Annotated in this window: 50 protein-coding genes and 4 pseudogenes (1 of these 54 only partly in view); 21 read left to right on the forward strand and 33 right to left on the reverse strand. The window is 58.5% G+C overall.

Translation table 11 applies throughout. The annotated features are described in order from the left end of the window. The first annotated feature begins 131 nt into the window (after positions 1-131). The 5 genes from dnaA (at position 132) to gabP (ending at position 8,042) form a co-directional block, all read left to right on the forward strand. Entirely contained in the window at positions 132-1,658 is a 1,527-nt protein-coding gene (gene dnaA, locus GFU70_RS00005; protein ID WP_058544792.1) for a chromosomal replication initiator protein DnaA, read from the forward strand. A 39-nt stretch (positions 1,659-1,697) separates the two neighbouring features. Next, entirely contained in the window at positions 1,698-2,801 is a 1,104-nt protein-coding gene (gene dnaN, locus GFU70_RS00010) for a DNA polymerase III subunit beta (protein ID WP_003196145.1), read from the forward strand. A 20-nt stretch (positions 2,802-2,821) separates the two neighbouring features. Beyond that, positions 2,822-3,925, forward strand: coding sequence for a DNA replication/repair protein RecF (recF, locus tag GFU70_RS00015; RefSeq protein WP_003196148.1), 1,104 nt, complete (start codon positions 2,822-2,824; stop codon positions 3,923-3,925). A 5-nt stretch (positions 3,926-3,930) separates the two neighbouring features. After that, positions 3,931-6,348, forward strand: a complete 2,418-nt coding sequence (gene gyrB, locus GFU70_RS00020) for a DNA topoisomerase (ATP-hydrolyzing) subunit B (RefSeq protein WP_058544854.1) — start codon at positions 3,931-3,933, stop codon at positions 6,346-6,348. A gap of 299 nt (positions 6,349-6,647) precedes the next feature. Beyond that, positions 6,648-8,042, forward strand: coding sequence for a GABA permease (gene gabP / locus GFU70_RS00025; RefSeq protein ID WP_058544794.1), 1,395 nt, complete (start codon positions 6,648-6,650; stop codon positions 8,040-8,042). 123 nt (positions 8,043-8,165) lie between these two features. Here gabP and GFU70_RS00030 read toward each other — a convergent pair whose 3' ends face one another. Beyond that, complete coding sequence (locus GFU70_RS00030) at positions 8,166-8,900, reverse strand: response regulator transcription factor (RefSeq protein WP_153387410.1); 735 nt, start codon at positions 8,898-8,900, stop codon at positions 8,166-8,168. A 222-nt stretch (positions 8,901-9,122) separates the two neighbouring features. Between GFU70_RS00030 and GFU70_RS00035 the strand changes: the two genes are divergently transcribed. After that, entirely contained in the window at positions 9,123-10,640 is a 1,518-nt protein-coding gene (locus GFU70_RS00035) for a sensor histidine kinase (RefSeq protein ID WP_153387411.1), read from the forward strand. A gap of 178 nt (positions 10,641-10,818) precedes the next feature. Here the strand turns inward: GFU70_RS00035 and GFU70_RS00040 are convergent, their stop codons facing one another. The 4 genes from GFU70_RS00040 to glyQ form a co-directional block, all read right to left on the reverse strand. Further along, a complete protein-coding gene (locus tag GFU70_RS00040; RefSeq protein WP_058544796.1) occupies positions 10,819-11,598 on the reverse strand; it encodes a lysophospholipid acyltransferase family protein in 780 nt (259 codons plus the stop codon). Between the two features lie 80 nt (positions 11,599-11,678). Further along, positions 11,679-12,212 carry a D-glycero-beta-D-manno-heptose 1,7-bisphosphate 7-phosphatase gene (gmhB, locus tag GFU70_RS00045; RefSeq protein WP_058544797.1) on the reverse strand — a complete coding sequence of 178 codons (534 nt, stop codon included), beginning with the start codon at positions 12,210-12,212 and terminating at the stop codon, positions 11,679-11,681. A 3-nt stretch (positions 12,213-12,215) separates the two neighbouring features. Then, positions 12,216-14,270, reverse strand: coding sequence for a glycine--tRNA ligase subunit beta (gene glyS / locus GFU70_RS00050; protein WP_058544798.1), 2,055 nt, complete (start codon positions 14,268-14,270; stop codon positions 12,216-12,218). Further along, a complete protein-coding gene (glyQ, locus tag GFU70_RS00055) occupies positions 14,267-15,220 on the reverse strand; it encodes a glycine--tRNA ligase subunit alpha (RefSeq protein ID WP_003177094.1) in 954 nt (317 codons plus the stop codon). The genes glyS and glyQ overlap by 4 nt, the downstream gene beginning before the upstream one ends. Before the next feature lie 81 nt (positions 15,221-15,301). Here glyQ and GFU70_RS00060 point away from each other — a divergent pair, with 81 nt between their 5' ends. The 5 genes from GFU70_RS00060 to GFU70_RS00080 all read left to right on the forward strand — a co-directional run bounded on the left by GFU70_RS00060 (position 15,302) and on the right by GFU70_RS00080 (position 20,744). Further along, a complete protein-coding gene (locus tag GFU70_RS00060; RefSeq protein ID WP_058544799.1) occupies positions 15,302-15,859 on the forward strand; it encodes a DNA-3-methyladenine glycosylase I in 558 nt (185 codons plus the stop codon). Positions 15,860-15,902: 43 nt separating this feature from the next. Further along, complete coding sequence (locus GFU70_RS00065; protein ID WP_058544800.1) at positions 15,903-16,790, forward strand: lysophospholipid acyltransferase; 888 nt, start codon at positions 15,903-15,905, stop codon at positions 16,788-16,790. A 208-nt stretch (positions 16,791-16,998) separates the two neighbouring features. Next, a complete protein-coding gene (locus tag GFU70_RS00070; protein WP_153387412.1) occupies positions 16,999-17,658 on the forward strand; it encodes an NAD(P)/FAD-dependent oxidoreductase in 660 nt (219 codons plus the stop codon). 1,000 nt (positions 17,659-18,658) lie between these two features. After that, positions 18,659-20,215, forward strand: a complete 1,557-nt coding sequence (locus GFU70_RS00075) for a methyl-accepting chemotaxis protein (RefSeq protein ID WP_153387413.1) — start codon at positions 18,659-18,661, stop codon at positions 20,213-20,215. Between the two features lie 175 nt (positions 20,216-20,390). Further along, positions 20,391-20,744, forward strand: a complete 354-nt coding sequence (locus tag GFU70_RS00080; RefSeq protein WP_153387414.1) for a VOC family protein — start codon at positions 20,391-20,393, stop codon at positions 20,742-20,744. A gap of 195 nt (positions 20,745-20,939) precedes the next feature. Here GFU70_RS00080 and GFU70_RS00085 read toward each other — a convergent pair whose 3' ends face one another. From GFU70_RS00085 to GFU70_RS00100, 4 genes and pseudogenes are all read right to left on the reverse strand, one after another. Then, complete coding sequence (locus GFU70_RS00085) at positions 20,940-21,671, reverse strand: hypothetical protein (RefSeq protein ID WP_058544855.1); 732 nt, start codon at positions 21,669-21,671, stop codon at positions 20,940-20,942. Positions 21,672-21,805: 134 nt separating this feature from the next. After that, entirely contained in the window at positions 21,806-22,057 is a 252-nt protein-coding gene (locus tag GFU70_RS00090; RefSeq protein WP_153387415.1) for a hypothetical protein, read from the reverse strand. Positions 22,058-22,103: 46 nt separating this feature from the next. After that, a pseudogene (locus GFU70_RS00095) lies at positions 22,104-22,388 on the reverse strand (hypothetical protein); the annotation flags it as partial. 33 nt (positions 22,389-22,421) lie between these two features. Beyond that, positions 22,422-22,841: an organic hydroperoxide resistance protein gene (locus GFU70_RS00100; RefSeq protein WP_153387416.1), complete on the reverse strand. Its 420-nt coding sequence runs from the start codon at positions 22,839-22,841 to the stop codon at positions 22,422-22,424. 420 nt (positions 22,842-23,261) lie between these two features. Between GFU70_RS00100 and GFU70_RS00105 the strand changes: the two genes are divergently transcribed. Next, on the forward strand, positions 23,262-23,801 hold the full coding sequence (locus tag GFU70_RS00105; RefSeq protein ID WP_058544805.1) for a hypothetical protein: 540 nt from the start codon (positions 23,262-23,264) through the stop codon (positions 23,799-23,801). Positions 23,802-24,073: 272 nt separating this feature from the next. Here the strand turns inward: GFU70_RS00105 and GFU70_RS00110 are convergent, their stop codons facing one another. Then, positions 24,074-25,198, reverse strand: a complete 1,125-nt coding sequence (locus GFU70_RS00110; protein ID WP_058544806.1) for a sensor domain-containing diguanylate cyclase — start codon at positions 25,196-25,198, stop codon at positions 24,074-24,076. Positions 25,199-25,459: 261 nt separating this feature from the next. Between GFU70_RS00110 and GFU70_RS28635 the strand changes: the two are divergent. Further along, positions 25,460-25,630: pseudogene (locus GFU70_RS28635) on the forward strand (DUF6124 family protein); the annotation flags it as partial. A gap of 112 nt (positions 25,631-25,742) precedes the next feature. Here GFU70_RS28635 and GFU70_RS00115 read toward each other — a convergent pair. The 7 genes from GFU70_RS00115 to GFU70_RS00145 form a co-directional block, all read right to left on the reverse strand. Further along, the gene (locus GFU70_RS00115) at positions 25,743-26,312 is read right to left on the reverse strand and encodes an HD domain-containing protein (protein ID WP_153387417.1); all 570 of its coding nucleotides are present in this window, start codon (positions 26,310-26,312) and stop codon (positions 25,743-25,745) included. Next, a complete protein-coding gene (locus tag GFU70_RS00120; protein WP_153387418.1) occupies positions 26,309-27,466 on the reverse strand; it encodes a TIGR03364 family FAD-dependent oxidoreductase in 1,158 nt (385 codons plus the stop codon). The genes GFU70_RS00115 and GFU70_RS00120 overlap by 4 nt, the downstream gene beginning before the upstream one ends. A gap of 150 nt (positions 27,467-27,616) precedes the next feature. Beyond that, positions 27,617-28,636, reverse strand: coding sequence for a putative 2-aminoethylphosphonate ABC transporter substrate-binding protein (locus GFU70_RS00125; RefSeq protein ID WP_058544856.1), 1,020 nt, complete (start codon positions 28,634-28,636; stop codon positions 27,617-27,619). Between the two features lie 44 nt (positions 28,637-28,680). Next, entirely contained in the window at positions 28,681-29,508 is an 828-nt protein-coding gene (gene phnX / locus GFU70_RS00130; RefSeq protein WP_003196193.1) for a phosphonoacetaldehyde hydrolase, read from the reverse strand. Between the two features lie 17 nt (positions 29,509-29,525). Next, positions 29,526-31,235, reverse strand: coding sequence for a putative 2-aminoethylphosphonate ABC transporter permease subunit (locus tag GFU70_RS00135; RefSeq protein WP_153387419.1), 1,710 nt, complete (start codon positions 31,233-31,235; stop codon positions 29,526-29,528). Next, complete coding sequence (locus GFU70_RS00140) at positions 31,235-32,275, reverse strand: putative 2-aminoethylphosphonate ABC transporter ATP-binding protein (RefSeq protein WP_116643533.1); 1,041 nt, start codon at positions 32,273-32,275, stop codon at positions 31,235-31,237. The genes GFU70_RS00135 and GFU70_RS00140 overlap by 1 nt, the downstream gene beginning before the upstream one ends. Before the next feature lie 148 nt (positions 32,276-32,423). Continuing rightward, on the reverse strand, positions 32,424-33,290 hold the full coding sequence (locus tag GFU70_RS00145; RefSeq protein WP_058544812.1) for a LysR family transcriptional regulator: 867 nt from the start codon (positions 33,288-33,290) through the stop codon (positions 32,424-32,426). Positions 33,291-33,824: 534 nt separating this feature from the next. Between GFU70_RS00145 and GFU70_RS00150 the strand changes: the two genes are divergently transcribed. Then, positions 33,825-34,184 (forward strand): DUF6124 family protein, encoded by a 360-nt coding sequence (locus GFU70_RS00150; protein WP_153387420.1) that lies wholly within the window; start codon positions 33,825-33,827, stop codon positions 34,182-34,184. Between the two features lie 152 nt (positions 34,185-34,336). Here GFU70_RS00150 and GFU70_RS00155 read toward each other — a convergent pair whose 3' ends face one another. The 6 genes and pseudogenes from GFU70_RS00155 to GFU70_RS00180 all read right to left on the reverse strand — a co-directional run bounded on the left by GFU70_RS00155 (position 34,337) and on the right by GFU70_RS00180 (position 40,204). Next, positions 34,337-35,137, reverse strand: coding sequence for a hypothetical protein (locus tag GFU70_RS00155; protein ID WP_153387421.1), 801 nt, complete (start codon positions 35,135-35,137; stop codon positions 34,337-34,339). Between the two features lie 141 nt (positions 35,138-35,278). Next, positions 35,279-36,142, reverse strand: a complete 864-nt coding sequence (locus tag GFU70_RS00160; protein WP_153387422.1) for an FRG domain-containing protein — start codon at positions 36,140-36,142, stop codon at positions 35,279-35,281. Between the two features lie 225 nt (positions 36,143-36,367). Further along, positions 36,368-38,110: an AIPR family protein gene (locus GFU70_RS00165; RefSeq protein WP_050590478.1), complete on the reverse strand. Its 1,743-nt coding sequence runs from the start codon at positions 38,108-38,110 to the stop codon at positions 36,368-36,370. Between the two features lie 430 nt (positions 38,111-38,540). Further along, positions 38,541-38,885 (reverse strand): annotated as a pseudogene (locus GFU70_RS00170) (MetQ/NlpA family ABC transporter substrate-binding protein); the annotation flags it as partial. Further along, positions 38,884-39,456 (reverse strand): annotated as a pseudogene (locus tag GFU70_RS00175) (LysR substrate-binding domain-containing protein); the annotation flags it as partial. The pseudogenes GFU70_RS00175 and GFU70_RS00170, both read right to left, overlap by 2 nt. 373 nt (positions 39,457-39,829) lie before the next feature. Beyond that, entirely contained in the window at positions 39,830-40,204 is a 375-nt protein-coding gene (locus tag GFU70_RS00180) for a lysozyme inhibitor LprI family protein (RefSeq protein WP_081264422.1), read from the reverse strand. A gap of 660 nt (positions 40,205-40,864) precedes the next feature. On the opposite strand from GFU70_RS00180, the gene GFU70_RS00185 reads away from it, so the two are divergent. Together GFU70_RS00185 and GFU70_RS00190 are read left to right on the forward strand one after the other, a co-directional pair. Next, a complete protein-coding gene (locus tag GFU70_RS00185; RefSeq protein WP_153387423.1) occupies positions 40,865-41,212 on the forward strand; it encodes a DUF6124 family protein in 348 nt (115 codons plus the stop codon). Between the two features lie 87 nt (positions 41,213-41,299). Further along, on the forward strand, positions 41,300-41,683 hold the full coding sequence (locus GFU70_RS00190) for a hypothetical protein (protein ID WP_153387424.1): 384 nt from the start codon (positions 41,300-41,302) through the stop codon (positions 41,681-41,683). Positions 41,684-41,767: 84 nt separating this feature from the next. On the opposite strand, the gene GFU70_RS00195 is transcribed toward GFU70_RS00190, so the two are convergent. The 3 genes from GFU70_RS00195 to GFU70_RS00205 all read right to left on the reverse strand — a co-directional run bounded on the left by GFU70_RS00195 (position 41,768) and on the right by GFU70_RS00205 (position 44,302). Further along, entirely contained in the window at positions 41,768-42,541 is a 774-nt protein-coding gene (locus tag GFU70_RS00195; protein ID WP_153387425.1) for a MetQ/NlpA family ABC transporter substrate-binding protein, read from the reverse strand. Positions 42,542-42,620: 79 nt separating this feature from the next. Continuing rightward, entirely contained in the window at positions 42,621-43,295 is a 675-nt protein-coding gene (locus GFU70_RS00200; RefSeq protein ID WP_058544816.1) for a methionine ABC transporter permease, read from the reverse strand. Next, a complete protein-coding gene (locus GFU70_RS00205; protein WP_116643529.1) occupies positions 43,295-44,302 on the reverse strand; it encodes a methionine ABC transporter ATP-binding protein in 1,008 nt (335 codons plus the stop codon). Before GFU70_RS00205 ends, GFU70_RS00200 begins: the two co-directional genes overlap by 1 nt. Positions 44,303-44,499: 197 nt before the next feature. Here GFU70_RS00205 and katE point away from each other — a divergent pair, with 197 nt between their 5' ends. Further along, the gene (gene katE / locus GFU70_RS00210) at positions 44,500-46,704 is read left to right on the forward strand and encodes a catalase HPII (RefSeq protein WP_226921011.1); all 2,205 of its coding nucleotides are present in this window, start codon (positions 44,500-44,502) and stop codon (positions 46,702-46,704) included. 201 nt (positions 46,705-46,905) lie between these two features. Here katE and GFU70_RS00215 read toward each other — a convergent pair whose 3' ends face one another. From GFU70_RS00215 to zur, 4 genes are read right to left on the reverse strand one after another with little or no spacing between them, the layout of a single operon-like run. After that, entirely contained in the window at positions 46,906-47,619 is a 714-nt protein-coding gene (locus tag GFU70_RS00215) for a PA5502 family lipoprotein (protein WP_116643528.1), read from the reverse strand. 37 nt (positions 47,620-47,656) lie between these two features. Further along, positions 47,657-48,445 carry a zinc ABC transporter permease subunit ZnuB gene (gene znuB / locus GFU70_RS00220; protein ID WP_058544820.1) on the reverse strand — a complete coding sequence of 263 codons (789 nt, stop codon included), beginning with the start codon at positions 48,443-48,445 and terminating at the stop codon, positions 47,657-47,659. Next, positions 48,438-49,220: a zinc ABC transporter ATP-binding protein ZnuC gene (gene znuC, locus GFU70_RS00225; protein ID WP_058544821.1), complete on the reverse strand. Its 783-nt coding sequence runs from the start codon at positions 49,218-49,220 to the stop codon at positions 48,438-48,440. Before znuC ends, znuB begins: the two co-directional genes overlap by 8 nt. Next, the gene (zur, locus tag GFU70_RS00230; protein ID WP_153387427.1) at positions 49,220-49,702 is read right to left on the reverse strand and encodes a zinc uptake transcriptional repressor Zur; all 483 of its coding nucleotides are present in this window, start codon (positions 49,700-49,702) and stop codon (positions 49,220-49,222) included. Before zur ends, znuC begins: the two co-directional genes overlap by 1 nt. A 66-nt stretch (positions 49,703-49,768) precedes the next feature. Here zur and znuA point away from each other — a divergent pair, with 66 nt between their 5' ends. Further along, positions 49,769-50,698 (forward strand): zinc ABC transporter substrate-binding protein ZnuA, encoded by a 930-nt coding sequence (gene znuA / locus GFU70_RS00235; RefSeq protein WP_153387428.1) that lies wholly within the window; start codon positions 49,769-49,771, stop codon positions 50,696-50,698. Positions 50,699-50,869: 171 nt separating this feature from the next. On the opposite strand, the gene GFU70_RS00240 is transcribed toward znuA, so the two are convergent. Both GFU70_RS00240 and GFU70_RS00245 read right to left on the reverse strand, forming a co-directional pair. Further along, positions 50,870-51,820: a homoserine kinase gene (locus GFU70_RS00240; protein WP_058544824.1), complete on the reverse strand. Its 951-nt coding sequence runs from the start codon at positions 51,818-51,820 to the stop codon at positions 50,870-50,872. Positions 51,821-51,880: 60 nt separating this feature from the next. After that, positions 51,881-52,171, reverse strand: a complete 291-nt coding sequence (locus GFU70_RS00245; RefSeq protein WP_058544825.1) for a DUF2782 domain-containing protein — start codon at positions 52,169-52,171, stop codon at positions 51,881-51,883. A gap of 74 nt (positions 52,172-52,245) precedes the next feature. On the opposite strand from GFU70_RS00245, the gene polA reads away from it, so the two are divergent. Then, positions 52,246-55,014, forward strand: coding sequence for a DNA polymerase I (gene polA / locus GFU70_RS00250; RefSeq protein ID WP_153387429.1), 2,769 nt, complete (start codon positions 52,246-52,248; stop codon positions 55,012-55,014). A gap of 465 nt (positions 55,015-55,479) precedes the next feature. On the opposite strand, the gene yihA is transcribed toward polA, so the two are convergent. Next, the gene (yihA, locus tag GFU70_RS00255; RefSeq protein ID WP_003196227.1) at positions 55,480-56,121 is read right to left on the reverse strand and encodes a ribosome biogenesis GTP-binding protein YihA/YsxC; all 642 of its coding nucleotides are present in this window, start codon (positions 56,119-56,121) and stop codon (positions 55,480-55,482) included. 191 nt (positions 56,122-56,312) lie between these two features. On the opposite strand from yihA, the gene GFU70_RS00260 reads away from it, so the two are divergent. Together GFU70_RS00260 and GFU70_RS00265 are read left to right on the forward strand one after the other, a co-directional pair. Beyond that, complete coding sequence (locus GFU70_RS00260) at positions 56,313-56,603, forward strand: c-type cytochrome (RefSeq protein ID WP_003196231.1); 291 nt, start codon at positions 56,313-56,315, stop codon at positions 56,601-56,603. Between the two features lie 46 nt (positions 56,604-56,649). Continuing rightward, positions 56,650-56,916, forward strand: the 5' end (the start) of a protein-coding gene (locus GFU70_RS00265; protein ID WP_058544827.1) for a c-type cytochrome. It continues 345 nt past the right edge of the window; the window shows 267 of its 612 coding nt (coding positions 1-267); its start codon is at positions 56,650-56,652; its stop codon lies off the right edge, out of view.

Here is a 56,916-nt window from a genome sequence, read left to right on the forward strand (position 1 = left end):
GTCGTCTTTCTCGCGTTTAACGCATTGATAAATCATGGGCGATCAGCAAGCTGCATGTGGATAAGTGGACGTCTGCTCGCTACAATGGCCGCTTGTTTTTGCCTCACCGGCTTTCAACTTAGGGGATATCCGTGTCAGTGGAACTTTGGCAGCAGTGCGTAGAGCTTTTGCGCGATGAGCTGCCTGCCCAACAATTCAACACTTGGATCCGTCCACTACAGGTCGAAGCCGAAGGCGACGAGTTGCGTGTCTATGCACCGAATCGTTTCGTTCTCGACTGGGTCAACGAAAAGTACCTGGGCCGGGTCATGGAGCTGCTCGACGAGCATGGCAATGGCATGGCGCCTGCGTTGTCCTTATTAATAGGCAGCAAGCGCAGCTCGGCACCGCGCGCCGCACCCAACGCGCCGCTGGCAGCCGCCGCGTCACAGGCCCAGCAGGCTGTAACGGCACCGGTTAACAATCATGCCGCCCCGGCACCCGCGCCTGCCCCGAGCAAACGCAATGCGCAAAAGGTCGCCGAGGTCAGCGAAGAGCCCTCCCGGGACAGCTTCGACCCGATGGCCGGCGCCAGCTCCCAACAGGCTCCGGTGCGTGCCGAACAGCGCACCGTCCAGGTCGAAGGTGCGCTCAAGCACACCAGCTATCTGAACCGGACCTTTACCTTCGAGAATTTCGTCGAAGGTAAATCCAACCAACTGGCCCGCGCGGCGGCCTGGCAGGTCGCGGACAACCCCAAGCATGGCTATAACCCGCTCTTCCTTTATGGTGGCGTAGGCTTGGGTAAGACCCACTTGATGCACGCGGTGGGCAACCATCTATTAAAGAAGAACCCGAATGCCAAGGTCGTGTACCTGCATTCCGAGCGTTTCGTGGCCGATATGGTCAAGGCGCTGCAACTGAACGCGATCAACGAGTTCAAGCGTTTCTACCGTTCGGTGGACGCCTTGCTGATCGACGATATCCAGTTCTTCGCCCGCAAGGAACGTTCCCAGGAAGAGTTTTTCCACACCTTCAACGCATTGCTTGAAGGTGGGCAGCAGGTCATTCTCACCAGTGACCGCTACCCGAAAGAGATCGAGGGCCTTGAAGAACGCCTCAAGTCGCGTTTCGGCTGGGGCTTGACGGTGGCCGTCGAGCCGCCCGAGCTGGAAACCCGTGTGGCGATCTTGATGAAGAAAGCCGACCAGGCCAAGGTCGAGCTGCCTCACGACGCCGCGTTCTTCATCGCCCAGCGTATCCGCTCCAACGTGCGTGAACTCGAAGGTGCCCTCAAGCGGGTGATCGCTCACTCGCACTTCATGGGCCGCGACATCACCATCGAGTTGATTCGCGAATCCCTGAAGGACCTGTTGGCGCTTCAGGATAAATTGGTATCTGTGGATAACATTCAGCGAACGGTTGCTGAATACTACAAAATCAAGATATCCGACCTGCTGTCCAAACGCCGTTCGCGTTCGGTGGCACGTCCGCGTCAGGTGGCCATGGCCCTGTCCAAGGAACTGACCAACCACAGCCTGCCGGAAATCGGTGATGTGTTTGGTGGACGCGACCACACCACCGTGCTGCACGCCTGCCGCAAGATCAACGAACTTAAGGAATCCGACGCGGACATCCGCGAGGACTACAAGAACCTGCTGCGTACACTGACCACTTGATGACCACCAGCGCAGCTTATTAAGGCAAGGGACTAGACCATGCATTTCACCATTCAACGCGAAGCCCTGTTGAAACCCCTGCAACTGGTCGCAGGCGTCGTCGAACGCCGCCAGACCTTGCCGGTACTTTCCAACGTGCTGCTGGTTGTCGAAGGCCAGCAACTGTCGCTGACCGGTACCGACCTGGAAGTCGAGCTGGTCGGTCGTGTGCAACTTGAAGAACCGGCCGATCCGGGTTCAATCACCGTGCCGGCGCGCAAGCTGATGGACATCTGCAAGAGCCTGCCAAACGACGCGCTGATCGACATCAAGGTCGATGAGCAGAAGCTCGTGGTCAAGGCCGGTCGTAGCCGTTTCACCTTGTCCACGCTGCCAGCCAACGACTTCCCGACTGTTGAAGAAGGCCCGGGTTCGCTGACCTGCAGCCTGGACCAGAGTAAATTGCGTCGCCTGATCGAACGCACCAGTTTCGCCATGGCCCAGCAGGACGTTCGTTATTACCTCAACGGCATGCTCCTGGAAGTGTCTGCCGGCGTCATCCGCGCCGTCGCCACCGACGGGCATCGCCTGGCCATGTGCTCGATGCAGGCCGATATCGGTCAGCCGGATCGCCACCAGGTGATCGTGCCGCGCAAAGGTATCCTGGAGTTGGCCCGTCTGCTGACCGAGCCGGACGGCAACGTCAGCATCGTGCTGGGCCAGCACCACATCCGCGCCACGACCGGCGAGTTCACCTTCACGTCGAAGCTGGTGGACGGCAAATTCCCTGACTACGAGCGCGTGCTGCCAAAAGGTGGCGACAAGCTGGTACTGGGCGATCGCCAGGCACTGCGCGAAGCCTTCAGCCGCACCGCGATTCTCTCCAACGAGAAGTACCGTGGCATCCGCCTGCAACTGGCCAATGGTCAGCTGAAAATCCAGGCGAACAACCCGGAGCAGGAAGAGGCGGAAGAAGAAGTGGGCGTTGAATACAACGGGGGCTCCCTGGAAATCGGCTTCAACGTCAGCTACCTGCTCGACGTGCTGGGCGTGATGACCACCGAGCAAGTGCGTCTGATCCTGTCTGACTCCAACAGCAGTGCGCTGGTGCAAGAGTCCGATAACGACGATTCGGCTTACGTTGTCATGCCGATGCGTCTGTAATCATGCCAAGCAAAAGCTAGATGTCCTTAAGTCGCGTCTCGGTCACCGCGGTGCGCAATCTGCACCCGGTGACCTTCTCCCCTTCCCCCCGCATCAATATCCTTTACGGCGCCAACGGCAGCGGCAAAACCAGCGTCCTGGAAGCCGTGCACCTGCTCGGGCTTGCCCGTTCGTTTCGCAGCACCCGCCTGTTACCGGTCATCCAGTACGATCAACTGGCGTGCACGGTGTTCGGGCAGGTGGAACTGGCAGAAGGTGGCCATAGCGCCCTGGGGATATCGCGGGACCGGCAAGGCGAGTTCCAGATCCGCATCGATGGGCAGAACGCTCGTAGCGCGGCACAGCTGGCCGAGATCCTGCCATTGCAGTTGATCAACCCGGACAGCTTCCGTCTGCTGGAGGGCGCACCGAAGATTCGCCGGCAATTTCTCGACTGGGGCGTGTTCCACGTGGAACCGCGCTTCATGACGACTTGGCAGCGCCTGCAGAAGGCGCTGCGCCAGCGAAACTCTTGGCTGCGACATGGTACACTTGACGCCGTTTCGCAAGCGGTTTGGGACAGGGAACTGTGCCAGGCCAGCGCTGAAATCGATGAATACCGCCGCGCTTACATCAAAGCCTTGAAACCGGTCTTCGAGCAGACCTTGAGCGAACTGGTTGAGCTTGAGGGCCTGACGCTCAGCTATTACCGAGGCTGGGACAAAGACCGGGAACTGAGCACCGTGTTGGCTGGCTCGCTGCAGCGGGACCAGCAGATGGGCCATACCCAGGCCGGACCACAACGTGCTGACTTGCGTCTCAGATTGGGCGCACATAACGCCGCGGACATATTGTCCCGGGGGCAGCAGAAGTTGGTGGTGTGTGCCTTGCGCATAGCCCAAGGGCATCTGGTCAGCCAGGCCCGCCGCGGTCAGTGTATTTATCTGGTGGATGACTTGCCGTCCGAGCTGGACGAAGCCCACCGCCGCGCGCTATGCCGCTTGCTGGAAGACTTACGCTGCCAGGTGTTTATCACCTGTGTAGATCACGAATTATTGAGGGAAGGCTGGCAGACGGAAACGCCAGTCGCCCTGTTCCACGTGGAACAGGGCCGTATCACCCAGACCCACGACCATCGGGAGTGAAGGCATTGAGCGAAGAAAATACGTACGACTCAACGAGCATTAAAGTGCTGAAAGGCCTGGATGCCGTACGCAAACGTCCCGGTATGTACATTGGTGACACCGACGATGGTAGCGGCCTGCACCACATGGTGTTCGAGGTGGTCGACAACTCCATCGACGAAGCCCTCGCCGGCCATTGCGATGACATCAGCATCATCATCCACCCGGATGAGTCCATCACCGTACGTGACAACGGCCGTGGCATCCCGGTAGACGTGCATAAAGAGGAAGGCGTTTCCGCTGCCGAGGTCATCATGACCGTCCTCCATGCTGGCGGTAAGTTCGACGACAACTCTTACAAGGTCTCCGGCGGTCTGCACGGCGTAGGTGTCTCGGTAGTGAACGCACTGTCCGAAGAACTGGTCCTGACCGTTCGCCGCAGCGGCAAGATCTGGGAACAGACCTACATCCACGGTGTTCCCCAGGCACCCATGGCGATCGTTGGCGACAGCGAGACCACCGGCACCCAGATCCACTTCAAGGCTTCGAGCGAAACCTTCAAGAACATCCACTTCAGCTGGGACATTCTGGCCAAGCGGATTCGTGAACTGTCTTTCCTAAACTCCGGTGTTGGCATCGTCCTCAAGGACGAGCGCAGCGGCAAGGAAGAACTGTTCAAGTACGAAGGCGGCCTGCGTGCGTTCGTTGAGTACCTGAACACCAACAAGACCCCGGTCAACCAAGTGTTCCACTTCAACGTGCAGCGTGAAGACGGCATCGGCGTGGAAATCGCCCTGCAGTGGAACGACAGCTTCAACGAGAACCTGTTGTGCTTCACCAACAACATCCCGCAGCGCGACGGCGGCACCCACCTGGTGGGCTTCCGTTCGGCGCTGACTCGTAACCTGAACAACTACATCGAACAGGAAGGCCTGGCGAAGAAGCATAAAGTCGCCACCACCGGTGACGATGCCCGTGAAGGCCTGACCGCGATCATCTCGGTGAAGGTGCCGGATCCGAAGTTCAGTTCCCAAACCAAGGACAAGCTGGTGTCTTCCGAAGTGAAGACCGCAGTCGAACAGGAGATGGGCAAGTACTTCTCCGACTTCCTGCTGGAGAACCCGAACGAAGCCAAGCTGGTGGTCGGCAAGATGATCGACGCCGCCCGTGCCCGTGAAGCGGCGCGCAAGGCCCGTGAGATGACCCGCCGCAAAGGCGCGCTGGACATCGCCGGCCTGCCGGGCAAACTGGCTGACTGCCAGGAAAAGGACCCTGCCCTGTCCGAACTGTACCTGGTGGAAGGTGACTCTGCTGGCGGTTCCGCCAAGCAGGGCCGCAACCGCCGCACCCAGGCCATCCTGCCGCTCAAGGGCAAGATCCTCAACGTGGAGAAGGCGCGCTTCGACAAGATGATTTCCTCCCAGGAGGTCGGCACCTTGATCACGGCGTTGGGCTGCGGCATTGGCCGCGAAGAGTACAACATCGACAAGCTGCGCTATCACAACATCATCATCATGACCGATGCTGACGTCGACGGTTCGCATATCCGTACCCTGCTGCTGACATTCTTCTTCCGTCAGTTGCCGGAGCTGATCGAGCGCGGCTACATCTACATCGCCCAACCGCCGCTGTACAAGGTCAAGAAAGGCAAGCAAGAGCAATACATCAAAGACGACGATGCCATGGAAGAGTACATGACGCAGTCGGCCCTGGAAGACGCGAGCCTGCACCTGAACGAAGATGCCCCGGGCATTTCCGGCGAAGCCCTCGAGCGCCTGGTCAACGACTTCCGCCTGGTGATGAAGACCCTCAAGCGCCTGTCGCGCCTGTACCCACAGGAACTGACCGAGCACTTCATCTACCTGCCAGCGGTAAGCCTGGAGCAACTGTCCGATCACGCAGCGATGCAAGATTGGCTGGCCCAGTACGAAGTACGCCTGCGCACTGTCGAGAAATCCGGCCTGGTCTACAAAGCCAGCCTGCGCGAAGACCGTGAGCGTAACGTCTGGCTGCCAGAGGTCGAGCTGATCTCCCACGGCCTGTCGAACTACGTCACCTTCAACCGCGACTTCTTCGGCAGTAACGACTACAAGACCGTCGTATCCCTCGGCGCGCAACTGAGCACGCTGCTGGACGAAGGTGCGTACATCCAGCGTGGTGAACGCAAGAAAGCCGTGACCGAGTTCAAGGAAGCCCTTGAATGGCTGATGGCCGAAAGCACCAAGCGCCACACCATCCAGCGATACAAAGGTCTGGGTGAGATGAACCCGGATCAGCTGTGGGAAACCACCATGGACCCAGGTTCGCGTCGGATGCTGAAAGTCACCATCGAAGACGCCATTGGCGCGGACCAGATCTTCAACACCCTGATGGGTGATGCGGTCGAGCCTCGTCGTGACTTCATCGAGAGCAATGCGTTGGCGGTGTCCAACCTGGATTTCTGATCCTTCAGCAACGTCCGCTCCAAAAAAACCAACGCTCATGCGTTGGTTTTTTTTTACGTTTGAAAACCACGCACCCTTTTAAGGCCTGTGGTTAAAAATGGGGTAACTCGGTAACACCTTGGCACAAAGCCTTCATGTTCAATAGGTTAGGAATTGTGTGAAAGCCCCGGATAACGGGGCCTCAGATTTTCTGGCGCAGAACTTGCGGGTTAAATAACTTACACGCCGTTTCTTTAAATTGACAGGGAAGCGGTGGGTACGAGGTGGCACGAATAAATCCAATACCAAGGGTAGTCTCAATGAGCGGTACGCAAACTTCCAATCATCTGGAGCAAGGGCTCAAACCCCGGCATGTGACGATGCTATCCATCGCCGGCGTCATCGGCGCTGGCCTTTTCGTTGGCTCCGGCCACGCTATTGCAGCGGCTGGTCCGGCGGTGCTGCTGGCCTACGCTGCCGCTGGTGCCTTGGTGGTGCTGGTGATGCGGATGCTGGGCGAAATGGCGGTGGCGTCGCCGGACACCGGTTCCTTCTCGACTTATGCTGACCGCGCGATCGGTCATTGGGCCGGTTTCACCATCGGCTGGCTCTACTGGTGGTTCTGGGTCCTGGTGATTCCGCTGGAGGCCAACGCCGCCGCGACGATCCTGCATGCCTGGTTTCCGAACGTGGCGATCTGGGCCTTCACCTTGGTCATCACCCTGCTGCTGACAGTCACCAACCTGTTCAGCGTGAAGAATTACGGTGAGTTCGAATTCTGGTTCGCCTTGGTCAAGGTGGTGGCGATCATCGGCTTCATCGGCCTGGGTGTGATGGCGATCTTCGGCTTGCTGCCGACTAGCCAGGTCAGCGGTGTTTCGCACCTGTTCGACACCCAGGGCTTCCTGCCCAACGGTATGGGCGCGGTGTTGGGGGCGATCCTGACCACTATGTTTTCGTTCATGGGTACCGAGATCGTGACCATCGCGGCCGCAGAATCGAAGAACCCCGGCCAGCAGATTTCCAAGGCGACCAACTCGGTTATCTGGCGGATTGGCTTGTTCTATCTCGTGTCCATCTTCATCGTTGTCGCCCTGGTGCCGTGGAACGATCCGCTCCTGGCCAGCGTCGGTTCCTATCAGACGGTGCTGGAGCGCATGGGCATTCCCAATGCCAAGCTGATCGTCGATATCGTCGTCCTGGTGGCGGTCACCAGTTGCCTGAACTCGGCGTTGTATACGGCTTCGCGGATGATGTTCTCGTTGGGCAAGCGCGGCGATGCGCCGGCCGTTTCCCAGCGCACCAACAAGAGCGGGACGCCTTACTGGGCGGTGATGCTGTCGACCGGGGCGGCTTTCCTGGCGGTATTCGCTAACTACGTGGCGCCGGCTGCTGTGTTTGATTTCCTGCTGGCCAGCTCCGGCGCCATTGCGTTGCTGGTGTACCTGGTCATCGCGGTTTCCCAGCTGCGCATGCGCAAACAACGCACGGCGCGCGGTGAAAAGGTCGCCTTCAGCATGTGGCTGTTCCCCGGCCTGACCTACGCGGTGATCGTCTTCATCGTGGGAGCCTTGACCATCATGCTGTTCCAGGAAGCCCACCGTGTGGAAATCCTCGCGACCGGTCTGCTCAGCGTATTGGTCGTCGCGTCCGGGTTGCTGGTGCAGCGCCGTCGGATCGCCAAAGCGGGAAGCTTGGTGCGCACGATCGGTTGATATTTATTGTGGCGAGGGAGCTTGCTCCCGCTGGGCTGCGCAGCGGCCCCTCTTTTTGTGAGTGCTTCGCACTCAAGCGGGAGCAAGCTCCCTCGCCACAGATGCATCCAAACTGACCGTTGTTTAACTCGCCACAGACGCTTCGCTTCCCGCCGCCACACTTTCCAACCGATACCCATACCCATAAATCGTCAGCAATTGCCAACCCCGGTCTGCCGTCAGGCCGAGCTTGTTGCGCAGGCGATAGATGTGGGTGTCGAGCGGGCGGGACGAGGTCATTTCCTCGTGGGTCCAGAAGCGTTCGTAGAAATACTCCCGGGACAGCGGCCGGCCCAGGTTGGCGAACAGGCACCGGGCCAGGCGGTATTCCCGCTCGGTCAGGCTGATGGGGATGCCGGCGCGGGTGATGGTCAGCTCGGCGTCGTCGAACGCCAGGTCGTTGAACACCAGTACGTCGCTGGCGGGCGTGCGTTGCAGGTTGTGACGGCGCAGCACGGCGGTGACCCGGGCCTTGAGCTCGTTGGGCCGGAAGGGTTTGCTCACATAGTCGTCAGCGCCGGCGTTGAGGGCCTGGACGATATCGTGCTCGCCGTCGCGGCTGGTCAGCATGATGGCGGCCGGTGGCGAATCCATGTGCTCGCGGGTCCAGCGCAGCAATGAAAGTCCGCTGATGTCCGGCAGTTGCCAGTCGAGGATCAACAGGTCGAAGGTTTCCCGGCGCAGTTGCCGCAGCAAGTCTTCGCCTCGCTCAAAGCTGTGCAGGGTCCACGCTTGCTCGCCCCTGCCAGGGATTTGTTGCAGTGTCTGTTCTACCCGGCGCAGCTCGGCCGGTTCATCGTCCAGTATGGCGACACGCATGAAATGCGATTCCTTGATCTCGAGAGTAACGGACATCTTCAGGTGGCAATGAAACGCAGCCCGTGGCTGATTCGTTGTCATTGACCTGTCGCTGGCTGCGACAATACCGGCTCACGGCACAGAGGGAAAGGCAGCAGTACGCCACCCATCGAGTCCGTTATAGTCGTGGGCTTTGCAGGCTTGTGAACAAATCCCCAGTCCTTGAGTTTGGCCAGGAGGCCTATGAGTAACCAGCGTCGCCGTGAAAGTCGTGAGCCAACCCAGGTCCAGCGGTTGTTTCGACAGTTGGTACGGGAGTGGTTGTGGATAAGTCTGTTGCTGTTGCCGCTGACAGCCTTGCTGTCATTGAGCAGCCAAACAACGGGCAACCGTTCGGGCGCCGCGTTGTTGTCGGTGGGCCTGGTGGGGTGTGTATTGGGCTTGCTGCTGTTGCGCCCGCGCCTGGCGCTTTGGACCACGGTGGGCGGCATGAGCCTGGCCCTGTTGATCAGTGCCGTGCTGGGTGCGCGAGGTTGGTGGTGGTCACCCATGGCGAGTGTGCTGGGCATCATGTTCGGCTACCTGATCTGGAACTGGCGGCGCCTGAGCGTGGTATTGGCCTATTTCGGCTGGGAGCTGGCCCGCCTGGACGCGGAGCCCAAGGTCTTCCCGGAACGTCGCCGCCCCTCCTACACCGGCAGCGACCGCTTGCAGGGCCAGATCATGGCCCTGGAACAAGCCATGAGCCGAACCCGCGACACCCGGCGCTTCATTGCCGACGGCCTGGAATACCTGCCGGTGGCGACCATGATCAGCGATCCCCAAGGCAAGCTGTTGCTCGGCAATCGCAAGGCGCGCGAGCTGTTCGGCCATGACCTGGCGGGCGGCGACGTGCTGGAGCATCTCGGACAATTGGGTTATCCAGGGTTGGAGCATGGGGCGCATCACCGGTTATCCACATTGCCCCTGGTGGAGTTTCGCGACATTCGCGAGCGCAGCTTGCGCCTGGAACGGGCGGCTTTGTTGCCGGTTGATGGCGATGCGCCGATTGGCTGGTTGTTGAGCCTCACGGACCTGAGCGCCGAACGTGAGGCTGAAGAACAGCGCAGCGTCATGCTGCGTTTCCTTTCCCATGACTTGCGCGCTCCGCACTCGGCGATCCTTGCCCTGCTCGATGTGCAGCGATACCAGGGAGGTGGGGATAATCCGCTGTTCGACCAGATCGAGCGCCAGGTACGTCGCGCCCTGGACCTGACCGAGGGCTTCGTGCAATTGGCCAAGGCCGAATCCGAGGCGTATCAATTCCAGCCGACGCTATTCGCCATGCTGGTGCTGGATGTACTCGACCAGGCGCTGCCTATCGCCCAGGCCAAGCGCATCCAATTGATTCATGAAATAGAGGATGAAGAGGCGATGGTGAGGGCGGATCAGCCGTTGCTCACCCGTGCCCTGTTCAATCTGCTGGAAAATGCCATCAAGTACAGCGCGCCCGACACCTGCATTTCGCTGCAGGTTCATTGCACCCCGGGCTGGTTGATCTGCAATATCGCCGACCAGGGCAAGGGCATCAGCGCCGAAGAGCTACCAAACCTGTTCAGTCAGTACCGACGGTTTTCCTCGGCTCACGGCGTGGATGGCATCGGCTTGGGGCTCTCGATGGTCAAGGCGGTGGTGGACCATCACGAGGGGAAAATCGAGTGCCGCAGCGTGATGGGTAAAGGCACGACGTTCAGCCTGCGCTTTGCGTTATTGGCAGATTGAAAGATCGCAGCCTTCGGCAGCTGTAGGCGCTGCCGAAGGCTGCGATCTTTTGATGCTATAAAAACTTATGCACCTAACCGTCGGTTTTATGTGTTTAGGAAATATGTATTAAAAACAAATACCTACAACATAAAAGCGACGGATTTCGATAAAACGGTACACAGGTTATCCACAGATCTCAAACAGCGGCTTGTTCCGTGGGGACTTCGGTGACAGGGCCGGGAGGCAGCGAGCCCATTTCCCGTTGTGCCTGTTCATTCCAGGCTTGTACGCGGTCATTGAGCTCGGCGATGGCGCGGGGCCCAGTGCCTTCGGCATACATTGGCGCGCCGATCACTACAGTGATCACGCCCGGTGTCCTGATCCAGCCAGCCTTGGGCCAGAATTTGCCGGCATTGTGTGCAATCGGCAGCACGGGCAGATCGGCGTTCACGGCCAATGCCGAACCGCTGCGGGAAAATTTGCCGACGGTTCCATAAGGAACACGGGTGCCCTCGGGGAAGATCAGCACCCAAACGTTATCTCTGAGCAGTTCGTCGCCCTTCTTCGCGACCTGCTTGAGGGCCGCCTTGGGATTGTCGCGATCGATGGCGATCGGGCGCAGCATCGCCATGGCCCAGCCGAAGAACGGCACGAACAACAGCTCACGCTTGAGCACTTGGCTCAACGGTTCGAAATAGGCCGAGAGAAAGAATGTCTCCCAGGTGCTCTGGTGGTTGGACTGGATCACGCAGGGCCGGTCAGGTACGTTCTCGGCACCTTTGACTTCATAGCGGATGCCCAGGAACACCTTGCTCAACCACAGGGCGCAGCGGCACCAGTACACATTGATGAAACGGTAGCGCGCCTTGAACGGCAAGAAAGGCGCGATAAAAAAACTCAAGGAGCACCACAGCAAGGAACTGGTGCCCAACAGCAGGTAAAAGAGAAAGGCTCTGATGGCCTGCAATATAGACATAGCGGCATTTACCGTTGCGGGCAGTGCCCGCCTGTTCAAGCGCTTCCCGAACAATCCTTGATCAGGTTGTCTTGGGAGCTCTAATTGTGGATAAGTTCAGCGGCAATCGCCGCCAAGTCGTCAAAAATCAAGGTGCCCACCGGCAGGGTCTTGCCCAGAGTCTTTTCGCCTTTCCCGGTCTTTACCAAAACTGGCTGACAATCGACGGCCTTGGCCGCCTCCAGGTCACCGAGGCTGTCACCGACGAACCACACACCCGCCAATCCCACATCGTAATGGGCGGCAATGGTTTTCAACATGCCTGGCTTGGGTTTGCGGCAATCGCAGCCGTCGTCCGGCCCGTGCGGGCAATAGACGATCAAGCCGACTTCCCCGCCCTGCTCCGCCACCAATGCCCGTAAGTGCTCATGCATGGCGTCCAGGACGGCGAGGTCATAATAACCGCGGGCAATGCCCGACTGGTTGGTGGCAACCGCCACCGTCCAGCCGGCCTTGCTCAACTGCGCGATGGCTTCGATCGAACCGGGCAGTGGCAACCACTCCTCCACCGATTTGATGTAAGCGTCGGAGTCGTGATTGATCACCCCGTCCCGATCGAGAATCAGCAGTTTCAAGCGTTACCCCAGCAACGAAATATCGGCGACGCCGAGGAACAGCCCACGCAGACGCGCCAGCAACGCGTAACGGTTGGCGCGTACCTTGGCGTCTTCGGCATTGACCATCACCGCCTCGAAAAACGCATCCACCGGTTCGCGCAGTGCAGCCAGGCGCGCCAGGGTTTCGCTGTACTGACGCGCCGCCGCCATTGGCTGGACCGCCTGGTCTGCCTGCTGGATCGCCGAATACAGGGAAAACTCGTTGGCGTTGTCGAAGTACTTGGCTTCGACGGTGGCCGCGATGTTGCCGTCGGCCTTGCCCAGCAGGTTCGATACTCGCTTGTTCACCGCCGCCAGCGCTGCCGCTTCCGGCAGTTGACGGAACGCCTGCACCGCTTGTACGCGCTGGTCGAAGTCCAGGGCCGAACCCGGTTTCAGGGCTCGCACCGACAGGTAGGTGGCGACGTCGACGCCTTCATCTTCATAACGTGCCCGCAGGCGGTCGAAGATGAATTCCAGCACCGCATCGGCCAGGCCGGCAGCCTTGACCCTGCTGCCGAACGCGTTGACGGCGAACGCCACGGCGTCGTTCAGGTCCAGGTCCAGCTGTTTGTCGATCAGGATCCGCAACACGCCCAGCGCCGCGCGACGCAAGGCATAAGGGTCTTTGCTGCCGGTGGGCAGCATGCCGATACCGAAGATACCGACCAGGGTGTCGAGCTTGTCGGCGATGGCCACGGCCGCACCGGTCAGGGTGGTTGGCAGTTCAGCGCCGGCACCGCGCGGCATGTACTGCTCGTTCAGTGCCAGGGCCACGTCTTGCGGCTCGCCATCGTTGAGGGCGTAGTAGTAACCGGCGACGCCTTGCATCTCCGGGAACTCACCGACCATTTCGGTGGACAGGTCGCACTTGGACAGGATGCCAGCACGGGCCGCGCGCTGGGCGTCGCCGCCGATGCGTGGGGCGATGAACGCCGCCAGTTTCGACACGCGCTCGGCCTTGTCGTAGACGCTGCCGAGTTTTTCCTGGAACACCACGTTGCGCAGGCGCTCGTTGAAGCTTTCCAGGGGCTGTTTCTTGTCTTGCTTGAAGAAGAACTCGGCATCGGTCAGGCGCGGGCGAACGACTTTTTCGTTACCGGCGATGATCTGCTGCGGGTCCTTGCTTTCGATGTTGGCGACCGTGATGAAGCGCGGCAGCAACTTGCCTTCAGCGTCCAGCAGGCAGAAGTATTTCTGGTTGTCCTGCATGGTGGTGATCAGTGCTTCCTGTGGCACTTCAAGGAAACGTTCCTCGAACGAGCACACCAGCGGCACCGGCCATTCCACCAACGCGGTCACTTCGTCCAGCAGGTTGGCCGGCACGATGGCGGTGCCTTCCTGCAGGGTGGCCAGCTCTTCGGTGCGCTTGCTGATCAGTTCGCGGCGCTCGTTGGCGTCGGCCAGCACATAGGCGGCACGCAGGTCGGCCAGGTAGTTGGCCGGCGAGGTGATGCGCACGCTCTGTGGATGATGGAAGCGGTGACCGCGGGAATCGCGACCGGCCTTCTGGGCCAGGATCGTGCAATCGATCACCTGGTCACCGAGCAACATCACCAGCCATTGGGTTGGACGCACGAACTCTTCCTTGCGCGCGGCCCAGCGCATGCGCTTGGGAATCGGCAAGTCATTGAGGGAGTCTTCGACGATGGTCGGCAACAGGCTGGCGGTCGGCTTGCCCTTGATGCTCTGGCTATAGCGCAGCTTCGGGCCGCTCTGGTCGATTTCGCTCAGGTCCACGCCGCACTTCTTGGCGAAGCCCAGGGCGGCTTGGGTCGGATTGCCGTCGGCGTCGAACGCGGCCTGGCGTGGCGGGCCGTCGAGGTTGATGCTGCGGTCTGGCTGCTGGGTCGCCAGGGCGGTGATCAGCACGGCCAGGCGGCGCGGCGCAGCGTATACCTGTTTGGCTTCGTAGTTCAGGCCGGCGGCTTGCAGGCCTTTGTCGATACCGGCCAGGAACGCATCGGCCAGGGTGTTCAGGGCTTTGGGTGGCAGTTCTTCGGTGCCCAGTTCAACCAGAAAATCTTGAGCACTCATTGTGCAGCCTCCAGCTTAGCCAACACTTCATCACGCAGGTCCGGGGTCGCCATCGGGAAGCCCAGCTTGGCACGGGCCAGCAGGTAGGCTTGCGCGACGGAACGCGCCAGGGTGCGTACACGCAGGATGTATTGCTGGCGCGCGGTCACGGAAATCGCCCGGCGTGCATCCAGCAGGTTGAAGGTATGGGACGCCTTCAACACCATTTCATAGCTCGGCAACGGCAGCGGCTGGTCCAGCTCGATCAGGCGCTTGGCTTCGCTTTCGTAGAAATCGAACAGCTCGAACAGCTTCTCGACGTTGGCGTGTTCGAAGTTGTAGGTCGACTGTTCCACTTCGTTCTGGTGGAACACGTCGCCATAGGTCACTTTGCCGAACGGGCCGTCGGCCCACACCAGGTCGTAGACCGAATCCACACCCTGCAGGTACATGGCCAGGCGTTCCAGACCGTAGGTAATTTCGCCGGTGACCGGGTAGCACTCGATGCCGCCCGCTTGCTGGAAGTAGGTGAACTGGGTCACTTCCATGCCGTTGAGCCAGACTTCCCAGCCCAGGCCCCAGGCGCCCAGGGTTGGCGATTCCCAGTTGTCTTCGACGAAGCGAATGTCGTGCACCAGCGGGTCGAGGCCGACGTGCTTGAGCGAGCCCAGGTACAGCTCCTGGAAGTTTTCCGGGTTCGGCTTCAGGACGACCTGGAACTGGTAGTAGTGCTGCAGACGGTTCGGGTTTTCGCCGTAGCGGCCGTCAGTCGGGCGGCGGCTGGGCTGCACATAAGCGGCGTTCCAGGTTTCCGGGCCGATGGCACGCAGAAACGTGGCAGTGTGGAAAGTGCCGGCGCCTACTTCCATATCGTAGGGCTGAAGTACCACGCAACCTTGCTCGGCCCAGTATTGCTGGAGGGCGAGGATCAAGTCTTGGAAGGTACGCACGGCTGGCGTAGGCTGGCTCACGAAATTCACCTGTTTCTTGGGCTGCGATTTAAAGAGCGGGAGTATACCCGATTCGTTCGTGCGCACGCCCCCTGGAGCCTTATGCCACGCTGCTTTTGGTGTTCTGACGATCCGTTGTACATGGCTTATCACGATCAGGAGTGGGGCACGGCGCTGCGCGATGCGCAGGGTTTGTTCGAGTTGCTTTTGCTCGAAGGGTTCCAGGCCGGGCTGTCCTGGATCACCGTTTTGCGCAAACGCGAGCGCTACCGGGAGGTGCTGTACGACTTCGATGTGCAGCGGGTGGCGCAGATGAGCGACGCCGAAATCGATGAGCTGATGCTCGACCCCGGCATCATCCGCAACCGCCTCAAGCTCAAGGCCGCCCGCCGCAACGCCCAGGCCTGGCTGGCGTTGGAAGACCCGGTGGCATTTCTCTGGTCGTTCGTGGGCGACAAACCCATCATCAATCATTTCAAGGACCGCACCGAAGTGCCGGCCATCACGCCCGAGGCGCTGGCGATGAGCAAAGGCCTGAAGAAAGCCGGATTTACTTTTGTCGGACCGACCATTTGTTATGCGCTGATGCAGGCCTCGGGCATGGTCATGGACCACACCCAGGATTGCGACCGCTACGCCGAGTTGGTAAACGGCGGTTAGAATAGCCGGCTCGCAACACGGCCCATACATTCAGGAGTGACCTGTGGATAAGTTGAAAGGCGCCTTGCTGGTCGGCGCTCTGCGGTTGTTTGCGCTGCTGCCCTGGCGGGCGGTGCAAGCGGTGGGCTCGGCCATTGGCTGGTTCATGTGGAAGCTGCCCAACCGCTCCCGCGATGTGGTGCGGATCAACCTCGCCAAATGTTTTCCCGAGATGGACCCGGCCGAGCGCGAACGCCTGGTGGGCCAGAGCCTCAAGGACATCGGCAAATCCTTGACCGAAAGTGCCTGCGCCTGGATCTGGCCGGCCCAACGCTCCATCGACCTGGTGCGTGAAGTCGAAGGCCTGGAAGTATTAAAAGAAGCGCTGGCCTCCGGCAAAGGCGTGGTGGGCATCACCAGTCACCTGGGCAACTGGGAAGTGCTCAACCACTTCTATTGCAGCCAGTGCAAACCGATCATTTTCTACCGCCCGCCCAAGCTCAAGGCAGTGGATGAATTGCTGCGCAAACAGCGGGTGCAACTGGGCAACAAAGTCGCCGCATCCACCAAGGAAGGCATCCTCAGCGTCATCAAGGAAGTGCGCAAGGGCGGCCAAGTAGGCATCCCCGCCGACCCGGAACCGGCCGAATCCGCCGGTATCTTCGTGCCCTTCTTCGCCACCCAGGCCCTGACCAGCAAGTTCGTGCCGAACATGCTCGCTGGCGGCAAAGCGGTCGGCGTCTTCCTTCACGCCCTGCGCCTGCCGGACGGCTCCGGCTACAAAGTCATCCTCGAAGCCGCGCCGCAGGCCATGTACAGCACCGACACCGAAACCGCCTGCGCTGCCATGAGCCAAGTGGTGGAGCGCTACGTACGGGCCTATCCGAGCCAGTACATGTGGAGCATGAAACGCTTCAAGAAACGCCCGCCGGGCGAGGCGCGGTGGTACTGAAGGCCTGTTGCTTGGGTGTGGTGAATGCTTGATCGTGAACACCCAAGAACCCTGTGGGAGCCGAGCTTGCTCGCGATAGCGGCCTGACAGGCGCCGCATATTGAACTGCTGCACCACCCACCGTGGCGAGGGAGCTTGCTCCCGCTGGGCTGCGCAGCAGCCCCAACCGGGCTAACGTATTCCCCCAGGCAAACCCGACGGAGACCGAATGGATAACGCTCCAGGCAAGCACGTCATCGTCATCGGTGCCGGCATCGTCGGCGCATCCCTGGCCTACCATCTGATGACCCAAGGCGCGAAAGTCACGGTAGTCGAGGCCGAAGGCATCGCGTCAGGCGTGACCGGCAGCTCATTCGCCTGGATCAACAGCTCTCATGGCGAACCCGACCCCATTGCGCCATTGCGCGGCGCTGCCATCCAGGAATACCGCCGACTCGAAACGCAACTGCCCGGCCTGAAGATCCAATGGACTGGCGCCCTCTCTTACGGCCCGAGTTCAACAGCTTCGGCAAACCGGATATCCCGATCACAGATTCGTGAACTTGAGCCAAACCTCAAGAACCCTCCTCAACAAGCTTCGTATGCGGCAGAAGAAGGAGCGCTGGACGCCGTAGCAGCAACCCATGCGCTGATCGCTGGCGCCCAGGCCAACGGTGCGAAAGTGCTCACTCAAACGCCGGTTCTGCCTGCCGATGACATCCCCATCATTGGTTATCTTCCGCAGGTCGGCGGCGTCTACGTGTGCGTCATGCACCCCGGCGTTACCCTGGCCGCGATTGTGGGTCGTCTTGCCAGTGAAGAGATCGTCGGCGACAAGGCTTGCTCTGCCCTCAACCCCTGCCGTCCGGATCGTTTTTTCCAAGCTTAGTGAGGGTTTGAATGGCCTAAGTTCGCTTACTCCCAAATCAGCCAAGGAAGCGTCAAATTCCTGAACGCGTTGACCAAAACCTTTCGTTCATTAGACAGGGCATCATTGAGGTACTTTAGTTCGCGTTCAATTTGACTCACGTAAATTCGGTGTATTCCCGCTATAGCTGCTGGCTCTTCTTGTGAAAGATTAATAAGTTTCGTTGACGACCGGCCTTGAATTCAGGCCCGCCATGCTCATGCTCACCATAAAGCAGTCAGTAATTAAAGCGTCATAAATCCAATGAATAACTACTGCCAAGAGCAGCCTATTTCTGCGCTGTCTTGCTAGCCATAAGTCGAATACAGCCTTCATAAACTGAGCCTTATAGTGCGCGACGCAAAAACAATCTCGACCTTGAATTAATCACGGATGGTTTATGTCGCTAAAAAGAGTTAAGACTAAAGCGCTTCCAATCACTGAGGAGTTATTGCAATTGCTACGTGCCACACAACACGCTCAGGTTGTATGGAGCGTCGCCGTCAATGATATTGACGCGTCATGTGATGAGGTATGGCTTGCTCGAATGTGGGAGGTCGAGGGCCTCGAAGCCCGATACAGAGCCTGCCAAGACCGGCTATTTTTTTACCTGAAGCAAGCCATCGAGATTTAAACCTTCCGTCACACACTGCACTGTTTTCGTGCTTGCACTATAAGTATGGGCCCAGCAGAACCGAACGATCATGAACATTCGACTAAAGAACTAGACAGTTTATGGGGTGTTTGAAATGCCCCGTTAGTTTCGGAACGCACTGCTCTTGGAATGGCCGGCAGGCTGGGCGCTGTATCCTTTCAGCTACCTCTTAACCGAATAGCCCTCGACAACGGTATATTTTTTTTCGTATGAGGCTAATTGCCCTCCAGAGTACTTTTGCTGCCACTCTAGAACTAAAGCATTCAGGCTCATGGTCGACATTCCGGACGCCATGTTCAATCAATCTGAGTTACGACTGGAGTCTCTATGTTTGGCTGGATCAGCAATATCCGTGTCAGCGCGAAATTAAGCTTGGGCTTCGGCCTGGTACTGGGGCTTGCGTTGTTACTCGCTTCGACGGGTTGGTACGCCATTGCGACGTTGACCGACCGCGGCGCTAAAATCGAGAAAATTGCTCAAATCAGCGATTACACCAAAGACCTGCGAATCAGTCGTTTACGTCTAGGTGCAAACCCTCAACCAGATGCCTATCAACCGCTGCAGAAAATTCTGGACAATCTGGCAGCCCACTTGCAAAACATCAACACCCAGTTCACTGCCCCGATTGACCAGCAACTGATCCAACAACAGAACACTTCCGTCAGAGAATACGGACAACTGCTGCTTGATCTGGCCAAACCCAATACTGACCAAGCGCCCATATATAAACGTATGGGGCAGCTGGGTGATCTGTTGCTCGATACGACGCAAAAACTCATTGATTCGCAAAATACCAAGCGCGATGCCGACGCCGCGTCTGCCAAGGTTCTGCTGGGGCTTGTCGCAGCCTTGACGTTGCTACTGGGCGCACTTGCAGCATGGATCATTACCCAACAAATCGTTAACCCACTGCAGTACACGCTACAGGCCGTGAATCGTATTGCCGGGGGGGATTTGAGTGAGCCCGTGCAGGTCAACCGGCGTGATGAGTTGGGTCAGCTGCAATCAGGTCTTCAGCAGATGATGCTCAACCTTCATGAGCTGATCGAGGGCATTCGATCCGGCGTCATTCAGGTTGCCAGTGCTGCCGAACAGCTGTCGGCGGTCACCGAGCAAACCAATACGGGCGTCAATAATCAGAAAACCGAAACGGATCATGTCGCCACCGCGATGAGTGAAATGACCGCAACGGTGCAAAACGTCGCTCGCGATGCTGAAGAGGCCTCAACTGCCGCATCCGCCGCGGATCAGCAAGCCTCTGAGGGAGAGCAAATCGTGAATGAGGCCATAGCGCAGATCAAGCGCTTGGCCGAAGAGCTCAATCAGTCGGCCGATGCTGTACGCCATCTCCAGGAACAAAGTGAAAAAATCGGCGGGGTACTCGATGTGATAAAGGCGGTGGCCCAGCAAACCAATCTGCTGGCGCTGAACGCGGCCATTGAAGCCGCACGCGCCGGCGAGGCTGGCCGTGGCTTTGCGGTGGTAGCAGACGAGGTGCGCAGTCTTGCCTTACGCACCCAGCGTTCCACTGAAGAAATTGAAAGTCTGGTGGCCGGTGTACAGAGTGGTACTCATGCCGTTGCCTCAGGCATGGAAAGCAGCCAGCTGTTGGGCGAGAGCAGCGTCGAATTTACCCATCGCGCGGTGATCGCCCTGGAAAACATCACGAGTAAAGTATCGATCATTCAAGCCATGAATCAGCAAATCGCCACCGCAGCGGAGCAGCAAAGCGCAGTCGCCGAGGAAATCAATCGCAGTGTCATCAACGTTCGCGATATCTCCGAGCAGACGGCAAGCACCTGCGAGGAAACCGCTTCTTCAAGTACCGAACTCGCACGGCTGGGTCATGAACTGGAAAGGCTGGTAGGACGCTTTAAAGTGTAGACGTGGCAGAGACGGCGCCGTTTTGCACCCGCAATGCCTCAGGCATCTCGGGCACCGGCGCCGGCTGTGTTTCTCCTCTGCGCTCAACCCCTACCGTCCGGATCGATTTTTTCCAAGCGTAGTGGCGGGTGAATGGCCTAAGCTCGCCTCTTCCCAACCAGCCAAGGAAGTCGCAATGGGCATTCGTGGTAAAGACCGTCAGATCGATAACATCGAGTTCAATGTCAACGACATCGCCCGCAGCAAAGCCTTTTATGCAAGCGTATTCGGCTGGAGTTTCGTCGACTACGGCCCGACCTATACCGAGTTCAGCGACGGTCGCCTGACCGGTGGCTTCACGACCGGCGAACCTGTGCGCCCAGGCGGCCCGTTGATTATCTTGTATACCGATGACCTTGAAGGCACCCAACTCCGGCTCAAGGCTGCGGGGGCGTCCATCAGCCGTGAAGTGTTCGCTTTCCCGGGTGGCCGACGTTTCCACTTTATCGACCCGGATGGCTATGAACTGGCGGTGTGGTCGGCTTCCTGATGGTTGATTGACCGCAAACAGCTCCTTTGCCACTGATGGTGGTGTGGTGGATAGCATCGTTTAGCAGAGAGCATCGTGAAAAGTGGGAGCATGCGAAACCAAGGCAATTAATGACGCCCAGGCGCTAGGAAGTTACTGCATTAAATAAAAAGAGCCACGCACCGCGTGACTCTTCTGTTTTAGCCGGCTGGCCTTTTAAAGTGATTGTAGAGAAATGCTGGCGCTCGTAGAGTCTTGTTGACTATCAGCGTCCATCCAGACCCACTGCGTACCGTCTCCTTGCAAGTTGTTACTGATATTTTGAATCTGCGTTGCCACAATGGTCACTGCGCCTTTTTCCGAAGCAGTAGGTCCAATATTGGTGACTTGGCCAGCCAGCAGGCCGTTGGATGTTTCATTGACAACAAATACAGTAGCAGCAGCTTCTCGGAATTGGCACGAAATAAACTGAGTGATCTTGCTGACGATTGTCAGATTCATCCACTTCGAAGGAGGCACCGCATAATAGCGATTATATTTGTTGAACGGGTACTGCTCTCCGTTAGCCTGCAATGCGTTATTGCTAAGTCCGCTGGTGTTGGTCGGCATGCTGGTACTGCCCAACCACAGTTCGACCTGAGCAATGCCACTGTTGCTGGGTAGCGAAACTGAAACGGTCTGAGTGTCACTGCCAGAAACAAAGCCCAGAGAGGCCAAGCCGGCATTGGCCGTGGTGCCTGGAACAGTAATTGTTGCAGGAGGCTGGCTATTGCTCCATACAACACTTACGGCGGCATTGTTGTCGCTGTTAGCAGAGTTATATATGAAAATGCCGTAAATCTGACCAGGGCGCAAAGTGGTACAGGTAGCGGTATCACCCGGATTCAAAGTGATTCGTTGGCCGCCGTTCCAGTTGATTTGTGAAGCTGCGATAGCGAAGCTTTCCATGGGATAGTCCTTTAATAGATCCATCATAGTAGGTGCGCGATACGTCCTTCATCCGTTGCGCGATTACGAGATTAGTTAGCTTTAAAAAATATGCTATGCAGTTCTTAGAGTCATTGGCTATTAGCGGTTGATGGCTAAAAGCTATTTATCTTCTCGACACAATGAGGTGCTGTTTTCGTGAAAATAATGTTCGGAGAAATATCATGCAGTTGATGGGCTGATGTCAGCTGTTTTGCCGATTCTGTTGAAAAGTCGGCCATGGTTTGCACGGCAGAAAGTATGCGACCGAGGGGGAACACTTTGCATCGTTTAGGATCCGTGACACGTTGCAAAAAAGCCGCTTCCTCATGAGAGATAAGCGGCATTTTTTGTTTTGGAAGCAACATAGGTTGATTCGACCGGCTTACGGAGTGGTGAAGGGATTGTTCAGCCCACCCTGTTTTCCATCAGGCGATCCGAACCGCCTTCAGCTACGCGGTTTTCGATGAGTCGATCGGAGCCGCCTTCAGCTACGCGGTTTTCGATGAGTCGATCGGAGCCGCCTTCGGCTACGCGGTTTTCGATGAGTCGATCCGAGCCGCCTTCGGCTACGCGGCTTTCGATCAGGCGATCCGAACCACCCTCGGCGAACGTAGGTTGAACAGAAGAAGTCGCGAACGCATTACCGAGCGACAGTGCCAGAAGCGAGCCAATGAGCGTTTTGCTGAGCGTGTTCATGTCCTGATCCTTTTTATTCGTAGATAAAGTGAGTTAGACGGTGACGTGCAAACGGACGTCGACGTTGCCGCGTGTCGCGTTGGAATACGGGCAAACCTGGTGAGCCGCATCGACCAGCGCTTGAGCATCGTCTTGATCCAGGCCCGGCAGGTTGATGTGCAGATCAATGTCCAGACCGAAACCGCCAGGGATCTGGCCGATGCCGACATGTGCCGTGATCGATGCATCAGCAGGAATGCTGCGTTTGCTTTGGCTGGCGACAAACTTCAATGCGCCAATGAAGCAGGCGGAGTAGCCGGCAGCGAACAACTGCTCAGGGTTGGTGGCTTCACCACCCGCACCGCCCAAGGCTTTTGGAGTGGCCAGTTTCACGTCGAGAATCTTGTCGCTGGAAACAGCACGGCCATCACGGCCACCGGTGGAGGTTGCGACTGCGGTGTAGAGAACGTTCATGGTGTTTCCTCTATTGCTGATGGGTTGGATCGAGATTGGTTGCGCTAAATGTTTGCGCGCCAACCAGTTGCGATAAAGTTAACGGATGAATAGTTAGCGCGCAAGATAAATTTTGAGAAATTTACTGATTGCGAATTAACTAATTGATCTAAAAGGAAATTTATTTTTAGGCATTTGCAATGTCGCCAGCCCGGGTGAGCTGCGAGGTGAGCCAGGGGAAGGAGGTGCTAGGGGGGATCAGCAGGACCAGCGCAATTGCAGGCCTTCAAAGAGAGGGAAATTCATAAGCAGAACACTACGCCTCCGCCAGCCCACACATCCTTGCGCCTTTGCCTACAACCACACCAGAACCCACCTGCTTGTGTGCCTCGCCCCCGGACTCTATTGTTTTTTCGCCCTGTCCATCATCGTATCCACCACATGAAACGACCACGCATTAGCAACTTCAAGCATCAGGTGTTCCGCTCGACCGCAATGCAGCTCGCTAAAGAATTTTTGGTGGATGATCCTAAGGCACTATCAGAGAAAGGTATCGATGCTGAGCGGATAAGATACGAGCCGATAACCCAAGAGGCACTCGACCAATGCAATCTATGGGGCTCAGAAGCCCAACTTTATCCATGGGAGGAAATACCTGTCTGGAAGAATCGCGACGGGAAAGCGTTTGACCTTTCTCTGTGGTATGACCAAGAGTTATGTGGGCTTTGCTTTTCCACGCCAAAATCAAGCACCTTGTCAATCAAGGTTGTCCTCTTGGAGGGCAAGCCTGACGCCACTCACCCTTTAAAGGGCGAAGTGGCCGGTTTAGTCTTGATCGCGATCAGCCGATATGCGCGAATGCTGAAGCTTCGGGAGATTGAGATTTTTGAGCCTGACCCTGGCGCTGTCCAGTGGTACCAGTATCTGGGCTTCGATTTCGACGACCAGCGGCGCCTTGTTATAGCGGTGAACGAGGCATAACATGAGCCCCAATTCTATTGTGAGTTTTCTATGAAGGCTTCCAAGCATACTCCAAAGCCATTGCTTGCAGCTCAGTACCAAGCGGAAGCTCGCCGTCTGGCTGGCTGCGCGACCACTATAGAGCGCCAATTCTTGTCGGTAAGCCTCGCCAAAGGTAAGGAGCTTGAGCCCGTTGGCCGAATGGCTGGTGCCAGAACCTGATTTTCTGCTGATACAAAAAAACCGCCGAATTGGCGGTTTTTTTGGTTTCGCGCTGGGCAAAGCCAACCCGACTAAGCAACAGCCACCCGATTACGCCCCTGCGCCTTCGCTCGATACAGGGCTTTATCCGCATCATTCATCAAGCTGTGAAGATCCTTATTACAAGCCTGCGTCGATGCGACGCCAAGGCTGGCTGAGATATGGTGAACAGGCTCGATCATCAAACCCGCGATGGTATCGATGAGCCGTTCCGCTATCTGGGTGGCAACCTCAATGGACGTGTCCGGAAGCAAAATGGCGAACTCTTCACCACCGAGCCGACCGAGGATATCCGTTGTCCGAAACGATGAACTGATGACTGCCCCCATCTGGCGCAATACCTGATCGCCCACCTGATGGCCGTAGGTGTCGTTGATGTGCTTGAAGTGATCCATGTCCAACATGACCGCGCACAACCCTTGCCGCTTGGCCTTGCATTCGTTGTAAAGCTGCTGGGCATGCTCGAAAAATGCTCGTCGACTCTTCAGGCCGGTCAGTTCATCGGTTTGTGCGGCGCGGGTTGAAATGCTGTTCGCCTGTTCCATTTCACGGGTGAGTCGAAAGGCGATTTCCAGTGCCTGGGACATTTTGTGCGTGGCACGGGCCGCAAATGCCATGAACACCAAAATCGAAAGTGCCATGCCGACTTGAATCGCAGACGGTTGAAACAGCAGCCAGACGGTGCACGGCAGCAACACCACGCCGATGGAGACCAATGTCATATCGCGATAGGCCGAGTAGCAGGACACCGCGCTGACGGACATACCAACCGTAAAGAGCATGACCAGCGCCTGCGACAACAGATCGTCCGCCGGCATGAGCACAAACGCCCCACCGCCCCAGATGCTGGCGGATAGCACCAGCGTGACCCAGTATTTGCGCTCCCAATGTTCAGGTGTGCGCTGACTTTCGTCGCTGCGGAAATAGGCAACGAACATCGCGATACGCACCAGCGTCGATGCGGTCAGGATGGCCAGCCACCAAAAAATAGCGCTGTGCTCAAACCGATCCCAACACAGCCAAATCAGCATGATGGCAGCCAGGTAACTACCTAAAACCGCAGAAACGGATTGGCGGAACAGTTGCTGCAGTCGGTCGGTTCGCACCTGTTCGGCTATGACAAAATCCTGGCCATTGCGCAGTCTTGGGCCATCCATTTGAACCACCTGGTTTATGACGCGACCAAAAAAACGATTGTGGCACCCTGCCACCAACGCAAACAACTGAATTACTGTGACGAGGGGATTTAGCGAAATATCTCACTGCCCCACTGAGCTTTTGTAGGAGCTGCCGAAGGCTGCGATCCTTTGGTCTTTCGCTTGAAACTCAGGTGTCGGGAGAAAGATCGCAGCCTCGTTGCACTCGACAGCTCCTACAGGGCGCAGCCCAGCGCTCCTACAGACAAACCGCATCAACGCCTGCTCCTCGCCAACCTCAGAGAAACCCTGGCGGCAGCCGACGCGATGGCCAGCAACCTGGCCTTCGACTTGGAAGGCTCCTGCCGTCACATTGCTCTCGGTATACAGCAATTGATCGAACTGAGTTCATTGCTGGCAAATCGGGTGTTGGATACCGTTGATCCGCGATAGCAAGTAAACGTCCTCCAAAAAGCAAACCCGACATCTTGTGTCGGGTTTGCTTTATTTCACCGGTCGGTCCTTTTCGATACAAGTGATAACCGGGCCTGCACCTGAGGATCCCTCAAGGTATCGCCGCCTGGTGAACACGTATCGCAAGCTGCTCCAAATCGCAGAGATCGGTTGGAGGTCTCCCGGCGACCTTGGCCGCCTCGTCCCAGCGGCGCAAACGCAGGCTGTCGGCAAACAGCGGGTCGGCCTCGAAGGCCTCGGCTTCACGGGTCGTCATCGGCCCACCCTGCCAGTCCAGGGTCTGCCGGCTGGCCTCACTCAACCCTGCCAGATAAGCCGGATCGCGCCAGCTCAGGTAACGCTTGGCGTCCACATGCCGCGCCACCAGCCCCGCCAGGCGCTGGGAGAAGCCCAACCCCAGCAACCAGTTTGCACCCACCCGCTCATGACCTCGACGGCCCAGGCCGGCCATTGAGTTTTGCGCCGTCAGCGGCGCACAGAAGTGCCCGACATCGTGGCAGAAAGCAGCCAGCACCAACTCCTCGTCTGCCCCTTCGTCACGCGCCAGCTCGGCGGCCTGGACCATGTGTTCGAGCTGGCTGACCGCTTCGCCGATATAGTCCGCCTGCGCCTGCTGACGGCACAGGGCAAACAGCTCGGCCACCGCCTGCTCCGCCCTCATGCGACGCACGCCTGCGGCCATTCTTCTTCGCCGAGCAACGCCGCCAGGCTGCGCTCACCCAGGCCCAGGCCGACGCTCATGCCCAGGCCTGTGTGCATCAGTACGGCGCTGACGCCTGCCCCGGCTTGCACCACGCTGAACGGGCCGGGCCCGCGCGAGCCGTATACGCCCTGCCAGCGTTCCAGCACCTGCAGCTTGCCGCCCAGGGTGTGCTCGGCCAGCGCCAGCATGAGGTCGTCCACGCCCTCGGCGTTGAACGGCGAGGCGTCGCTGCCGTAGTCGTGGGAGTCGCCGATAATCACCTCGCCATGGGGCGTCGGGCTGACCAGCAGGTGAATGCCGTGGGTTTCCAGTTCCGGCTGTTCACGGCGGATCTGCGCACGGATGGCTTCGGCTTCCGGCAGATCGGCGAAGGCGCCGTAATGCACGCAGCTCAGACCGGTGAGCACCGCGTGTTGCAGGTCCAGCGGCTGTTGCAGGCGGGCGCGCAGCATCTGCAAGCGACACACCGAAGGCTGGAGCGCGGCCAGCGGTTCGGCCAGCAAAGTCTGATAATCATGTCCGGAGCAGACCACGATGTGCCTGGCGCTGAAACTTCCGGCGCTGGTCAGGGCGCTACCTGGCTCGACGTCACGCACCAGGGTGGAGAAGTGGAACTGCACGCCCAGCCCGCGCAGGTAATCGACGATCTGCGGCAGCGCCTCACGGGAGTACAACTGCTGGTCGTCGAGGCCATGCAGGGCGGCGCGATGGTGGGCGAAACGTCCGCCGTACAGCTCATTCAGGGCGGTGCCGCGCAGCAGCTCGACGCGGTAGCCCTGTTCACGGGCGCGGCCTGCGCAGAAGGCTTCGAGCAAGGCTTCTTCGGCTTCGCTGCGTGCAAACAACAGTGAGCCCTGTTGCTTGAGCTGCAGACCGGCGGCCTGGCCCAGCTCGGCCCACAGGCCGCGGGACTGGCGGGCCAGGTCGAGCATCACGCCGGGTGCCTGGCCAGTGACCAGGGCCTGGCCGAAGTTGCGGATGGAGGCGCCGAGCGGCGTGTGGCTGCGCTCGAACACACGTACCTTGAGGCCGCGCTTGGCGCCGGCCCAGGCATGGGCGAGGCCGAGCATGCCGGCACCGACGATCAACAGATCGCAGTCGTGCTGACTCATGGGGAAACTCCTGGAACGAAAAAGGCGGCCGCCAATGCGGCCGGATGAATCAACGGGTAGCAGTGATGGGCACAATCGCTCTGGCAAGGCTGGCGGGAGAGCCGTGCGGCAAACCCGCGTCACCCAACCAGCAGGATTGTGCCGGTCACGTCACTGGGCTACCGGCTCGGACTTGCCGTCGTAGCGCTTGCGCCATTCGGCGAGGATCTTGTCGCGGTTCTCCGAGGCCCAGGCGAAGTCGTTCTTGATCAGGCGCTGCTCGTAATCGGCGGGTAGCTCCTGGAAGCGCTCGGCGATGCCCGGCTGGGCCAGCACGGCGAAATTCGCCTTGTACAGGTCCATGGCCTCGCGGCTGGCGGAGAAGTCGGCGAGCTTCTTCGCCGCTTCCAACTGCTCGGTGCCCTTGATGATGCCGGTGGCCTCGATCTCCCAGCCCAGGCCTTCCTTCGGCAGGACGATGTCCAGCGGCGCACCCTTGCGCTTGAGCTGCACAGCCGGGTACTCGAAGGAGATGCCGATGGGGAACTCGCCGGCGGCGGCCAGCTTGCACGGCTTGGAGCCGGAGTGGGTGTACTGGCCGATGTTCTGGTGCAGCTTGTCCATGTAGGCCCAGCCCTGCGGCTCGCCGAAGGTCTGCAGCCAGGCGCTGACGTCGAGGTAGCCGGTGCCGGACGAAGCCGGGTTGGGCATGACGATCTTGCCCTTGTACACCGGGTTGGTCAGGTCTTCCCACTTGGTGGGCTTGGGCAGGCCCTGCTTCTCGGCCTCGATGGTGTTGAAGCAGATGGTCGCGGCCCACACGTCCATGCCGACCCAGGCCGGCGGGTTGGCGGCGTCGCGGTAGTTGGCGCCGATCTTGTCCAGGTTGGCCGGGGCGTAGGCTTGGAGCATGCCCTGCTGCTTGAGCACAGCCAGGCTGGAGCCGGCCAGGCCCCAGACCACATCGGCCTGCGGGCGATCCTTCTCGGCCAGCAGCTTGGCGGTGACGATGCCAGTGGAATCGCGTACCCACTTGATCTCGATATCCGGGTGCAGCTTTTCGAAGGCGGTCTTGTAAGCGGCCAGTTGTTCCACTTCGAGGGCCGTGTACACAGTCAGCTCGGTGTTGGCCTGGGCCGGCAGGGCGCAAGCGGCGAGCAGCCCGGCGGCCAGAGCGGTACGTTTGAACATGAAGAGCTCCTTGGTTGGCATTGCGTGGCGTTGGTTGTTCGAATTCAGCTGGCTTGCGGGCTTTCGCCCCGGGCCAGGCGAGCGTTGATCGCGTCGATCACCGGCGGCAGTTCGGCGAGGGTGTCGATCAGGTAGTGCGGCCGGCTCGGCGCGAACAGCGCGTCGATGCGTGTGCGCTCGGCTTCGCGCTGCGCGGGCGTCAGGGCCTGGTACTGCGCCCAGTCCAGGCCCAGGAAGTTGCCGGAGAAGCGCAGCGCCACGGTCCACATGCCGGCGCTACGGCCTTCGAGGATGCCCGGCTCGGTGTCGTCGACCTTGACGCAGGCGGCCACATCGTCGAGGCCCAGAGCGATGACGTTGGCCAGCGCCTGGGCCGGGCTTGGCCGGCCTTTCGGCACCTCGTCGGTGGCGACCACATGGTCGGGGCTATAGCCATTGGCGGCGGCCAGTTCGACCACCTTGTCCATCACCTGTTTGGGATAGCCGGAGCAACTGCCGAGCTTGAGCCCGCGCTCGCGCAGGGCGGCGATACACGCCAGCGCGCCGGGGATCAGCGCCGAGTGCTCGCCGACCTTGGCGATCTGCAAGGGCATGAAGCGCTCATAAATCGCCGTCACATCTTCGTCGCTCGGCAGGCGACCGAAGCGGCGTTGGTAGCGCTCGGCAATCGCCGGCAGGTTGCACAGGGCGCGGATGTGGTCCCACTTGCCCATGCCCATCGGCCCGCGCGCCTCCTCCAGGCTGATCTCGACGTCGAAACTGGCGAAGGCCTCGACGAAGATGCGGGTCGGCGCGAAGGAGCCGAAATCGACCACGGTGCCGGCCCAGTCGAGAATGGCCGCGTGCAGGCGGTCGGGGTGTTGGTAGTGCATGGCAGTCTCCAGGGTAATCAATGGCCGGCGGCCGTGCGCCAGGCTTGGGCCCGACGCAGCACGCCGCGTGAGGCCCCCGCCAGCAGCAGCGAAACCGCGGCCGAGGTGAGCAGAATCAGGGTGGACATGGCCGCGGCGCCGCCGACATTGCCGGCGTCGTCCATGTTCAGCACGGCGATGGCGGCGAGCAGACTGTCCGGGCTGTAGAGGAAGATCACCGCCGACACCGTGGTCATCGCCGAGACGAACAGGTAGCGCAGGATGTCGAGCAACGCCGGCAGGCAGATCGGCAGGGTGACGCGCAAAAAGTGGCGCAGCAGCGGCACTTTCAGCGACAGCGCCGCGGCCTCGAACTCGCCATCGAGCTGGCGCAGCGCGGCGCTGGCGGTCAACTGCGCAGTGGTCAGGAAGTGCGCGATGGTGCACGCCACCAGCAGGGTCAGGCTGCCATACAGACCGTGCAGCGGATTGCCCGGCAGGTTGAAGAAAAACACGTAGCCCAGGCCCAGCACCAACCCCGGCACCGCCATCGGCACGAAGCTGAGCAGGCGCAGGACCTGGGTCAGCGGGCTCTGCCGGGTCTTCTCCAGCAGGTAGGCGCCGGTGAAGGTCAGCAGGCTGCCGAACACGGCGGTGCAACCGGCCAGCAGCAGGCTGTTGCGGTACACCTGCCAGCCGCCGGGGAGTTCGGAAAAGGCGTAGTGATGCAGCGACAGCGACAGGTCGTAGGGCCAGAACTTGACCAGCGACGAGTACATCGCCATGCCGAACACGCCGAGCAGCGCCGCGCAGATCAGCAGCACCACGGCGAGGAAGGCCAGGTCGCGGCGTCGCGACGGTTGCGGGCGGTAAACCTGGGCGCGACCACTCATTGCCTCGCGCTGACGGCGGCGCAGCCACAGGTCGACGGTGAAGCTCAACAGCGCCGGCAGCAGCAGGACCATGCCGATCAGCGCGCCGCGGCCGAACTGCTGCTGCCCGACCACCGCTTTGTAGGCTTCCAGCGCCAGCACCTGATAATCGCCGCCGACCACCACCGGCACGCCAAAATCGGTGATGCACAGGGTGAATACCAGGCAGAAGGCCGCGAACACGCCCTGTCGGCTACCCGGCCAGGTGATGCTGCGAAATGCCCGCCAGGGTGAAGCGCCCATGCTCGAGGCGGCGTCGAACAGGCGCGCATCGGCCAGGGCCAGGGCCGAAAGCAGCACCATCAGCGCATGGGGAAAGGTGTAGATGGCTTCGCCGATGACGATGCCCCAGAAGCCATAGATATTGTCCGTGAGCAGGTGCCGGAGCGCGCCCTGGTTGCCGAACAGGTAGATCAGCGCGATGCCCGGCAGTATCGACGGCGCCAGCAGCGGCAGCAGGGAAATACCGCGCCACAGGCCCTTGGCCGGCACGCAGGTACGCTGCAGCGCATAGGCGAAGGCGTAGGCCAGCGGCACGACAATAGCGGCCACGGTCAGCGAAACCGCCAGACTGTTGCCCAGTAGCCAGCGGAAGTTGGCGCTGCCGAACAACTCGGCCGCCGCCGTCAGCCCTCCGCCCTGCCCGGGCTCGCTGGCGAAGCCGCGCCAAAGCATGGCCAGTAGCGGCAGCAGCACGGCGAGCACCAGCAACACCAGCAGCAGCCACTGGCCACCGTGGACGAATATGCGGTCGGCCAGGTCGGCAGGCAGGCGCCGCGCGCCGGCCTGGGGCTTGCTCAGCAATACCTGTTCCATCAGGCGAACACTTGCAGGCTGCGCGGCGGCAGGGCCACCCAGATATGCGGGGCGGCCAGGCGCGGCATGGCGTCCGGCGCCAGCTCGGCAAGCAGGGCATGACCTGGCAGGGCGTCCAGCTCGAAACTCAGGCGGCAGCGATTGCCGAGGAAGGTGATCTCGCGCATCTGTGCGCTGAACAGGTTGTCTTCATGCACCGGCGGGTTGACCACCACCGCCTCGGGGCGGCAGAACAGACGACCGCGTTCGGCCGGACGGACGCCATGCAGACGCAGGCTCAGCTCGCCAACCCGGGCGTGCTCGCCGTCGCGCTCGTAGGGCAGCCAGTTGCCCTGGCCGACGAACTCGGCAACGAAGGGCGTGGCGGGCGCGCGATAGATCTCCTGGGGCGTGGCGTACTGCTCGACCCGGCCGTGATTGATCACCGCGATACGGTCGGCCATGAGCATGGCCTCGTCCTGGTTGTGGGTGACCATCACGGTGGTGATGCCCAGGCTCTTCTGCAGTTGGCGCAGCTCACCGCACAGGTGTTCGCGCACGCGAGCGTCGAGGGCCGACATCGGCTCGTCCAACAGCAGCAGTTGGGGCGCCGGCGCCAGGGCACGGGCCAGGGCCACACGCTGTTGCTGACCGCCGGAGAGCTGGCCGGGGTATTTCTGCTCGCTGCCCTTGAGGCCGACCAGCTCAAGCATCTCGGCGACCCGCGCGCGGAGGGTCTCGCGGCTGTTGCCGGCCAGGCCGTAACCGATGTTTTGCGCCACCGTGAGATTGGGAAACAGCGCATAGGATTGGAACAGGATGCCGTAGTCGCGCGCCTGCGGTGGCAGCGTGGAGACATCACGATTGCCGAACAAGAGAGTGCCGCGGTCCTGGCGCTCCAGCCCGGCGATGCAGCGCAGCAGCGTGGTCTTGCCGCAGCCCGAGGGGCCGAGCAGGCACACCAGCTCGCCAGCAGAGACGTCCAGCGACACCCCGTCCAGCGCCTGAAAGGCGCCGAAGGCCTTGTGGATGTCGTGCAGTTGCAAGCTGACCGTAGCCATGGCGGAACCTCGTCGGTGGAATACGAGGTCCATCCTGGACGCAGGGTGCTAAGGCTTTATGGCAGTTGGGCAAAAGCTGCCGATAGTGGTATCGGCGGATTTGTGTAGGCGATGTGTTTGCGCCCCGGCGCGAGGGCAGCGAGGCGTCTTACGAGGTGCCCGCGGCTTCCCGCGCCAGCGCAAGAAAGGTCGCCGGCAGGCGCGCGCTGCGGCGCTCCTTGAGGCAATAGAGGTATTCGGCAATCAGCGGCGCGCCTTCCAGTTCGATCACCCGCAGCTCGGCGCTGGCCGGCACCTCGTGGCGGGCGGTGATGCTGATGCCGATATTGCGCAGCACCGCTTCGTGGATCGACTCGCGGCTGCCAATCTCCAGCAACGAGCCCAGCGCCACGCCAGCGTCGCGCAGCAGTTGCTCGGTGAGCACGCGAGTGGTCGAACCTTTCTCGCGCATCAGCAGGCAGTGCCCGGCCAGGGCCGCGAGCGGCACGCGCTCCCGCGCGGCCAATGGGTGACTACGGTGTACGGCCAACACCAGTGGATCGTGGCCCAACAGCAGGCGGGTCAGTCGCGGGTCTTCGACCAACAGCGAGGAGGCGGCAAGGTCTACGCGGTAGTCTTCCAGTGCCTCGATCACCTGCTGAGAATTGCCGATCTCCAGGGTCACCTCGCACTGCGGCAGTTGCTCACGAAAGCGTCGCACCAGGTCGAGCATGTAGTAAGGCGCAGTGGCACCGATGCGCAGGGCACCTTGCACCTGGCCGCAGTTGCGCAAAAAGAACTCAATGTCGGCTTCCTGCTGCAGCAACTGTTGCACCATGGGCAGCAAGCGTACGCCTTCATCGCTCAGGGTCAGACGCCGACCACCCCGGTAGAACAGCTCGACGCCGTACTGCCCTTCGAGGCTGCGGATCTGCGTGGTGACCGTGGGCTGGCTGAGGCCGAGCTTCTTCGCCGCCTGGGTGATGCTGCCCAGGCGGGCGACCATGTGGAAGGATTTCAGCTCAGCGAAGGACATTATTTATACGACTCTCGGTACGGATCGCCCTTGAAGGCGCGTGAGCATACGTTACAACTTGGACGTGACAGAACGTCAGTAAAACATGGCTGCGGGCAAATCGACTTGTGGCGTTATGTGATGCATTACAAACGTCAGGCTCCGTAGCTAAAAACCGGCTTTCTAGTTCCGAATTCCACAGGTAAAACGAAGCCCTGTTTATTCCGCCACAGCCCCCCTTCCATCAAGCTACGAATCCTTGCGCCTTTGCCTACAACTACGCCAGAATCCGCCCGCTTGTGCGCCTTGCTCCCGGGTTCTATCGTTCCCCTGCCACTGCCCATTCAGTGGTCGGGTTTAGTAGCCCGTTGGTATTTAGTAAGGTGCAAGGCTCCTATCAGTCAGGTGTTTCCATGCCTGTATTTGATGGCGGCTGTGCGCAGGGCGCCCTCGGGCGCGCCGGCTTGCTAAGTCCCCGGTCTACTAACCTGCGTACAGCTGCCACCCCCTTGTTTAGTAGCTAGAGGGTTGCGGCTCACTTACAGGACTTAGCACATGTTCAAGCCTACCCCGAATCCGCCAGAGGCGGACCAAGCTACCCCGCGAAACAAATCCAAAGCCAAGAAACACGACGAAGCCACCAACCGCGCCTTGGATTACTACTTGCTACCAAAAACGGAAAAGTCCGAAGATGCGTCCCAACCGGGCCAGCTCTTCACCGTCGCAAAAAACGCCGACAACGAATCCCTCCTCGCCAACCTCAGCGAAACCCTTGCGGCAGCTGATGCGATGGTCAGCAACCTGGCTTTCGACCTGGAAGGCCAGCGGCGCCACATCCTCCTAGGCATTCAGCAGTTGATTGAATTGAGTTCGTTGCTGGCGAATCGGGTGTTGGATAACGTCGATCCGCGATAGCGGGTAAACATCCTCCCTAAAAAGCAAGCCCGACATCTCGTGTCGGGTTTGTTTTAATTAATAAACGTTGCTGCTCAGCTATATCATTATATAGCTAGAAGCTTTTTTGTCCTCCGGAGCGTTAAAGCCCTCTATCCTGCAGGCAGGAACAACTAAGGAAGTTGATGTAACAAACTTGCGATCTCTGCTTCTTTACGCTTGCGTCGTGCAGTCTGAATTTTTTGGTCAAGAATTAATTCGATTGCCACGCGCATTAAGGGAAATAAATGAAGACATTCCTCTTCTGGGGTCGAATGAACTCCAAGGCTAAGAATGCTATAAATTTTTTTATTCCCAACTAAGTATTCGGGAAGATAGTCAGCGAGAGCTTCAATTTTTTTAGCAACAGTTGCTCTGGTATAAGTTGCTGAATGGACTTTTAGCCATTCTTCCGATTGGTTTGCCTCCAAATGGGCTTTTTCAAGTAAGTTTTCAAAAATTCTGCGAAGATAGATTAAGCTTCCTGCTCCTACACCATGCGAGAACAAACCTATAGCTTTGATGAACTCCTTATATTGCTCCTCTCCTAGAATTTTTCTGTAGCTTTTCACTTTAGGGAGTGCCACATCATATACCGAGGGGTACTGCCCAATCTTCTGCACCCCCTTATTTTTATCAAATTGAAACGTATAGCTGATTTCATGTTCGCGATCTCGTGAGCAAATAAATCTCATCTCGTAAAATGGATAATATTCCCACCACGTGTCAATATCTATACTATTTCTACCGTAGTTATTTTCGCGCAACTTAAAAGTGCTATCTTTTAAACATGCAGGACAAAATACATCAATGGTTGCTGTTTTTCGGGCAAAGGAGACAAAATTTTCAAGATTGCTGTCGTTTACTTCATAATAATAATACAATGGTAGCTCTGAGCAGAACTCTTGCGCAGATGGGAATTTATTATCAATCACTAGCGCCTTCCTTTGGATGTACCCAAGCAAAATATTAATTCATTGTATAAAAAATTAAAAAAGAGCGGATTTATTGTATGGCGGCAAAAGTCAATGGATTTCATTTTTTGCTATCTCCCTTTTCTGTTAGGTTACTGCTATTTAAGCGCCAACCATAGAAATGCTTCCAATACTCTTATTGATACTGACACCTGACTCCAATAGAATTCTATAGCCATCATCATAAAATGGCGGTGGGAATAATGAATGTGTGCCTACAATTTTTCCCTCGCCAAGCCAGGCCAAGGCATCCTTAAGAGAAACTCGAACAATTCCTCGAATTTGCCGAGAGTAATCGTTAGGCCTTTCGTTATCCGCTCCTTTGCATCGGAATAGTAGCCCATGTTGCGAATGTGGACGAAGAAAAACCGATGGTGCAGCCATTCTTAAATCAACTAGTTCCGTATTTTTTCCAAAGTAGTAACCTGGCTTTTGTCCATTTCTTTTTTCTATGTCAGCGCCTATTAGCAAGATGTATGCGTAGTCATTGCTAGATGCCGGTATCCGTTTCTCAAAATGTAAGTAGTGACCACCTTCGCCTGATGATTTTGCCTGATGGCAGGCAAACCAAAGGGCGACCCATATGTTATCTACTACATCAACCCAACTCGTCGAAATACCGTAATGTTGTAGAAGCGGCTCGTGTGAATATTGGCCAAATGAGTTAAATATCCTACATTTTTCTTGAAATGACTTTATTACATCTTGAACTGCGATTGTTTTTCTTTCTTTCGTTTTTGATTGATGTATTCCCCGGAATAAAGTCGGAGATAGGCTTTCGTATAATTTCCGCTCTCCACGAAAATATATGGCCTCACTTTTTTGTATCCCTGCATGGGTGAACTTTAGATACCCAGCAGCCTTTATCAACGCGTGCGGATCTTTTACGTGAAGTGTTTCTACACCTGAGCCTTCATCGCAGACCCATTCCGTTCCGGCAATACTAATTTTTTTAAGAGGGCTCATTTGATCCTTAATAATTCTACATAGTCAGCAGATGTATTTAATGCACTAAGTGGTGGGTATGTTAAGCGTTGAGCCCTACGAACAATGTAGCTATCGGGAGCAGACAATGGAAAACCGCGGCCTGCTTTTGCACACTTTACATCAGAGTAAACGGGACGAACATACTATATAAAAATATGATCCGTCCGCTTCTTCGCTTAGAATGAAAGTAAGGTTGACCGAGTCCTAGGCTTTTACCGGGCGTTTAGTTTTTTTAACTGGAGTTGGGTCGGGTATTGCTGCAAGCATTTCATCAAGTACAGCTTGTCGTTTGAGCCTGTCATCTGAAATTTCCCCAAGAGTATCCAGAATCTCTACTGCTTGCTTGAATGGGGCTAGTGCTTGTTCGCCGGGCTTAGTGAGTTTGTCGATGATTTTTTGACAGTAGGCGTCCATTTTTTTTGATTTCAACGGCGGTTTATCTTTTCCAGCAATAATGGTGCATACCAGAACTAGGATATGCCATTTAAATCTTCTCATGTTTTGGGGGACGTTGCTGCTAGCTACGTACAAATGTAGTCGATACAATGTCAAGCACGACGCATAAAAGATTATTTCCTTGTTCTCCTCATCGAACATTATGTCGGAGAGACTTTCATACATTTTCTTAGGGTAGCGATAAGCTAGGTCAGGGCGATGGCAGAACATTGAGGCAACGCACTTGGCTACAGTATTAATATTGAAGGTGCGGATAGCAGGCACTTCTTTCCCGAAATATTGTTTCTCTCTGCGCTCGAAGTATAAGCGCCCATCCTGTCCTTCAAATGAATTAAATAGCTGTTCAACACGCTTTATTATGGGACGAAGAGTCAAGAACTGTGTTTCATCAACCTTGGATTGGCTGTTTGTCGCTCTGACCAACTCTGAAAACACATCTTCGCTGGAGGTTTCAATTACCTTAAGAGTAACCATCACCTTATCGTCATATTTTCCTCTATTCTCATAAAGGATATTTGAGGTTTGACACCCGTTGACAATTTGAAAGTTTTCCAAGTGTAATGTGTTGCCTTGTAGGCGAACATCTGGACTAACAATGGTTATCCCATTATTCAGAACTGGAAATCTAGTGGATGAAGTGCTGCTATTAAGCGTGTCGGCAATTGATTGGTTAACTATATTATCTCCCCCCAAATATGCCCGTACGTTTTCTTCGAAAACTTGAGTTCGCAAACTGCCATCTTCAGCGACTAGCAGGTTGGCGACGACGTCCACGGCTCTTGCGACTACCAAATATGCTTCTTCGATACCCGCGATTGTAGGAAGCGGCGCCGACCCAAATAGCGGGAGCTGTGCTGTAATGCCAGAATAGGTGGATATCCACAACTCCGTTAGTTCATTACGACCAAAACACTTTATATCAACTTCAGAGAAGTAGCCAAAATCATTAATTTGACTTTCAAAAGCAATAATGGCAGCGGTAAACTCTTTCGGGGAAAGGTAATTTCCAGTAGTTATGAAGCGTGCGGTCAGACGCGGTTTGCCATTACGAATTTTTGGAACGTTTCCAATGCATTCATCAAAAACATTTCTAGCATTTTTCTGAATTGAATCTGTAGCTAGATACGGTTCTTCATTAAGAAAGCGTAGAATTGACTCTTTGAATTTCAAAAAATTTCCAAGGTCGAATCCATCGGATGTTTTTGCCTGAATAAAAACAACTTCCACGTCATGATTTTTGCGTTCTGTATTAAAAGCCGAACGTGCATCCTCATCTGAGACTATTACTTCTTCGTCTAAGATTACTGCTACTCCATCTATGCCGTCATCTCCCGAACTAGTAGTCACGTCATCTAAATCAAAGCCGGATGCGCACCTAGAATACAACACCGCATAATTGCAAAAATATTCAAATTGTTTATCTTGCGGGTCCGACTCAAATCCAAAGCTTTTGGCAAAGTTATTTAAATGGGCGTTAACAATGCGGTGCATGGGGCGCGTCCTTGGCGAGTTAGTTTTTTGGCACAGACATTGATTTCTGCGCCGCTAACTGAACGCTACTATTTCGCCATCATTCTGTCCAGCGTCTGCTTCGACATTATTTACCGGGATACAAATTGTCTGAGCCCAAAGCGCTTGGGATTTCCATCTGCTTTCGAAAACCGGAGGAGTCTAATAATGCGCTCCTCTCAGGCCAGTCCTTCCTCATAAAATTATTGACAACGAAGGCCTGCTCGCCAACCTTGATATCCAGTAGCTAATCAAGGGAGATGTCGTTGGCCCCGATAGAGCGATGGGGACGTAATCCCGACGCAGTCTCTCTTTCCGCTGATCGGGAGCGAATCCACGGATGATTTGACGCCCCCCCAAAAAAACGGGCCTACATTCCCACGCAGCCCCGTTTTTTCACAACCTGATCAGATCAAAACGCTGGCAAAACCGCGCCTTTGTACTTCTCAAGAATAAAAGCCTTCACCTCCGGCGTATGCAGCGCCGCCGCCAGCTTCTTCATCGACTCACTGTCCTTATCATCCTCACGGGCCACCAGGGTGTTTACATAAGGCGAGTCGTTACCTTCGATCACCAGCGCATCCTTGGAAGGATCAAGCTTGGCCTCCAGCGCATAGTTGGTATTGATCAACGCCAGATCCACCTGGATCAGCACCCGCGGAATGGTTGCCGCTTCCAGCTCACGGAATTTCAAGTCCTTCGGGTTCTCAACAATGTCCTTGGTCGTCGACAGGATGTTGTTCGCATCCTTCAACTTCGCGCATCAGCAGACAGTGCCCGGCCAGGTCAGCGAGCGGCACGCGCTCCCGCGCGGCCAATGGGTGACTACGGTGTACGGCCAACACCAGTGGATCGTGGCCCAACAGCAGGCGGGTCAGTCGCGGGTCTTCGACCAACAGCGAGGAGGCGGCAAGGTCTACGCGGTAGTCTTCCAGTGCCTCGATCACCTGCTGAGAATTGCCGATCTCCAGGGTCACCTCGCACTGCGGCAGTTGCTCACGAAAGCGTCGCACCAGGTCGAGCATGTAGTAAGGCGCAGTGGCACCGATGCGCAGGGCACCTTGTACTTGGCCGCAGTTGCGCAAGAAGAACTCAATATCGGCCTCCTGCTGCAGCAACTGTTGCACCATGGGCAGCAAGCGTACGCCTTCATCGCTCAGGGTCAGACGCCGACCACCCCGGTAGAACAGCTCGACGCCGTACTGCCCTTCGAGGCTGCGGATCTGCGTGGTGACCGTGGGCTGGCTGAGGCCGAGCTTCTTCGCCGCCTGGGTGATGCTGCCCAGGCGGGCGACCATGTGGAAGGATTTCAGCTCAGCGAAGGACATTATGTATACGGCTCTCGGTACGGATCGCCCTTGAAGGCGCGTGAGCATACGTTACAACTTGGACGTGACAGAACGTCAGTAAAACATGGCTGCGGGCAAATCGACTTGCAGCGTTGTGTAATGCGTCCATAGCTAAAACCGGCCCTTTAGCTCCGAAATTGAGCCGCGATAGCGGATGAACCCGCCCAAGAAAAACCCGACGCTATACGTCGGGTTTTTCTTGGACTTTTCGCGTGGCCTATCGCTTCTTCTTGGCGATATATGTCAGCTGCCCTCGGCAGCTCATTCCGACCCGCGAGTGAGTCACGGGTGCAAAAGGGATGGAGCGCAATGTTGAATGGGCGAGAGCCCCGACGTGCTCATCGTTTACGGGTTACTCGACTTGCGACAGCTTGGCGTCGTCGCAACCGGCAGCACGGCACTCGCGCTCGACAGCTTTGAGTATGACGATTCGCGCCTCGGTCTTCTCATTGGCACAGTCCAGGTAGAGCAGGCCATTATTGGAACAGGCGTTGTCGCGAATCTTGATCCACTGGATTTGAGCGGCTTTAACCTTTTTCTTTTGATCCGGGTTCAGCGCACTCATCGTCTTCTTGTATTGATCGTTGATGTCCTGATCCGACTGAACCATTTTCAGCGACGCGCAATAGGTTCTGTCATAGGCGTTTCTAGGGTTATCGCAACTCATCGCAGAGGCCGATGCTGATGCCATGGCCAGCAATGCCCCAACCAACAAAGACTTGATCACTTACTTCTCTCCCTGAATGCCCTCTATTCATTAGTGGGCGCGGCGGGGAATTTATCATGCGGGTTGTAGAACAATGAAGCAGATCCTAATGGTTCATTCGGCCCGAACAAGGGCGCAAATGCTGATGACTGCCGCGCCGCCGGCCGCTTGATTGACCTGATCAACTGGGCATTTCAGTACCGAGGGGGAAGATCGCAGCCTCGTTGCACTCGACAGCTCCTACAGGGGCAGCCTCCTCATTCCTACAGAAAAACCGCGTCGATGCCTGTCCCAGTGAGCAAAAACGGGCCCTCTGGCTCCGAGTTTCAAGGCAACACAACGTTTTGTTTATTCCTCCTGCACCACCCTTCCACCAAGCTACACATCCTTGCGCCATTGCCTACAACTACGCCAGAATCCGCCCGCTTGTGCGCCTTGCTCCCGGGTTCTATCGTTTCCCTGCCACTGCTCATCAGTGGTCGGGTTTAGTAGCTCGGTTAGTCATCTACGGTTGCATGAGTGTCATCCAGTCAGGCGTTTGCCTGCACTTGATGGTGGCTGTGCGCAAGGCGCCTTCGGGCGCGCCGGGTTTGGTGACTTTACCGGTCTACTAACTTGCGCACAGCTGCCTCCTTTTGTTTAGTAGCGAGATGGTGGCGGCCCTACTATAGGAAAGTCCCAATGTTCAAACCTACTCCGAACCCTCCAGAGACAGGCCCCGCCAAATCCGAGGCCAAAAAACACGACGAAGCCGCCAAACGCACCTTGGATTACTACCTGCTACCCAAACCGGAAAAGTCCGAAGATGCGTCCCAACCGGGCCAACTCTTCACCGTCGCAAAAAACGCCGACAACGAATCCCTCCTCGCCAACCTCAGCGAAACCCTGGCGGCAGCCGACACGATGGTCAGCAACCTGGCCTTCGACCTGGAAGGCCCGCGCCGTCATATCCTTCTAGGCGTCCAGCAACTGATTGAGCTGAGTTCATTGCTGGCGAATCGGGTGTTGGATAACGTCGATCCGCGATAGCTACAGTTCTCAACGAAAATCAGACGCCACGCGTCGGGTTTTCGTTGAGACATTCATTGACCTAGCATCCGTCTCTTGGAAAGCACGATGAACACCAAAAAAATTCATGCCTTAACCCTTATGGGAATCAGCATCACTGTCGTTGGAGCCGTACAGATTCTTCTGTATGAAGCCATGATAATAATTGAGCAAGCAAGGTCTGGAAGCATTCCTTATCAGCTAAGTGCGGAGATACTGTTCGTGGTGCTTATCCACGCACTCTTCATTACTGTAATTCCGCTGTTGTTAGTCATCAGAAATAAAATCTTGGCAAGCTACATTGTTCTTGTGGTTTTTCTGTCGATCTACGTGCAGTTTGTAGCAAGTGTCAATATTGCTGGGGTTGTGATAGCTATAATAATTTTATCTGTGTTGATTTTTTATGCACTCCAAAAAGCAAGCTTCGCCATTCGTTACTTTCGTTCAAAGTAAATTTGTTCTGCGACAGGACATAAAGCCTAAACAAAAAACGGGCCTGCATTCCCACGCAGCCCCGTTTTTCACCACTTGATCAGATCAAAACGCCGGCAAAACCGCGCCTTTGTACTTCTCAAGAATAAAAGCCTTCACTTCCGGCGTATGCAACGCCGCAACCAGCTTCTTCATCGCCTCACTGTCCTTGTCATCCTCACGGGCCACCAGGATGTTTACATACGGCGAGTCGTTACCTTCAATCACCAGCGCATCCTTGGAAGGATCAAGCTTGGCCTCCAACGCATAGTTGGTATTGATCAACGCCAGATCCACCTGAGTCAGCACCCGTGGAATAGTCGCCGCTTCCAGTTCCCGGAACTTCAGGTCTTTCGGGTTCTCGGTGATGTCCTTGGTAGTCGACAGGATGTTGTTCGAATCCTTCAGCTTGATCACCCCAGCCTTCGCCAGCAGCAACAGCGCACGACCGCCGTTGGTAGCGTCGTTCGGGATCACCACGTTGGCGCCGCTCGACAGTTCGTCGAGTTTCTTGATTTTGCTGGAGTACGCGCCCAGAGGTTCGAGGTGCACACCGGTCACGCTCACCAGGTGGGTGCCCTTGGCCTTGTTGAATTCATCCAGGTACGGCTGGTGCTGGAAGAAGTTGGCGTCCAGGCGCTTTTCGGCGACTTGTACGTTCGGCTGGATGTAGTCGGTGAAGACCTTGACCTTGAGGTCCACGCCTTCTTTGGCCAATGCCGGTTTGACGAATTCGAGGATTTCCGCGTGCGGCACCGGGGTGGCCGCGACGGTCAGGGTGTCGGCGGCGTGGGCGGAAAATGCTGCGGCGGCAGCGAAGGCAACCAGTAGTTTTTTCATTCAGCTAACTCCTTGTGGGGCGCCTGCTCTTGGCACCTGCCAGCGAATGGCCGGCTCATGGTTTATTGGCCGCGAGGCCTTATTTTCTAGAGAAATGCACAACCAGTTTGTCGCCTACGGTCTGCAGGACCTGCACCAGCACCAGCAGCAACACCACCGTGACCACCATGACGTCGGTCTGGAAACGCTGGTATCCGAAACGGATCGCCAGGTCGCCCAAACCACCAGCGCCGACCACACCGGCCATGGCCGTGTAGGACACCAGCGTAATTGCTGTCACCGTAATCGCTGCAAAAATGCCCGGGCGGGCTTCCGGCAGCAAGGCGTTGATGATGATCTGCCGCGTCGTTGCGCCCATGGCCTGGGTCGCTTCGATGATGCCGCGGTCGACTTCGCGCAGGGCCGTTTCCACCAGGCGGGCGAAGAACGGTGTGGCGCCGACCACCAGCGGTGGGATCGCGCCGGCCACGCCCAGGGAGGTGCCGGTGATCAATACCGTGAACGGAATCATCACGATCAACAGAATGATGAATGGCAGCGAGCGCAAGATGTTCACCGCCAGCGACAGCAGCGCATAGATGCCCTTGGCCTCGAGCAACTGGCGCGGGCTGCACAGGAACAGCAGCACGCCCAGCGGCAGGCCGAGCAGCACGGTGAACAGCAGCGAACCGAACAGCATCAGGAAGGTGTCGCCGGTGGCCAGCCAGATTTCCAGCCAGTCGATGTTGGAGAAGAACGAATTGAGCAGTTCCATTAGCGCAGCACCTCCATGTGGACATCGGCCGCGGTGAAGCGGGCGAACGCCGCCTCCATGTCACCGCCGGTGACGGCGAGGGTCAGTTGCCCGTAGGGGGTGTCTTTGATGCGGTCGATGCGGCCGGCCAGGATGCTGTAGTCCACACCGGTTTCCCGGGCGACGGTGCCGAGCAATGGCGCGTAGGTCGCTTCGCCCTGGAACGTCAGACGCACGATGCGCCCGGGCACGTGAGCGAAATCGTCGCGCTGTTCGCTTTCGTCGATCTGCTCGTCTTCCTGGACGAAACGCTTGGTAGTCGGGTGCTTGGGGTGCAGGAACACCTGGGCCACCGGGCCTTGCTCGACGATCACGCCGGCGTCCATCACGGCCACTTGATCGCAAACGCGGCGGATCACGTCCATTTCATGGGTGATCAGCACGATGGTCAGCTTCAGTTCGCGGTTGATCTCCGCCAATAGTTGCAGCACCGAGGCGGTGGTTTGCGGGTCGAGGGCGCTGGTGGCCTCGTCGCACAGCAGGATCTTGGGTTTGGTTGCCAGGGCGCGAGCGATGCCGACGCGCTGCTTCTGGCCGCCGGACAGTTGCGCCGGGTATTTCTTGGCGTGGTCGGACAGCCCTACCCGCGCCAGCAACTCGGCGACGCGCTCGTCGATTTCGCTGCGGGACAATTCGCCCGCCAACGTCAGTGGCAGCGCCACGTTGTCGGCCACGGTCTTGGACGCCAGCAGGTTGAAGTGCTGGAAAATCATCCCGACCTGCTGGCGGAAGCGGCGCAGGCCGCTGGCGTCCAGGGCGGTGACTTCCTCGCCGTCGACGATGATCTTGCCGCCCGTGGAATCTTCCAGGCGATTGATCAGGCGCAGCAAGGTACTTTTTCCCGCACCGGAATGGCCAATCAGGCCGAAGACCTGACCGTTCTCAATCGTCAGACTGGTCGGATGCAGGGCGGGGATATCCCTACCGGCGACTCGGTAGGTTTTATGGACGTCTTGAAACTCGATCACGTAGCGAACCTTGTGGGGCGCGTTGGAAAAGGATCAGCGGTTAGCCGGGCGCGCATTTTAGCCTGTCCGTATAGAGGTTCTTAGCATTTATTTGCGATCGGACCTGTCATTTGGCAATAACGCGATCAATGGCCATAAAAAAGGAACACAGCCAAACGGCATCGGTCACTCATTAAGCCACTCGAAATGCCGGGGTCATGCACCTGCGGCATCGAACTCAGATTCCTGGCCTCGGCGAGGAACGCAAAGAGGAGTCATGCCTGATGAGTACCCAAAAGCCCACGGTCAACAAGAGCCAACTGGCCGGGACCGACACGCTGGATCGCGGCAACACCAACGCCAAGCTCGAGAGCCTGGAGCAGTTTCGCTCCGACGCCACCGAACAGGCGCTGCGCACCAATCAGGGCGTGAAGATCGCCGATAACCAGAACACCCTGCGCGCTGGCCCCCGCGGCCCTTCGCTGCTGGAAGACTTCATCATGCGTGAAAAAATCACGCACTTTGACCATGAGCGTATCCCGGAGCGCATCGTCCATGCCCGTGGGACCGGCGCCCATGGTTATTTTCAGAGCTATGACGCGCATTCGGCATTGACCAAGGCCGGTTTCCTACAAGATCCGAGCAAGAAAACCCCGGTCTTCGTGCGTTTTTCCACTGTGCAAGGCCCCCGCGGCTCCGGCGACACCGTGCGCGACGTACGTGGCTTTGCAGTGAAGTTCTTCACCGACGAAGGCAACTTCGACCTGGTGGGCAACAACATGCCGGTGTTTTTCATTCAGGACGCGGTGAAGTTTCCTGACTTTGTCCACGCGGTAAAACCCGAACCCCATAACGAAATTCCTACAGGCGGCTCGGCTCACGACACGTTCTGGGATTTTGTCTCGCTGGTGCCGGAATCGGCCCACATGGTGATTTGGGCGATGTCTGACCGGGCCATTCCAAAAAGCCTGCGCTCGATGCAGGGTTTTGGTGTGCACACCTTCCGCATGATCAACGCCGAAGGCAAAAGCAGCTTCGTTAAATTCCACTGGCGCCCTACAGCCGGGACGTGTTCATTGGTGTGGGACGAAGCCCAGAAGCTGGCGGGTAAAGATACTGACTACCACCGTCGCGATCTTTGGGAGTCGATCGAGATGGGCGACTACCCGGAATGGGAGTTCGGCGTGCAGATTGTCGCCGAGGAAGACGAGCATAAATTCGACTTCGACCTGCTCGACCCAACCAAGATCATCCCTGAAGAGCTGGTGCCCATCACGCCCCTGGGCAAGATGGTGTTGAACCGCAACCCGGACAATTTCTTCGCCGAAGTGGAGCAAGTTGCGTTCTGCCCCGGGCACATCGTGCCGGGCATCGACTTTTCCAACGACCCATTGCTGCAGGGGCGGCTGTTTTCCTACACCGATACGCAGATCAGCCGACTCGGCGGGCCGAATTTTCATGAGCTGCCGATCAACCGTGCGATCACCCCGGTACACAACGGCCAGCGCGATGCCATGCACCGCACCACTATCGACAAGGGGCGCGCGTCCTACGAGCCGAACTCCATCGACGGCGGCTGGCCGAAGGAAACCCCGCCCGGCCCGGAAGACGGCGGTTTTGAAAGTTATCCAGAGCGCATCGACGCCTACAAGATCCGCCAACGCAGCGATTCGTTCGCCGATCATTTCTCCCAGGCGCGGTTGTTTTACAAGAGCATGAGCCCTCATGAGCAGGAGCACATCATCGCTGCCTACAGTTTCGAGCTGGGCAAGGTGGAGCGTGAGTTCATACGGGCGCGGCAGGTCAATGAGATTCTCGCCAACATCGATCTGGAACTGGCCGGGCGAGTGGCGAAAAACCTCGGGCTACCGGCGCCTGCCGCTGGCACCGTCGATGTGCCAACCCCAACGCTGGAGCAATCCCCGGCCTTGAGCCAGGCGAACCTGCTGTCCGGCGACATCAAGACGCGAAAAGTGGCGGTGCTGGTGGCTGACGGTGTCGATGGGGCGATCATCGATGCGCTCAAGCAGGCCCTTAAGGCCGAGGGCGCCCACACCAAAGTGCTGGGGCCGACTTCGGCGCCGGTTACCACGGTCGATGGGAAAACCCTGGCGGTGGATGCGTCCATGGAAGGCTTGCCGTCGATTGCCTTTGACGCGGTGTTCGTGCCCGGTGGCGCGGAATCGATCAAGGCCTTGAGTCGCGACGGCGTGGCGTTGCATTACGTGCTGGAGGCCTACAAGCATCTGAAAGCCATTGGGCTTCATGGTGAGGCCCGGCAGTTGTTGGTGGAGTTGAAGCTGGAGGTGGATGCGGGGTTGATCGAAGATGCGGATGCGAGCGGTTTTTCGCGGTTTTTCGCGGCGATTGCTCAGCATCGGGTTTGGACGCGGGAGCCCAGGGCCAAGGCGGTTCCAGCCTAAGGAGAGTTGGTGTCTGGTAGGGCGCTATCGCGGGCAAGCCTTGCTCCCACAGATCAGCTCCACAGGATCAACTCTCACAGGGAGCAATTCTCACAGGGGGCAACTCTCACAGGGAGCAAATCTCACAGGGAGCAATTCTCACAGGGAACAAATTGCCCTGTGGGAGTTGCCCTGTGGGAGCAAGGCTTGCCCGCGATGCTCTTAGGGTTTGCGAGGTGTCAGCACCATCTGCGCCGGAACACTGCGCAAAATCTGCTTTTGCAGTTTCAAATCAAACCCCGGGTCCAGTTTCTTGACCCGCTTGGTCAGCAACGTCGCCAACCATGGATAATCATCGGTGCGCGGCGCCTGGATGCTGACGTCGCATTGATAATTCACCACGTCTGCGGCGATGGCATCCAGTTGTCGACGCATTTGCTGTATATCGGCGAGGTTAAGCGCAACCGTGGTGCTGGGTGCGCTGGGGTCGATCACTTTGGCGACCGGTTTGGCTTCGGCGGCCTGGAGGGCGGCTTCGGCTTTTTCCAGGTCGGCCTTGCGGGCTTCGGCAATGGCGCTGTTGACCTCGCCGGTGAGCGCCGGGGCCTTGGGCATCAAGGCTCGGGCACGGCTCAGGGCGGTGGCGGCGGCGTTGACGTCGCCTTTTTGCAGATCGATCTGGCTGCGACGCAAATATGCCTCGGCCAGTTGCCGCTGGTAGGGTTCCAGCGACGGGTCTTCGGGTGACTGGGCTTGCAAGGCGGCCAACTGGTCTTCAGCGGTGGCCAGCTCGTTGCTGGCCAGGCTTTGTTCGAACTGCGCGATGGCCGGACCCCGCGTATCGGGAGCCTGGGTGACCGGCGGTGTACTCTGGCAAGCGCCCAGCAGCAGGGAAAATGCGACAAGGAGCAGATAACGGGAGGCGAACGGCTTCATTCCTGCGACTCTCTATTTGCGCAAAAAGCGAGCAAGTCTACACCCCTCGACGAGGCAGGACAAAACTCAGCAGAAACAACGCGGCGGCGCTGACCACGATCGACGGTCCGGCCGGGGTGTCCTTGAACCAGGAAAGTGCCAGGCCGCCACACACCGCGAGCATGCCCAGCAGGCTCGCGCCCAGGGCCATTTGCTCAGGGGAGCGGGCGTGACGCTGTGCCGCAGCCGCCGGGATAATCAGCAATGAAGTAATCAGCAACACCCCGACGATTTTCATCGCCACCGCGATGACCACCGCAATCAGCAGCATCAGCGCCAGTCGCAACCCCAGCACCGGCAAGCCTTCGACCCGGGCCAGTTCTTCGTGCACGGTAACGGCCAGCAATGGCCGCCAGAGCGCCACCAGCAACAGCAGCACCGCCGCGCTACCGCCGAGGATCCACGACAGGTCCGTCGGACTGATCGCCAGCAGGTCGCCGAACAGATAGGCCATCAGGTCAATCCGCACGTCATGCATGAAGCTTAGTACCACCAGCCCGAGGGACAGGGTGCTCGGCGCCAAAATACCCAGCAGCGTGTCGGACGCCAGCGGCTGGCGGTGTTGCAAGGTCACCAGCACCAGCGCCAGCAACAGGCAGCCAACGGTCACCGCCACCGCCGGGCTGACGTCCAGCAGAAACCCCAAGGCCACGCCGAGCAACGCTGCGTGGGACAAGGTGTCGCCGAAATAGGCCATGCGCCGCCAGACCACGAACGAGCCCAGGGGGCCGGCGACCATCGCGAGAGCCAGGCCTGCGAGCAGGGCGTACAACAGAAAATCAGCCATGCTTGCAGCCATCTCCATGAACATGATTGGAAGCAGAAGGGGCACGGACCACCGAGCCATGCAGGTCATGGGCGTGGTCATGGTGGTGGTGATAAATCGCCAGGCTTTGTGCGTTTTTTCCGAACAACTCGACGAAGGCCGGATCGCCGCTGACTTGCTCGGGATGCCCGGAACAGCAGACGTGGCGGTTGAGGCAGACCACCTGGTCGGTGGTGCTCATCACCAGGTGCAAATCGTGGGAGACCATCAGTACGCCGCAGCCGTGGCGGTCGCGCAGGCGCGTGATCAGGCTGTACAGCTCGGCCTGCCCCGCTACATCGACCCCTTGCACCGGCTCGTCGAGCACCAGCAGTTCGGGTTCGCGCAACAAGGCCCGGGCCAGCAATACGCGCTGCATCTCGCCACCGGACACGCTTTGCACCGGGCTGTCGATCACCTGTTCGGCCCCTACTTCCTTGAGCGCCGCCAAGGCTCGCTCACGATCAACGCCCGGCACCAGGCGCAGGAAGCGCAGCACGGACAGCGGCAATGTTGGATCGACATGAAGTTTCTGCGGCATGTAGCCGACCCGCAGCCGCGGCTTGCGCCACACGCTGCCGCTGTCGGGCTTGAGCAAACCCAGCACCGCGCGCACCAGGGTGGTCTTGCCGGCACCGTTGGGGCCGATCAATGTCACGATCTGCCCCGGCTCGACGCTCAGGTGGATGTTGTCCAGCACGCTCTGTCCGGCGAACGTCACGGCCACCTGTTCGAGGCGGATCAACGCATTGCTCATCAGGCCCCCTGGCAGCCGGAGCAGAGACCGACCACTTCGACGGTCTGGGTGTCGACCACGAAGCCGACCTCCCTGGCGCTGGCGATGATGGCATCGCTGATGGACTTCTGTTCCAGCTCGATGGCGGCGTGGCATTCGCGGCAGATCAGGAACTGGCCTTGGTGGGCGTGCTCCGGATGGTTGCAGCCGACGAAGGCGTTCAGCGACGAAATGCGATGCACCAGGCCGTTTTCCAAGAGGAAATCTAGCGCCCGGTAGACCGTCGGCGGCGCGGCGCGGCGGCCGTCCTGCTCACTGAGCACGGCGAGGATGTCGTAGGCACCCAGTGGCTTGTGGCTTTGCCAGACCAATTCCAGCACGCGCCGACGCAAAGCGGTCAGGCGCAACCCTTGGCGGGCGCAGATGGCGTCGGCCTCGGACAGCGCGGTGTGCACGCAGTGAGAGTGATCGTGGGGACGACTGGCAAGGGGTGTAATAGGCATGGGCAGCGACGAGTTTAGTGAGAGACGTTATTATGTTACCCGTTCTCGCCTCTACGAGTGGTCATCGTGTCCCGATTTTTTTCGCTCTTTGTCGCTTTTGTCGCAAGTTTTCTACTGATGGGCTCGGCCCAGGCCGACGTCAAGGTGCTCACCAGCATCAAGCCGCTGCAACTGATTGCCGCCGCCGTGCAGGACGGCGTGGCCGTTCCAGAGGTGTTGCTGCCGCCAGGGGCTTCGCCGCATCACTATGCGTTGCGGCCATCGGATGTACGCAAGGTGCAGTCGGTGGACCTGCTGTATTGGATCGGCCCCGATATGGAAGGCTTTCTGCCGCGGGTGCTCAACGGTCGCACGCTGCCCTCCGTCGCCATCCAGGATCTGCCCGGGCTCAAGTTGCGTCACTTCGCCCAGGACAGCGCGTCCCACGAGGATGATGACCATGATGGCGATGAGCACGATCACGATCATCGCCCCGGCACCGTGGATGCCCACCTGTGGCTCTCGCCGTTCAACGCGCGGGTGATCGCCGCCAAGATGGCGGCTGACCTGAGCGCGGCGGATCCGGCCAACGCGGCCCGCTATCAAAGCAACCTCAAGGGCTTCAACCAGCGTCTGGATGCCTTGGACACACGCCTCAAGGCACGTCTGGCCGGGGTCGCGGGCAAGCCGTATTTCGTGTTCCACGAAGCGTTCGACTATTTCGAAGACAACTACGGCCTCAAGCACGCCGGGGTGTTCGCCGTGGCCGCCGAAGTCCAGCCCGGTGCCCAGCATGTGGCGGCGATGCGCACGCGCTTGCAGGCGGTGGGCAAGACCTGCGTCTTCAGCGAGCCGCCCCTGCGTCCGCGCCTGGCCGAAACCCTGGTGGCCGGGTTGCCGGTGAAGTTGGCGGAGCTCGATGCACTGGGCGGCTATACCCCGGCGACGGCGCAGGGGTATGAGCAGTTGTTGGAGAAGTTGGGCAATGACTTGGCCGGGTGCCTGGAGTCGTTGTAACCCCCCCCGCCGAACGCTGTACCTGTGGCGAGGGGATTTATCCCCGCTGGGGCGCGAAGCGGCCCCAAGAAATATCAGCCGCCGCAGTCCGTCAGATCGAAAGCCAGGGGCTGCTTCGCAGCCCAGCGGGGATAAATCCCCTCGCCACAAAAGCCTTGCGCTTGTCGGTTGTTACAGGGCGAAAGGCAGCAACGCGTGAACCGTCTGCCGCTGCGCCAAGCGCTGCTGGAACTCCATCGGGTCGTGAATCAACACATCCTGCCCGGCAAACGACTCGGCGGCGATCAACCGCGACAGCCAGAACCGCACGCACGCCACGCGCAGCATGGTTGGCCATAGCTCGGCCTCGGCGGGAGTGAACGGTCGCAGCGCCGCATAGGCCCCTAGCAACGCCCGCGCCCTGGCGCCATCGAGCACGCCGTCGTCGTCCGAGCACCAGTCATTCAAGGCAATGGCGACGTCATACAGCATCGGCCCGGAGCAGGCATTGTAGAAGTCGATCAACCCGGTCAGGTGCGTGCCTTCGAACATTGCATTGTCGCGGAACAGATCGGCATGGATGTTGGCGCGCGGCAGCGCCAGGATGCCGACCTTCTGCAGGGCAATTTCATCCAGCGCCGCCTCGAGCAGCCGACGCGGCTCGGCGTCGAGGTGCGAGAGCAGCTTGGCGCCCTCCTCCTGCATCCAGTCCAGGCCGCGATCGGTCTTGCGCTTGATCATGTTGTCGCGGGTTGCCAGGTGCAGATGCGCCAGCAACTCCCCGACCTGGGCGCAGTGCTGGGCGTTGGCCTGCTTGATGTGCTTGCCCGCCAGGCGCGGTTGCAACAGCGCCGGCTTGCCCGCCAACTCCCGCAGCGCCACGCCATCGGTGGTGCGCAAGGCGTAGGGCACCGGCAGGTCGGCGTCATGCAGCACGTCCAGCAGTTCGATGAAGAACGGCATTTCCTGCACCGGGCCACGTTCCACCAGGGTCAGGACGAATTCGCCCTGCTCCAGGCTGATAAAGAAATTGGTGTTTTCGCTACCAGCGGCGATCCCCTGGAAATCAAGCAGGCGGCCAAGCCCATAAGGGGCGAGAAAGGTTTCCAGCTCGGGCCGAGCCAAGGGGGTGAACACAGACATGGTCAAAAACTGCTCAGTTCGGGCGCCGTGATTGACACGGCGCCGATTAAAGTTAAGAAACTACTTCCACTCAAAGATTTTCCACGACGGAATCAGCATATCCGGCTGATCCGAGCGGATGAAGTTTGCATCAGTGCCGTCGGCACGCACCAGGAAATAAGGCTTGCCGTGCTTGGGCGTGACCTTGATCGCGTACAAAAATCCGTTTTGCCGATACTCCTGAATGGTTTTATCGCCTTCGGTGCGGATGGTGACATCCGGGTCCGCCGAGGGTGCGTCGTCCGCTGCCATGACGGCCAACGGGGTGATTGCAAACAAGCCAGCCAGTAACAGGCGATTTAGTGTACGCATGATAACCTTGTCCCTTTGTCGTCAACGGTCCCGCTATTCTAGCCCCGGACCCGCCGAAAAGGTTGATCCTGCTCATGAGCCAAGCTCCCCTCGTCCTGGTGGACGGTTCTTCTTACCTGTACCGCGCCTTTCACGCGCTGCCGCCGCTGACCACGTCCAAAGGCCTGCCGACCGGTGCGGTCAAGGGCGTGCTGAACATGCTCAAGAGCTTGCGCAAGCAGTATCCGGACAGTCCGTTCGCCGTGGTCTTCGACGCCAAGGGTGGGACGTTTCGCGATGCGCTGTACGCCGAATACAAGGCCAACCGCCCGAGCATGCCCGACGACATGCGCGTGCAGATCGAGCCGCTGCATGCCAGCGTCAAGGCCCTGGGCTTCCCGCTGCTGTGCGTGGACAACGTCGAAGCCGATGACGTGATCGGCACCCTGGCCCGCAGCAGCGCGGCGGCCGACCGTCCGGTGGTGATCTCCACTGGCGACAAAGACATGGCGCAACTGGTCGACGGTCACATTACCTTGGTCAATACCATGACCGGTAGCGCCCTGGACGTGGCTGGCGTGAAGGAGAAGTTTGGCGTCGCTCCAGAGCAGATCATCGATTACCTGGCCTTGATGGGCGACTCTTCCGACAACATCCCGGGCGTCCCGGGTATCGGACCGAAGACCGCTTCCGGCCTGCTGGTGGGCGTCAATGGCGGCCTGACCGAGCTGTATGCGCAACTGGACATCGTCGCCACCTTGCCGATCCGTGGCGCCAAGACCCTGGCCGCCAAGCTCGAAGAGCACAAGGAAATGGCGTTGCTTTCCTACGAGCTGGCCACCATCAAGACCGACGTACCGTTGGATATCGGCCTCGACGACTTGCAAATGGGCCAGCCGGATCACGAGAAACTCGCCGAGTTGTACACGCTGTTGGAATTCAAGAGCTGGTTCGAAGAGAACCAGCGGGACGCCAAGCGTGCCGGCCAGGAAATCGTCGAAGTTACCGAAGAGCAGCCCGGCGCTGCCGAGGCCAACTACGAAGTCATCCTCGACCAGGCGCGCTTCGACGCGTGGCTGGCCAAGCTGGACAAAGCGCCGCTGTTTGCCTTCGTCACCGAAACCAACGGCGGCGATGCCCAGCATTCGCAACTCGTCGGCTTGTCGTTCGCCGTGGCCCCTTTCGAGGCAGCCTACATCCCGCTGACCCATTCCTACATGGGCGTGCCGGAGCAACTGGACCGCGACACGGTGCTCAAGGCGCTCAAGCCGTTGCTGGAAAACCCGCACAAGCTCAAGGTCGGCCAGCACGCCAAGTTCGAAACCAACATCCTGGCCAACTGCGCCATCGGTGGCGATCAGAGCAATGGCATCCTGGTCCAGGGCATTGCCTTCGACACCATGCTCGAATCCTACGTGCTGGACTCCACCGCGACCCGCCACGACATGGACAGCCTGGCGCTCAAATACCTGGGCCAAAGCAAGACCGATTTCCAGGACATCGCGGGCAAAGGGGTCAAGCAACTGACCTTCGACCAGATATCCCTGGAACTGGCTGGCCCCTACGCCGCCGAAGACGCCGACGTGACCTTCCGCCTGCACCAGGCCTTGCAGGAAAAGCTGGCCGCCACGCCAAGCCTGGGTCCAGTGCTCAACGACATCGAAATGCCGCTGATGCCGGTCCTGGCACGCATCGAGCGCCAGGGGGCCCTGGTCGATGCCAACCTGCTGGGCGTACAAAGTGTCGAATTGGGCGAGAAACTGGTGGCGCTGGAGCGTGAGGCGTTTGCCATCGCCGGCGAGGAATTCAATCTGGGCTCGCCCAAGCAATTGGGCGTGATCCTGTACGAAAAACTCGGCTTGCCGGTGCTCAGCAAAACCGCCAAGGGCCAGGCGTCCACTGCCGAAGCAGTGCTCGCCGAGCTGGCGGAGCAGGATTACCCACTGCCCAAGGTGCTGATGCAGTACCGCTCGCTGAGCAAGCTCAAGAGCACCTACACCGATCGCTTGCCGGAACAGATCAACAGCCGCACGGGCCGCGTCCATACCAATTATCAACAGGCCGTCGCCGCGACCGGGCGCCTGTCGTCCATCGACCCGAACCTGCAGAACATTCCGATCCGCACGGCCGAAGGCCGACGTATCCGCCAGGCTTTCATCGCGCCGAAAGGCTACAAGCTGCTGGCGGCGGACTACTCGCAAATCGAACTGCGGATCATGGCGCACCTGGCCAAGGACGAAGGCCTGCTCTATGCATTTCGCCATAACCTGGATGTGCACCGGGCCACGGCGGCCGAGGTGTTCGGCGTTGAGCTGGAAGCCGTCACCCAGGACCAGCGCCGTAGCGCCAAGGCGATCAACTTCGGCTTGATCTACGGCATGAGCGCGTTCGGCCTGGCCAAGCAGATCGGTGTCGATCGCAAGCAATCCCAGGCATACATCGACCGCTACTTCGCCCGCTACCCGGGTGTGCTGGCGTACATGGAACGCACCCGCGCCCAGGCCGCCGAGCAAGGGTTCGTCGAAACCATTTTCGGTCGCCGGTTGTACCTGCCGGACATCAACGCAAAAAACCCGGCCCTGCGCAAAGGCGCCGAGCGCACTGCGATCAACGCGCCGATGCAGGGCACGGCGGCCGACATCATCAAGAAAGCCATGGTCGCCGTGGACCGCTGGCTGACGGAGTCCGGGCTGGATGCGAAGGTCATCCTGCAGGTACACGACGAACTGGTGCTGGAAGTGCGTGAAGACCTGGTCGACCAGGTGCGCGAGGAAATCCGCCAGCACATGAGCGCCGCCGCCACGCTGGACGTGCCGCTGCTGGTGGAAGTGGGCGTGGGCAATAACTGGGACGAGGCACACTGATTCCGAGGGAGCTTGCTCCCGTTCGGCTGAGCGCTGTAGGAGCTGCCGGAGGCTGCGATCTTTTGATCTTGATCTTTCACTTGATACTCAAGCGTCAGGGGAAAGATCGCAGCCTCGTTGCACTCGACAGCTCCTACACGGCTCCTACACGGCTCCTACACAGCTCCTGCGGGGGGCGCTTCGAGCCCCAGCGGGAGCAAAGCGCCCTCGGCACATCGAGTCACCGAAAACCCAGGCGCGGCGTCATTGGCTCTGAAAATTCCTACGGTTATTTCCAAAAAAATCTGAACTAAACCCGTGAATTGCCACTCAGAGATTCTGAATGGCTGGTGAAGCCCTTCAATGCTCCTATGTTGTGTTAAGTGTTGGCAGATATCTGGACCTCGCCCTAGCGGTCCGGAACTTGGACCCCGAACTTCCCCCTCCCCATAAGAAGTCCGGGGTTTTTTTTGCCTGCGATTTGGCTTATTCGGCCTCTTCGCTGCCCTTGTCCGCCAATTCCATCCAGTCGGCCAGCACCGTGTAGGCTTCTTCCAGGCCCATGCGCTTGGGCGCCGAGAACAGCTGGATGGTGATCGCGTCGCCCCAACCTTTTCGAATTTCCGACTGCACTTTGAGCAAGGTATTTTTTGCCGCGCCGTAGGTGAGCTTGTCGGCCTTGGTCAACAGGATGTGCATCGGCATGCCGCTGGCGACTGCCCAATCGAGCATCAACAGGTCGAAGTCGGTCATCGGATGGCGAATGTCCATCATCAGGATCAGGCCTTTCAAACTCTCGCGGCTGCCCAGGTAGGCTTCCAAGTGACGCTGCCAGTGCTGCTTGAGCGGGATCGGTACCTTGGCGTAGCCGTAGCCGGGCAGGTCGACCAAACGCCGTTCATCGTCTAGCTTGAAGAAGTTCAAGAGCTGCGTGCGCCCCGGGGTTTTCGAGGTGCGTGCAAGGCTTGCATGGGTCAAGGTGTTCAGCGCGCTGGATTTGCCGGCGTTGGAACGCCCGGCAAAAGCCACTTCGAAGCCTTCGTCGTCTGGGCATTGATCGACTTTGGCGGCGCTGAGCATGAAGGTGGACTGTTGGCACAGGCCAAGGATGGGGTTCTTCAGTTGCATGGGATTTCCGATGTGGGCGGCGTCGGGAATGGACGCGGCAAGCTGTGTCGTTTCCGTTTCAGTGACGCCAGTATATAATGCCGCAGATTTTGTGTGCGCTTTGTCCCAGCGTAGGATGAAGCTCACGGGAGCGATCGACCGAAATTGCGCATTAGAACGCAGCTCGTTCCCAACCCTGAAAAGGTCGTTTTATGACGAAATGGCTGCTAGCTGCCGGTGTCTTGATGCCGCTTTACAGCGCTCAGGCTACACAGGATCCGGAAGCTGTGTACAACCGTGTTTGTGGTGCCTGTCATTCCGGCCAACTCCCCATGGCGCCCCGCAAGGGCGATCAGGAAGCTTGGACGCCGAGGTTGGCGAAAGGTATGGAGACGCTGGTGCAACACGTGACCCAGGGTTTCAAGGCGATGCCGCCGCGTGGTTTGTGCATGGACTGCAGTGCCGAGGATTACCGAGCCATCATCCAGTGGATGAGCGAGTGAACCCGGTCCATAACTCTTTAACCCTTAGCCGTAGTTGGATTAGCTGATGAACAAACTGATCGTGAGTCTGCTGTTGACCTTGGGGATATCCGGCGTAGCCCACGCCGCTGGCGATGCCACTGCCGGTCAGGCGAAGGCGGCCGTATGCGGCGCCTGCCATGGCCCGGATGGCAATAGCATGGCGCCTAACTTTCCGAAACTGGCGGGCCAGGGCGAACGTTACCTGAACAAGCAACTGCAAGACATCAAGTCCGGCAAGCGCACGGTGCTGGAAATGACCGGCCTGCTGACCAACCTGAGCGATCAGGACCTG

Origin of the sequence: Pseudomonas brassicacearum, from assembly GCF_009601685.2 — a bacterium.
GTDB lineage: Bacteria > Pseudomonadota > Gammaproteobacteria > Pseudomonadales > Pseudomonadaceae > Aquipseudomonas > Aquipseudomonas kilonensis_B.

What these genes read in the sequence shown, in the direction of transcription:
- dnaN (WP_003196145.1), top strand. Translation starts at nt 1,698, where the DNA reads ATGCATTTCACCATTCAACGCGAAGCCCTGTTGAAACCCCTGCAACTG.
- GFU70_RS00110 (WP_058544806.1), bottom strand. Translation starts at nt 25,198, where the DNA reads ATGGATGGCCCAAGACTGCGCAATGGCCAGGATTTTGTCATAGCCGAA.
- GFU70_RS00160 (WP_153387422.1), bottom strand. Translation starts at nt 36,142, where the DNA reads ATGAGCCCTCTTAAAAAAATTAGTATTGCCGGAACGGAATGGGTCTGC.
- GFU70_RS00100 (WP_153387416.1), bottom strand. Translation starts at nt 22,841, where the DNA reads ATGAACGTTCTCTACACCGCAGTCGCAACCTCCACCGGTGGCCGTGAT.
- GFU70_RS00030 (WP_153387410.1), bottom strand. Translation starts at nt 8,900, where the DNA reads ATGCGTGTCGCCATACTGGACGATGAACCGGCCGAGCTGCGCCGGGTA.
- GFU70_RS00060 (WP_058544799.1), top strand. Translation starts at nt 15,302, where the DNA reads ATGCCACGCTGCTTTTGGTGTTCTGACGATCCGTTGTACATGGCTTAT.
- GFU70_RS00200 (WP_058544816.1), bottom strand. Translation starts at nt 43,295, where the DNA reads ATGGAACTGCTCAATTCGTTCTTCTCCAACATCGACTGGCTGGAAATC.
- GFU70_RS00120 (WP_153387418.1), bottom strand. Translation starts at nt 27,466, where the DNA reads ATGAGTCAGCACGACTGCGATCTGTTGATCGTCGGTGCCGGCATGCTC.
- GFU70_RS00035 (WP_153387411.1), top strand. Translation starts at nt 9,123, where the DNA reads ATGAGTAACCAGCGTCGCCGTGAAAGTCGTGAGCCAACCCAGGTCCAG.
- phnX (WP_003196193.1), bottom strand. Translation starts at nt 29,508, where the DNA reads ATGCACTACCAACACCCCGACCGCCTGCACGCGGCCATTCTCGACTGG.
- GFU70_RS00105 (WP_058544805.1), top strand. Translation starts at nt 23,262, where the DNA reads ATGAAACGACCACGCATTAGCAACTTCAAGCATCAGGTGTTCCGCTCG.
- recF (WP_003196148.1), top strand. Translation starts at nt 2,822, where the DNA reads ATGTCCTTAAGTCGCGTCTCGGTCACCGCGGTGCGCAATCTGCACCCG.
- GFU70_RS00240 (WP_058544824.1), bottom strand. Translation starts at nt 51,820, where the DNA reads ATGTCTGTGTTCACCCCCTTGGCTCGGCCCGAGCTGGAAACCTTTCTC.
- GFU70_RS00245 (WP_058544825.1), bottom strand. Translation starts at nt 52,171, where the DNA reads ATGCGTACACTAAATCGCCTGTTACTGGCTGGCTTGTTTGCAATCACC.
- GFU70_RS00260 (WP_003196231.1), top strand. Translation starts at nt 56,313, where the DNA reads ATGACGAAATGGCTGCTAGCTGCCGGTGTCTTGATGCCGCTTTACAGC.
- GFU70_RS00150 (WP_153387420.1), top strand. Translation starts at nt 33,825, where the DNA reads ATGTTCAAGCCTACCCCGAATCCGCCAGAGGCGGACCAAGCTACCCCG.
- GFU70_RS00090 (WP_153387415.1), bottom strand. Translation starts at nt 22,057, where the DNA reads ATGTTGCTTCCAAAACAAAAAATGCCGCTTATCTCTCATGAGGAAGCG.
- GFU70_RS00195 (WP_153387425.1), bottom strand. Translation starts at nt 42,541, where the DNA reads ATGAAAAAACTACTGGTTGCCTTCGCTGCCGCCGCAGCATTTTCCGCC.
- yihA (WP_003196227.1), bottom strand. Translation starts at nt 56,121, where the DNA reads ATGCAACTGAAGAACCCCATCCTTGGCCTGTGCCAACAGTCCACCTTC.
- GFU70_RS00085 (WP_058544855.1), bottom strand. Translation starts at nt 21,671, where the DNA reads ATGGAAAGCTTCGCTATCGCAGCTTCACAAATCAACTGGAACGGCGGC.
- glyS (WP_058544798.1), bottom strand. Translation starts at nt 14,270, where the DNA reads ATGAGTGCTCAAGATTTTCTGGTTGAACTGGGCACCGAAGAACTGCCA.
- GFU70_RS00140 (WP_116643533.1), bottom strand. Translation starts at nt 32,275, where the DNA reads ATGGCTACGGTCAGCTTGCAACTGCACGACATCCACAAGGCCTTCGGC.
- znuB (WP_058544820.1), bottom strand. Translation starts at nt 48,445, where the DNA reads ATGGCTGATTTTCTGTTGTACGCCCTGCTCGCAGGCCTGGCTCTCGCG.
- GFU70_RS00135 (WP_153387419.1), bottom strand. Translation starts at nt 31,235, where the DNA reads ATGGAACAGGTATTGCTGAGCAAGCCCCAGGCCGGCGCGCGGCGCCTG.
- katE (WP_226921011.1), top strand. Translation starts at nt 44,500, where the DNA reads ATGCACCTGCGGCATCGAACTCAGATTCCTGGCCTCGGCGAGGAACGC.
- GFU70_RS00145 (WP_058544812.1), bottom strand. Translation starts at nt 33,290, where the DNA reads ATGTCCTTCGCTGAGCTGAAATCCTTCCACATGGTCGCCCGCCTGGGC.
- znuC (WP_058544821.1), bottom strand. Translation starts at nt 49,220, where the DNA reads ATGAGCAATGCGTTGATCCGCCTCGAACAGGTGGCCGTGACGTTCGCC.
- GFU70_RS00125 (WP_058544856.1), bottom strand. Translation starts at nt 28,636, where the DNA reads ATGTTCAAACGTACCGCTCTGGCCGCCGGGCTGCTCGCCGCTTGCGCC.
- GFU70_RS00080 (WP_153387414.1), top strand. Translation starts at nt 20,391, where the DNA reads ATGGGCATTCGTGGTAAAGACCGTCAGATCGATAACATCGAGTTCAAT.
- gabP (WP_058544794.1), top strand. Translation starts at nt 6,648, where the DNA reads ATGAGCGGTACGCAAACTTCCAATCATCTGGAGCAAGGGCTCAAACCC.
- GFU70_RS00115 (WP_153387417.1), bottom strand. Translation starts at nt 26,312, where the DNA reads ATGAGGGCGGAGCAGGCGGTGGCCGAGCTGTTTGCCCTGTGCCGTCAG.
- polA (WP_153387429.1), top strand. Translation starts at nt 52,246, where the DNA reads ATGAGCCAAGCTCCCCTCGTCCTGGTGGACGGTTCTTCTTACCTGTAC.
- GFU70_RS00075 (WP_153387413.1), top strand. Translation starts at nt 18,659, where the DNA reads ATGTTTGGCTGGATCAGCAATATCCGTGTCAGCGCGAAATTAAGCTTG.
- GFU70_RS00040 (WP_058544796.1), bottom strand. Translation starts at nt 11,598, where the DNA reads ATGTCTATATTGCAGGCCATCAGAGCCTTTCTCTTTTACCTGCTGTTG.
- GFU70_RS00185 (WP_153387423.1), top strand. Translation starts at nt 40,865, where the DNA reads ATGTTCAAACCTACTCCGAACCCTCCAGAGACAGGCCCCGCCAAATCC.
- GFU70_RS00070 (WP_153387412.1), top strand. Translation starts at nt 16,999, where the DNA reads ATGGATAACGCTCCAGGCAAGCACGTCATCGTCATCGGTGCCGGCATC.
- zur (WP_153387427.1), bottom strand. Translation starts at nt 49,702, where the DNA reads ATGCCTATTACACCCCTTGCCAGTCGTCCCCACGATCACTCTCACTGC.
- GFU70_RS00165 (WP_050590478.1), bottom strand. Translation starts at nt 38,110, where the DNA reads ATGCACCGCATTGTTAACGCCCATTTAAATAACTTTGCCAAAAGCTTT.
- GFU70_RS00215 (WP_116643528.1), bottom strand. Translation starts at nt 47,619, where the DNA reads ATGAAGCCGTTCGCCTCCCGTTATCTGCTCCTTGTCGCATTTTCCCTG.
- GFU70_RS00190 (WP_153387424.1), top strand. Translation starts at nt 41,300, where the DNA reads ATGAACACCAAAAAAATTCATGCCTTAACCCTTATGGGAATCAGCATC.